The organism is Micromonospora sp. NPDC049257 (genome assembly GCF_040678915.1).
Taxonomy (GTDB): Bacteria; Actinomycetota; Actinomycetes; order Mycobacteriales; family Micromonosporaceae; genus Micromonospora; species Micromonospora antibiotica.
On sequence record NZ_JBFAQU010000006.1, the window covers coordinates 193797 to 250078 of the forward strand.

Genomic DNA, 56282 nt, shown 5'->3' on the forward strand with positions numbered 1-56282 from the left:
TGGGGCCTGGTCGGCACCGGTGACAACCAGGCCCCGACGGTGCTGACCTGCGCCGTCCGCTGACCCACCGCCGAGCCGGTGCCCCGACCCCGGTCGGGGCACCGGCCGGTCGTCACCCTGCCGGGTGCGTCGGCAGCAGACCGGGACCTGCCGCTGCCGGGTGCGCCGTGTCGCCGGCTCACCGGTCGTCCGCCGGCGGGGCGAGCCGCACCCCGACCCCGCGCACGGTGTGCAGGTAGCGCGGCTGCTGGGCACTCTCCCCGAGCTTGCGGCGCAGCCAGGACAGGTGCACGTCGACGGTCTTGTCCGCCCCGCCGTAGGGGATCCGCCAGACCTCGGTGAGCAGCTCCCGTTTGGTCACCACCGCACCGGGCCGGCCGGCGAGGTGGTGCAGCAGGTCGAACTCGCGCGGAGTCAGCTCCACCGGTACGCCGTCCAGGGTGACCTGGCGGGCGCGCGGGTCGACGCGCAGCCCGCCGACCGCCAGCACGGCCTCGCCGTCGGGCCGGTCGGGGCTGCCCCGGCGCAGCACCGCCCGCACCCGGGCGTCGAGCTGCACGGCGGTGAACGGCTTGACGACGTAGTCGTCCGCCCCGGCGTCGAGCAGCCGGACGATCTCCCGCTCGTCGTCGCGGGCGGTGGCCACGATCACCGGTACGGCGCTGACCGCACGCAGCATCCGCAACAGCTCGCCGCCGTCGAGGTCGGGCAGGCCGAGGTCGAGCACCACCAGGTCGGGCCGGTCGTCGAGGGTGTGCCGCAAACCCTCCATCGCGGTCGACGCGGCGGCCACCGCGTGTCCCCGGTCGCGCAGCGCCCGGACCAGCGGGGTACGGATGGTCAGATCGTCCTCGACGAGCAGCAGTCGGGCCACCCCAGCAGGCTAGCCCCGGTCGCCGACCCGCCCGCCGGCCGGGCGCAGCTCCGCAGGCGGGGCGCAGCTCGGCCGATGGGCGGAGTTTGCGCAGCTCACGGCGGGTTTATGTCAGCTACTGGACATGCGGTCGACTGGTGGTAGCCGGCATGACCGACATATTTTCGAGGTACGGATCCGGGTCGTACGGCGCGGATCGTGGAGTCACCCCCCATCGCTCCCGGCCCGAGAAGGTGGCCGGCAGGCAGGAGCACCATGTCCAGCACCGGTCCCCGGCGTCGCCCGGCCACCCAACCCGTCCCCGGCCGCGACGACGTGGCCCTGGCCGATGCCCAACTGGTCAGTTACCGGCAGACCGGCATGCCCGCCTCGGCCCGGATGCTCTACGCCGTGGTGCACGCCAACGGCATCCTGGCCCGTGGTCTCGGCGCGGCCTCCGCCACCCGGCTCGCCCCCGGCATGTACCAGGTCGTCTTCGACCAGGACGTGAGCCGGGCCGGTTACGTGGGCACGATCGGGTTGGCCGGCAGCGCCGGGCTCGCGCCGCCCGGTGGCATCAGCGTGGTGGGGCGGACCGGCATCCCCAACGGGGTGTTCGTCAAGACGTTCGCCACCGACGGCAGCGTCTCCGACCGTCCGTTCCACCTGGCGGTGTTGGCCTGAACGGGCGCACGGCGCCGTACGACCCACCGGCCGTCCGTCGCCGCGCTCCGACCGTCTCCCACCATCGCAGCCATCCGGCGGTACGCCAGCGGGGACCTGGTTCGACCGGTGCGATCGCCCGCGCCGGTCTGGAGTGGTCGTTGCCCGATCCGGCGACGGGCAAACCTGCCCGGGGCGGGGAATTCCATCATCTGCACGGCCCGGCGTGATCTGTCGTCGTTGCGGGTATGAGCGGAACATGGAGCATTTCACGATCGCGACGGTCGCCCAGAAGAGCCCAGACTTCCGCCGGGTGCTCTGGACCGGCGAGAAGACCCAGTTGGTGATCATGACCATTCCGCCGGGCGGCGAGATCGGCGAGGAGGTCCACGACGGGATCGACCAGATCCTGACCTTCGTCAGCGGCACCGGTGAGGCCCGGGTCGGCGGGGAGACGCGGGAGGTCGCCCAGGGTGACCTGGTGGTGGTGCCGGCCGGGACGAAGCACAACTTCGTCAACACCGGGCCCAACCCGCTGGTCCTCTACACCGTCTACGGCCCGCCGGAGCACGCCGACCAGGTGGTGCACCGGACCAAGGAGGAAGCCGACGCGGCGGAGGCCGCCGGCCAGGACGAGCCGCCGACGTCCTGACCCGGTGCCGCCGCCGACCGGCGGAGCCGACCGACAGGGCCCCTGCCCACGCCCGGTGCGTGTGGCCGGGGCCCTTCGTCGTCGTCGAGATCCGGCAGGTCCGCTACTGCTCGCCGGTGGCGCCGACGCCACCGGCGTCCCGTGGGACGTGCCGTCCGTGGGACGCGGATCGGCACCCGGGCGGCCGGCGGTCACCGCACCGGTACGCCGGAGACGTCGACCGTCTCCGGATACTTGAGCCCCGATCCGGTGTTCAGCACCACCACCCGCTCGTCGGCCCGGATCCAGCCGCCGGCGCGCAGGTGGCGGGCGGCGGTCAGGCAGGCCGCCCCCTCCGGGCAGAGCAGCAACCCCTCCCGGGCGGCGAAGTCCCGCAGGTCGGCGAGGATCTCCGCGTCGTCCACGGCGACCGCCGTGCCGCTGCTCTCCCGCAGCGCGGTCAGGATCAGCTCGTCGCCCAGCGGGGCCGGCACGGTGATCCCGAAGGCCACCGTGTGCGCGTCGACCCAGGGCCGGGCGCGGTCCTCCCCGGCGGCGAACGCCCGGACGATCGGCGCGCAGCCGGTGGACTGCACGGCCACCAACCGGGGCAGCTTGTCGCCCACCCAGCCCAGCTCCCGCAGCTCGTGCAGGGCCTTGTGGATGCCGATCAGGCCCACCCCGCCACCGGTCGGGTAGATGATCACGTCGGGCACCTGCCAGCCGAGCTGCTCGACGATCTCGTACCCCATCGTCTTCTTGCCCTCCAGCCGGTAGGGCTCGCGCAGTGTGCCGGCGTCGAAGACGGCCCCGTCGGCGTCGGCCACCAGCTCGGCCACCCAGCGTCCGGCATCGCCGATCAACCCGTCGACCAGGCGCAGGTCGGCCCCGGCGGCCACGCACTCGCGGCGGCAGATGACCGGGGCGTCCAACGGCATCACGATGGTCGCCGCCATCCCGGCCCGTGCCGCGTACGTCGCCCAGGCCGCCCCGGCGTTGCCGTTGGTGGGCATGGCGAGCCGTCGTACGCCCAGCTCCCGGGCCCGGCTCACCCCGACCGCCGCCCCCCGGGCCTTGAACGACCCGGTCGGGGTGAGTCCCTCGTCCTTGACGATCAGGTCGGCGATGCCGATCTCGTGGCCGTACGCCGGGGCGCGCAACAGCGGCGTCCACCCCTCACCCAGCGTGGTGACGTGCCGCTCGTCGGCCACCGGCAGCAGTTCCCGGTAACGCCACAGGTCGGCGGGGCGCAACCCGAACCGCTCGGGGGTCACGGCGGCGGCCACCGCGGCCAGGTCGTAGCGGGCCAACAGCGGCGAGCCGCACGTGCAGAGGTTGGTGAGCCGGCCGGGGTCGTGCTCCCGACCGCAGCGGGGACATTCCAGGTGGGTCAGGTACACGATGCTCCTCGCCGTCGGCCCGGGTCGATGCTCGGCACACCGGCATTCTCCGGCAATCCGTCCGGGTTCGCCGGGGGCGCGGCATGTCCGCTCCGATGTCGGGTAGAAGGGTCGGCATGGACCTCGACCAACCCACCGTCCTGCTCCCCGGCGACGTCCGGATGCCGCTGCTCGGTTTCGGCACCTGGCAGGCCACCGGCCAGGCCGGCTACGACGCGGTGCTGGCCGCGCTGGACGCCGGCTACCGGCACCTCGACACCGCCACCATGTACGGCAACGAGGAGGAGGTGGGTCGGGCGGTGCGGGAGAGCGGGTTACGCCGCGAGGACGTCTTCATCACCACCAAGCTGCCGCCGGACCGGGTCGGCCGGGAACGGGAGACGCTCGAGGCGAGCCTGCGGGCGCTGGGCACGGACCACGTCGACCTGTGGCTGATCCACTGGCCGCCGTCGTCACCGGCGGACAGCATCCCGGTCTGGCGCGAGCTGCTGGCCGCCCGGGACGAGAACCTCACCCGGGCGGTGGGGGTGAGCAACTACGCCACCGCCCAGCTCGACGAGCTGATCCAGGCCACCGAGGAGAACCCGGCGGTCAACCAGATCCGGTGGAGCCCGACGCTGTACGACCGGCAGCGGCACACCGAGCACCGGGACCGGGGGATCGTGCTGGAGGGCTACAGCCCGTTCAAGGCCAGCGACCTGGCCGACCCGGTGCTGACCCGGATCGCCGCCGCGCACGACGTCTCCCCGGCGCAGGTGGTGCTGCGCTGGCACGTCGACCACGAGATCGTGGTGATCCCGAAGTCGGTGACCCCGGAGCGCATCCGCGCCAACGCCGACATCTGGAACTTCTCGCTGACCGCCGAGGAGATGCGCGACATCGACGCCCTGGGCGGTTGAGCCCGGACGGGGTGCGGGGGCGTGACCGGCCGGTCACGCCCCCGCATGGTGGTGGGTGGTGTGGGGTCAGACGCGGGCGCAGGCGACGCCGTTGAGCGAGAAGCTGGTCGGCGCCGAGTACGTCCCGTTCAGCGAGCCCTGGTAGCCGAAGGTCGCGGTGCCACCGGGGGAGATGCTGCCGTTGTGCGCGGCGTTGCGGGCGGTCACCGTCGACCCGCTCTGGCTGACGGTGGCGTTCCACGAGCTGGTGACCTGCTGCCCGCTGGGCAGGTTGTAGGTCAGGGTCCAGCCGTTGATGGCGCCGGAGCCCCGGTTGGTGATCGTCACGTCGGCGGTGAACCCGTTGTTCCACGAGTTGGACGTGTACTTCACCGCGCAGCCGCCGCCGGTGGGCGGGGGCGTGGTCGGCGGGGCGGTGGTGGGCGGCGGGTTGCCGCCGGTGTTGACGGTCTGGGAGAAGTTGGTGACGGCGAGCCCGGCACCGCCCTGCCACGGCTCGAAGCCGGCCTGGATGCTGGTCAGGTACCAGTCGTTGGTGATCGCCCCCCGGTTACGGGTGTCGGCGATGAAGTCCAGCACGTTGAAGCTCATGCCCTGGATCGCCGACGGCGCGACGTAGGAGATGACGTTGTTGCCGCCGTTGTTGCCGCGCCACACCTCCCAGCTGCGGCCCGCGATGTTGGCGTTGCCCACCGGGGAGCCGATCGGCTGGATGCTGCCCTGCCGGTTGAACCAGATCATGATCTCCATGGCGTTGACCCCGTCCCGCTTGGGCGACGGGTCGAGCCAGATGTCGTAGGCGGCGTCGTAGATCGCGCCACCCACGTAGTTGAAGGAGATGCTGCCGGGGGCGCTGCTGATCGACTTCACCTGGGCCGGCAGGTTGGTGCCCGGCGAGCAGTTGGTGTAGTGGCAGCCCACGAAGATCGAGGGGTACGACACCGGTGCGCCGTTGGTCGGCGCGGAACCCTGCTGGCTGGTGATGTTGAAACCGCTGCCGGTGACGTTGATGCACTGCTGGGCGGTGGTGCCCCAGCGGTTGTTCTGGACCACGTACCGGCCGCCGATGACGGTGGAGCCGTACTGCTCGCAGATCTGGGTGTCGGCGGAGGCGGTGCCGCCGACGGCGACGGCCACGATCGTGCCGACGGCCAGGAGGCCGGCGGCGGCGAGGGCCCGCAATGGACGCTTCATGATGCTCCTTGGCTGCGGCGCGGGGCGCCGGACCTTGTCTCGGATATGACCGGGAGCGCTCCCATGGTCCCTGTCACATTTACACACTTGAAACTGTTGCGCAACTGAACCGGTTAAGTTAACGGGCGATCATGTCCACGTACGTGAACCACGTCCTACCGGTTGGGCGCGAGCAGCGCGCGGGCCGTCCGGGCCTGGAGCGCCGCCTCCCGCAGCACCGCCGCCAGCCGGTTCCGCGCCTCCGGCCCCAGCCGGTCCACCGGCGCGGCCACCGAGATCGCGTCCACCGCCGGCTCCCGCAGCGGTACGGCCACCGCCACCGCCGCCAGCCCCGGGCTGCACTCCTCCCACTCCTCGGCCCAGCCCCGCCGCCGGACCGCCGCCAGCTCGGCCCGCAGCGCCTCCGGCGTGGTGACCGTCCGCCCGGTGGCCGCCGCCAGCGGCCACTGGAGCAGCCGGTCGACCTCCTCGTCGGTCCGCGCGGCGAGCAACGCCTTGCCGGCCGCGGTGGCGTGCGCCGGCAGCCGACGCCCCACCGCGCAGACCGGCCGGACGATGTGCGCCGAGTCCCGCCGGGCCAGCAGCACCACCGAGCCGCGGTCCAGGCGGTAGAGCTGGACCGTCTCTCCGGAGCACCCGGCGAGCCGGTCCAGGGTCACGTCGTAGAGGGCGGCGGCGTCCGCGCCGGCCAGGAAAGCCGCCCCGACCTCCAGCGCCCGCAGGCCCACCGAGAACCGGGTGCCGGTCGGATCGGCGGCCACCCACTCGCGGTCCAACAGGGTCCGCAGGATGGCGTGCAGGCTGCTCTTGGGGATGCCCAGCGCCCGGCTCAGCTCCACCGGCGAGCGGGGGCCGGCGGGGGCGGCCAACGCCTCCAGCACGTCCAGCGCGCGGCCCGCCGACTTGACCGAGCGGTATGACTCGTCCGTCGTCACGCCGTCACTCTAGTGAGACGAACGACTTCCGGCCCATGGGTATTCTTCAATCGAACGGCGTTCGACGGGCTGAACCACTTTCTGTCCAGTCCGGAGGGTGGCGATGGGTCTCACCGGCCCTGGTGTGCGCCGATCGCGCGGAGTAGTGTCTTGCCTTCACCGCGTACCGATCCCCTCCGGAGGCGTACACCACCATGCGTGGCTCCCCCCTGCGCATCCTCGTCGTCGGCGCGGGCATCGCCGGCCTGGCCGTCGCCCGGGCCCTGCGGCTGGCCGGCTTCCGGCCCGACGTCACCGAGAAGCTCCCGCCCAACGAGCTCGCCGACACCGGCCTCTACCTGCCCGGCAACGCCGCCCGCGCACTACGACGACTGGACCTCGACGGCCCGGTCCGCCCCCTCGGGCAGGTGATCCACCGCCAGCGCTTCCTCGACGCCGCCGGCGACCCGCTCTGCGAGGTGGACCTCGACACGCTCTGGGCCGAGGTGGGTGAGTGCCGGGCGCTGCCCCGCCGCGACCTCTACCAGGTGCTGCTCAGCGGGGCCGGGGGCGCGGTGCGGCACGGCGCCGAGGTGAGCACCGTGGAGCTGCTGCCCGCCGGGGTCGCGGTCACCTTCACCGACGGCACCGGCGGCGAGTACGACCTGGTGATCGGTGCCGACGGCCCCCGCTCGGCGGTCCGCTCCCTGGCCGCGCTCGGCGGTCCACCCCGCCCCGCCGGCCAGGTGGTCTACCGGGGCGTGGTATGCGACGGCCCCGACGTCGCCGACTGGACGGCGCTGCTCGGCCGGCGGGCCGGCTTCCTCGTGGTGCCGCTCGGTGCCGGGCGGCTCTACTGCTACGCCGACGAGGCCGGCACCGTCGCCCCGGCCGACCCGGTCGCCCGGCTGCACGAACTCTTCGGCGGCTACGGCGGGCCGGTCCCGGCGGTGCTGGCCGCCTGGCGCGACGTGCAGGTCGGGCTCACCGACGAGGTCGAGCTGGGCCGCTGGCACCGGGGCCGGGTACTGCTGGTCGGCGACGCCGCGCACGCCACCGCACCCACCCTGTCCCAGGGGATCGCCATGGCGCTCGAGGACGCGGTGGTGCTCGCCGAGTCGCTCCGGGCCGCCGGCAGTGTCGAGGCGGCCCTGGTCGCGTACGAGAGCCGTCGTCGTCCGCGTACCCGATGGGTGCGGGACCGGACCCGGGACCGCAACCGCACCCGCGACGTGCCGCCGGCGCTGCGCGACCCGTTGCTGCGCGGGCGGGGCGGGCGGATCTTCGGCGAGCACTACCGGCTCCTGGTCGGCCCGCTGTAGGCCCGACGATAGGCCGGACATGGTGCCAGAGCACCCCGAGCGGTGCTGCCACCTACCGGGGACTAACATCCTTTCGGATGACGGCCCGCAGCTGACGACGCGTGCCGAGCGGGACAACCGAGAACCGGAGGCCATTCGTGACCACCGTCGCACCCAAGCCGGTCGTGACCCGGCCATGGCCGGTCCGAGAGCCGGTCAAGGGGTCGGCCATCGCGCGGCTGCTGCGCACCACGGACGCGAAGCAGATCGGGATCATGTACATGGTCACCGCGTTCGTGTTCTTCATGATCGGTGGCCTGATGGCCCTGGTCATGCGAGCCGAGTTGGCCCGACCGGGCATGCAGTTCCTGTCGCCGGAGCAGTACAACCAGCTGTTCACCATGCACGGCACGATCATGCTGCTGTTCTTCGCGACCCCGATCGTGTTCGCGTTCGCCAACTACGTCGTGCCGTTGCAGATCGGCGCCCCCGACGTCTCGTTCCCCCGGCTGAACGCCTTCGCCTACTGGCTGTACCTGTTCGGCGGCACGATGGCGACCGCCGGTTTCCTCACCCCGGGCGGCGCCGCCGACTTCGGCTGGACCGCCTACACCCCGCTGAGCAGCATCGAGCACTCGCCCGGCGTCGGCGCGAACATGTGGGTCGTCGGCCTGGCCATCTCGGGTCTGGGCACCATCCTCGGCGCGGTCAACCTGATCACCACGATCCTGACCCTGCGCGCCCCCGGCATGACCATGTTCCGGATGCCGATCTTCACGTGGAACATGCTGGTCACCAGCCTGCTGGCGATCCTGGTCTTCCCGCTGCTGGCCGCCGCGCTCTTCGCGCTGGCCGCGGACCGGCTGCTCGGCGCGCACGTCTACGACCCGGCCACCGGCGGCCCGATGCTGTGGCAACACCTCTTCTGGTTCTTCGGTCACCCCGAGGTGTACATCATCGCGCTGCCGTTCTTCGGCATCATCACCGAGATCATCCCGGTCTTCTCCCGCAAGCCGATCTTCGGTTACAAGGGTCTCGTCGCCGCCACCATCTCCATCGCCGCCCTGTCGATGAGCGTCTGGGCGCACCACATGTTCGCCACCGGCCAGGTGCTGCTGCCGTTCTTCAGCTTCCTCAGCTACCTGATCGCCGTGCCGACCGGCATGAAGTTCTTCAACTGGATCGGCACCATGTGGCGGGGCCAGATCACCTTCGAGACGCCCATGCTGTTCGCCGTCGGCTTCCTGGTGACCTTCCTCTTCGGTGGTCTGACCGGGGTCCTGCTGGCCAGCCCGCCGCTCGACTTCCACCTGCACGACAACTACTTCGTCGTGGCGCACTTCCACTACGTGCTCTTCGGCACCATCGTGTTCGCCGTCTTCGGTGGCATCTACTTCTGGTTCCCCAAGATGTTCGGCCGGATGCTCGACGAGCGCCTGGGCAAGATTCACTTCTGGCTCACGATGATCGGCTTCCACACCACCTTCCTGGTGCAGCACTGGCTCGGCGCCGAGGGCATGCCCCGCCGGTACGCCGACTACCTGCCCGGCGACGGCTTCACCACGCTCAACATGATCTCCACGATCGGCGCGTTCATCACCGGTATCTCGACCCTGCCGTTCATCTGGAACTGCTGGAAGTCGTACAAGACCGGGCCGGTCGTCGAGGTGGACGACCCGTGGGGCCACGGCAACTCGCTGGAGTGGGCGACCAGCTCCCCGCCGCCACTGCGTAACTTCGACCGGATGCCCCGGATCCGCTCCGAGCGCCCGGCGTTCGACGCGAAGTTCCCCGAGCTGGCCGCCGGCCAGAGCCTCGCCGGCCCGCCGGAGGGTGGTGCCAAGCCACTGACCAGCGAGGTCAACGGCGGCGCCAGCTACCAGGAGGACACCTCCGGGAACCTCGACCAGCGCTGACGCCCGACCCGAACCGCCGAAGGGCACCGCACCCCACCGGGGCGCGGTGCCCTTCGCTTTTCGCGGTGCCCTTCGGCTTCCTCAGGATGACCGAGGAGGAGGGGCCGGCGGAGATCACACCCTGGTCGAGCCTCCCCCGGTGCGAACCCGCAGGGTGAACCACTCTCGATGGGGCGGTATGCCTGAGCGTCATAATTCTCATGCCTCTCAGGCATACCGCTCACGCGCAGCGGTACGTGTCCCGGCGGCGCGGGCATCGCGGTTGACGACGGCTCCGGACGAGTGCGGGCGTGGCTCAGGCGGCCGGTGCCGGTTCTGGTGCCGGCGTGGACAGGGCGGATGCCGGGGCGACGGGCGGGCGGCGGTGACGTAGCTCCGTCGGCAGGACCACCAGGGTCACCAGCAACCCCACCGCCCCGGTGACCGCGAAGCCCCAGAGCGGCACCGAGGCGTCGATGACCGCGCCGGCCAGCGGAGCGCCGAGCGCGATGCCGACCGTGGTGGCGGAGCCGTGCAGGCCCATCGCCTCCCCGCGTACCCCGGCGGGGGCGAGTCGGCTGACCGCGTCGGCGGTGGCGGCGATGGTGGGGGCGCAGAGCGCGCCGGCCGGGAGCAGCGCCAGGCAGAGCAGCCACCAGTGGTCGCCGCCCAACCCGACCGGAATGGTGCAGAGGCTGAGCAGGGCGGCCAGCGCCAGCGGAGAGAAGGAACGGCGGACCGCACCGTAGGCGAAGCCGCCGACCAGCGAGGCTACCGCCCAGGCGGCGAGCACCGCGCCTGTCCAACCGACCTCGCCACCGGCCCGCAGCACGGCCACCACCGCCACGTCGGTGCCGCCGAGCACCAGCGTCGCGGCGGCGCTCACCGCGAACACGGCGAGCAGGCGGCTGGTCAACCACTGCCGCCGCGGCACCCGGGGCTGCGGGCCGACCGGCTCCTCGGCACCGCGGGTCGGCGGGTCGAGCAACCACAGGGCGATGCCGGCGCCGACGATGCCGGTGCCGACCGCCCAGAGCGTGACCCGGGGGGAGACGGCGGTGGCCAGGGCCACGGCCAGCGCCGGCCCGATCATGAAGGACAGCTCCATCGACATCGAGTCCAGCGCGTACGCGGGGCGGCGGCGCTCCGCCGGCACCAGGGCGGCGATCGACTGCCGGACCACCGAGAAGACCGGCAGCGCGAACAGCCCGGCCACGAACGCGGCGGGCAGCAGCAGCGGCAGGCTCAACGTCGGGGCGCCCGCCCAGAAGACCGCCTCGACGGCGGTGGTCACCGCGACCACCGGACGCAGGCCGCGCCGGTCCACCAACCGGCCGAGCAGGGGCGAACCGATGGCCGCGCCGGCGACCGACGCGGCGCCGACCAGGCCGGCGGCACCGTAGCCCCGGCCCAGCTCCAGCACCACGTAGAAGGTGAGCGTCACCCCGGTCGCGGTGAGCGGGATGCGGGCCAGCACCGCCACCAGCAGCAGGGCCCGCAGACCGGGCTGGGCCAGGGCCAGCCGGTAAGGCGTCAACGTCATGATGCTCCGTACCTCCGGCGGTCATCCTCGACCGGGGGTACGACATCGGCAAGCGATTACCGGCTCATGCGGCGCTGATCACCGGCTCGCCGGGCAGGGCGACCCCGGCACCGTCCATCGCCCGCAGCGCCACGTCCAGCGTCGCCGGCGCGACCGCCGCCGTCAGGTCGAGCAGCACGGTGGTGGCGAAGCCCTCCCGGGCGGCGTCCAGGGCGGTGGCCCGCACGCAGTGGTCGGTGGCGATGCCGACCACGTCGACCCGGTCGACGTCGCGTCGGCGCAGCCAGTCGGCCAGGGTCTCACCGTCGTCGGCGTGCCCCTCGAACCCGGAGTACGCGGCGGCGTGCTCGCCCTTGTGGAAGACCGCCTCGACCCGGTCGGTCACCAGGTCGGGGTGGAACTCGCTGCCCTGGGTGCCGACCACGCAGTGCCGGGGCCACGACTCGACGTAGTCCGGCGGGTCGCCGAAGTGCGCCCCCGGGTCGACGTGGTAGTCCTTGGTGGCGACCACGTGGTCCCACCGCTGCGGTTCACCGGCCAGCAGGCCCGAGATGCCGGCGGCGACTCCCGCGCCCCCGGCGACGGCCAGGGAACCGCCCTCACAGAAGTCGTTCTGCACGTCCACGATGATCAGCGCGTTGGCCATCGGTGCCCTTCCTCTCCGCTCGCCGCCGGTGATCCACCTGCGGCACGACCCAGTCTGCCCCGGCGGCTCAACCAGCCGGCACGACCGTGACCGGGATCGCCGGATCACCCGCGGAGAGCTTCAACCCCTCCCACGGGATGGAGATCAGGCACTGCCGCAGGTGCTCCCGGGACTCGGCGATGGTGGGCAGCTCGACCGGTTCGCCGTCGACCACGAACGAGTGCTGGAGCGACCGGTCGTTGGCCTGCCGGTCCGGCACGCCCTGCGAGACGACGACCTCCTCGGTGGCGGTGCCGGTGGGCTTGTGCCGGCGTACCGCGACCTTCCGGCCCCCGATGGTGCCCTTGTTCTCGGAACGCTTGACCACCGGCCGGCCGTCCACCTCGACCAACTTGTAGACCAGGCTGGCGGTGGGTGCGCCGGAGCCGGTGACCACGGCGGTGCCCGCGCCGTACATGTCGACCGGTTCGGCGGCGAGCGCGGCGATGGCGTACTCGTCGAGATCCCCCGACACGATGATCTTCGTCTCGGTGGCGCCGAGCGAGTCGAGCAGCTCCCGGGACTGCTGGGCGATCACCGCGAGGTCGCCGGAGTCGATCCGGACCGCCCGCAGCTGCGGCCCGGCCACCTCGATGGCGGTCCGGATGCCCTGGCTGATGTCGTACGTGTCGACCAGCAGCGTGGTGTCCCGGCCCAACGTGGCGACCTGCGAGGCGAACGCCGTCCGCTCGTCGTCGTGCAGCAGGGTGAACGCGTGCGCGGCGGTCCCGGCGGTGGGGATGCCGTAGCGCTGACCGGCCGCCAGGTTGGAGGTGAACCGGAACCCGGCCAGGTACGCCGCCCGTGCGGCAGCCACCGCCGCCTCCTCGTGGGCCCGCCGGGAACCCATCTCGATCAGCGCCCGGCCCCGGGCCGCGGTGACCATCCGGGCGGCCGCCGCGGCCACCGCGCAGTCGTGGTTGAGCACCGACAGCACCAGCGTCTCCAGCACCACGCACTCGGCGAACCCCCCGGAGACGGTGAGGATCGGCGAGCCGGGAAAGAACAGCTCACCCTCGGCGTACCCGTCGATGTCACCGGTGAAGCGGTAGTCGGCCAACCACCGGGCGGCGGGCTCGTCCACCACCCCGGTCCGGAGCAGGAACTCGACCTCCTCCGCGGTGAACCGGAAGTCCCTGATCATGTCGATCAGCCGGCCGGTCCCCGCGACCACCCCGTACCGGCGTCCGGTGGGCAACCGCCGGCTGAACACCTCGAAGGTGCAGCGGCGGTCGGCGGTGCCGTCGCGCAGGGCGGCACTGACCATGGTCAGCTCGTAGTGGTCGGTCAGCAGGGCAGGGCGAAGATGACTCACCAGCCCAGCCTAGAGTTCACCCGGCCGGGCCGCCGCCGTGGCCCGGGATCGCCCGCAACGCCGCGCCCAGCTCGGCGCGACTGGTGATGCCGAGTTTGCTGTAGACCCGCTGGAGGTGGTTCTCCACCGTCCGGTGCGACAGGAACAACCGGCTCGCGATCGCCCGGCTGGTCACCCCGGTGGCGGCGAAACCGGCGATCTCCAGCTCCCGGTCGCTCAGCGTCGGGCGCAGCGCGTCCAACGCCGGGGTACGGATCTCGTCACAGCGGGTGAGCAGGGCGGCGAGCCGTTCGTGCGCGGCGGCGGCCGACGCCGACCGGTTGCGCCGCCACCCATGCAGGGCCGTCGCCGTGGCGTCGACCGCCCAGACCGTCAGGTCCAGCTTCGCGAATCCGTCGGCCACCTCCAGCAGGGCCGCCCCGTCCCGCTCGGCGGCGGCCCGGGCGTGCCGGGCGAGCAGCGGAGCCAGCACCCCGTCGACGGTCTCGGAGAGTTCGGCCAGCCGCTGCGCGACCGTACGCCGGAAGCTGTCGGTGCAGGTCGGCCCGACCGCAGCGGTGGCCTGGCCGAGGCGGACCAGGTCGTGCAGGACCAGCGCCTCGTGACCGGCGAAGCCGTCGGCGCGCAACCGGTCGGCCAGCTCGCACAGCTGCCTGGTGGCCCCGGTCAGGTCGCCCCCGGCCGCCAGCACCGCGCCCCGGGCCTGCTCCAGCCATGGTCGGAGCACCGCCATGCCGGGGGCCTGGGTGCGGTCGGCCTCGGCCATCGCCGCGACCGCGGTCGCCACGTCGCCGCGCAGCAGCGCGGCCTGGGCCCGCTCGGCGTGGGCCAGGCCGGCGAAGACCCGGCTGGTGGCGAGCACCGCGCAGGCACCGAGGCTGGCCTTGAGCGCGTCGTCGCCGCGACCCCGCAGCCGCGCCGCGTACGCCTGGAGGATGGACAGGTAGCCGGTGCCGAGCCGGAAGTCCCCGGCGCCGGCCTGGTCGGCGAACTCGTCGGCCACGATGGCGTCGATGCCGGCGAGGTCCCCGCAGAGCGCCAACCGGGTGCCCCGGGCCAACTCCATGGCCAGTTGCAGGTACGGCATGTCGGCCCGCCAGTTCGCCGCCTCCGCCTGCACCCGGTCGATCGCCGTGGCGCTGGCCCGGAACCGGCCGTGCACGGCGTCGACGTGGGCGATCGTGCACCGGGCCAGTTCCCGGGCCGCGACACTGGCCGCCGGGCGGTCCAGCACCGACCGGCCGAGTCGCAGCGCGGTGTCGACGTCCAGGCCGTGCAGCCGCATGATCGCCTCGAAGGCGCGGACCCGGGCCTGGTGCCCGGGATCGGTGAGGGCCTGCCCGGCCACCGCGATAGTGTCCACCGTGGACTGTTCGCTGAGCCCCCAGTAGCTGACCATCCCGCGTACGGTCAGCCACCGGCTGCGGCGGTGCTCACAGGCGATGTCACCGGCCACCGCGTCGAGCACCCCGATCGCCTCCGTCGGCCGGTCGCCGAACATCAGGATGGTGGCGAGGAGTTCGGCGGCGTCGTAGCCGCCGTCGGCGTCGAGCGCCGCGCGGGCCAACCGGGTGGCCAGCGGCACGTCGTAGCGGGTGAACGCCTGGACGGCCGCCTGGAGCAGCAGACCGGGGTCCTGGGCGGTGCCGGAGTCCAGCCGCCACACCGCCACCCGCAGCAGGTCGCCCCGGCGGCGGGCGCCGGCCAGCTCCACCCGTTCGGCGAGCTGGGCCTGCAGGCGGCGGGTCCGGCTGACCGGGCAGCGCCGACGGATCACCTCGCCGTAGAGCGGATGGGCGAGCCGGACGTCGACCCGGCGGTCGTCCGGCACGACGGTGATCAGGCCGCGTTCCTCGGCGACCTCGACGTCGGCCGGGTCGGCGGCCCGGTCGAGCAGCCGCAGGCCGAGCGGTTCACCGAAGGCGACCAGCTCCACCACCGCCCGGACCCCGGGTGCCAATCGACCGATCCGGGTGTCGATGAGATCGGTGAGGCTGGGGGCCAGCTCCAACCGCCCGGTCCACCGCCACAACCCGTAGGTGCGGACCATCTCACCCCCGGTGGTGGCGGCCAGCACCAGCTCCCGCAGCAGCAGCGGGTTGCCGGCGCAGAGCCGGAACAACCGCTCGGCGGAACCGGAGTCGACCGGCCCGGCCAGCAGGGCGGCGAGCAGACCGGCGGTCTCGCCGGGGCCGAGGGGGGCCAGCTCGGCGTGCGTGACGAGATCGTCGGTCCACAGTGCCCGGATGGGCAGCGGGATCTGCTCGCCGCTGCGCAGGGTGCCCAGCACGGTGGTGTTCTCGGCGCGGGCGAGCAGGTGGACCAGCGCCGCCGAGGGCGGGTCGAGCAGGTGCGCGTCGTCGATGGCGAGCACGATGCGCCGCCCGGCGGCCTGCTCCTGGAGCACCTCGACTCCCCAGCGCAGCACCCCCGCGGGGGACAGGCCCGGCGGTTGCTCGGCCGGCAGCACCGGGGCGAGCCCGCCGAAGGGCAGCGCCGCGGTGGCCGTGCTGGCCGCGACGAACGACAGGGCGTAGCGGTCGGTGGGTAGCGCGGCCACCCCCTCGCGCAGCAGCCGGCTCTTGCCGACGCCCGCGCTGCCGCTGAAGAAGAGGCCGTGTCCCTGCTCGTCGTGCACCGCTGCCAACAGACGGCTGAGTTCATCCGTTCGGCCGACGAAACTCCACCGACTCATCTGAGCAGCATATCGATGTAAATCGGTCCGGAGGTGCCTGGTGACGCTGTGAAGTTGAGTAACGCCACAGTTACCGCTGAGTATTCGGATGTTTCGGTGACGTCGGGTGCGCCCCGTAACCTTCCGGCAGCCAAAAGTCACCGACCGGACGTCCTACACGGGTGCAGACCGTCGCCCGTGTCAAGCGGAGGCCGCATGAAGCCCGGACCACCCCCCGGGGTCGACCTGACCGACGACCCGTCCGACGAGCCCGGTGCCGGCGGGCTGCGCGCCCCGGGCCCGTTCCCGGGCCACCTGCGGATCGACGAGGTCCACCCCGACGAACCCCTCGCCGTGGTCGCCGCCGGCCCCGCCGGGGCGGCCCGCCGCGAGGTGCTCGCCGCGCTGCTCGGGATCCCCTCCGGGATGCTCGCCGTGCCGGCGGGCAGCAGCCTGCTGGTCCGGCACGCCCGGGTCGCCACCCGGGCGGCCTACGTACCCGGCTACCGTCAGCCGCACTTCTACGGGGCCGACCAGGCGGCGGCCGGCCCGGCGCTGGCCCGGGCGCCGCGTCGGGTCGAGTTGAGCCTGCCGGAGCCGCTGCTGCGGCACTTCGCCGTGCTCGACACACCGGACACCGACACCCTGGGCGTGGCCGGTGGGCGGGTCCTGCTGGACGCGGTGACCCGCTCCGGCGCGCTGCTCTTCGTGATCGGCGCCGACCAGACCCTCACCGCCGCCGAGCTGCATCTGCTCGCCGAGGTGGCCCGTACCTCGGCGCGGGTCTTCTTCGTGGTCACCCCGGGGGCGGGCGGCTGGGTGCCACCGGAGGCGGCGGCGACCGACGGCACGGGGGTGTCCGTCCCGCCGCCCCCGGCCGGCCCTGCGGTCGATCCGGTCGCGGCGCACCGGGCCACGCTGCTGGCCACGGTGCCGGACCTGGCCGGGGCCGACTGGTTCCCCGTGTACCGGGCCGAGCACCCGGGCCTGCGGCGGGCGCTGGTCGGCTGGTCGGCCGTCGAAGGGCTGCGGCGGGCGAGTTCGCGTTCACCGCTGCCGCCCGGCAGCCACGGGCGGGTGCCGGTGGCCGCCGACCCGCCCGGCGACGACTGGGGCGACCGGTTGCAGCGGCAGAGCCGGTCCTGCGCCCGTGCCATCCGTCAGCACCTCGCCCTCGAACTGGCCGCCGTCCACCTGCGTGCCGTCCAGGAGATCGTCTTCGGGGCGGGCTGCGCGGGTCTACCCACACTGCTCGACCGGGAACTGGAGGCCCTCTCCCTGCTCGCCACCCGCCAGCAGGACCGGGCCGCCCGGGAGATCGTCGACGAGGCTGCCGCCCGGGTCTTCGGCGCATCGTTGCCCGAGGGGGCGCGGCAGCGGATCGACGCCGCCGTCGGGTGGGGGCTGGCCGACCACCCGTCCGGCCAGGATCTGGACCGGGTGCTCCTGGTCACCAGCACCGCAGGGGTGGCGGTGGTGTCCGGGTCCGGCGCGCTGGACGCGTTGGCCGGTCATCCCGGCGCACCGCGGACCGAGGTGCTGCCGCCGATCGGGGTCGCCCTCTCCGGCGGGTGCTGGCAACACTGGCGCAGCCCCGGCAACGACGAGCCGAACGCGGCCCGCGCCTGGGTGCAACGGGCGCTGCGCGAGGTCGAGTTGGACCTGTCCCGCGAGGTGTCCCGGCGGTTCGAGGCGTTGCGGCTCTCGCTCGACGGGGTCCTCTCCGACGCCCTCGACCACGGCATCCTGCTCGCCTGAGCCACCGAGGGTTTTCGTGCGCATCCCCGCCGTGTCCGTACCTTGCCGGGTTTCCGCAGCTCGGGAGGGTGATCCAGGCCGCCCCGGCGTTCCGGTTCATCGGATCGCCACTTCCGGTGGCACGATGGGGGGCATGGCGGCTCCACAGGTTGCACCGGTCGAGACGCCGGACACCGACGAGGTGCCGGTCGCGGACCGGCAGTGGGTGACGATCGTCTGGGACGACCCGGTCAACCTCATGACGTACGTGACCTGGGTCTTCCAGAAGCTGTTCGGTTACAGCCGGGAGAAGGCCGAGAAGTTGATGCTGGACGTGCACCACAAGGGCCGTGCCGTGGTGTCCAGCGGCGCCCGGGAGCGGATGGAGCACGACGCGTCGCAGCTGCACGCGTACGGCCTCTGGGCGACGGTGGACCGCTCGTGAGCGCGAGGAGTGAGCCGGTGTTGCGAGCCCCGCAGTCGCGAACGGAGATGATCCGGTGAGCATGTTCCGTCGCCAGGGCGACCGTTACGTGGCGACCTTCGCGGTGGACGAGGCCCGGGTGCTGCGCAAGGTCGCCAGTGAGGTGGTCGGGCTGCTCACCGACGGCTTCGACCCGGCCGACCCGGTCGTGGGCCGGCTCTTTCCCGACGCCTACCCGGACGATCCGGCCGGGGCGGCGGAGTTCCGCCGGTACACCGAGGGCGACCTGAAGACCGCCAAGATCGACCAGGCGGGCGCGGTGCTGGCCGCGCTGCCCGACTCCGCCGGCGGCGAGGTGCGGCTGGACGCGGAGGCGGCCGAGGCGTGGTTACGGGCGCTCAACGACGCCCGGCTCGCGATGGGTGTCCGGTTGGAGATCAAGGACGGCACGGACCTGGGCGAGGAACTCGACGACGCGGTCGCCGAGGACCCGACCTCGTCCCGGGTGTTCCAACTGTCGGTCTACGCCTATCTGGGTTATCTCCAGGAATCCCTGCTCAACGCCTTGATCGACTGAACTGTGACGGTCACCGCCTCGCCGGGTCCGCCGGACGGGCGCTAGGCTGGTCGTCGTGCTGAGCATCGACCGATCGATCGTCGAGGCGATCGTCGCCCACGCGCGCCGGGACCACCCGGACGAGGCGTGTGGGGTCGTCGCCGGACCCGTCGGCGGCGACACCCCTACCCGGCACATTCCGATGGACAACGCGGCCCGCTCGATGACGTTCTACGAGTTCGACTCGATGGAGCACCTGCGGGTGTGGCGGGAGATGGACGACCGCGACGAGGAACCGGTCGTCATCTACCACTCGCACACCGCGACCGAGGCGTACCCGTCCCGGACGGACGTCGCCTTCGCCGGTGAGCCGGGCGCGCACTACCTGCTGGTCTCCACCCGCGAGTCGGACACCGAGGAGATCCGGTCCTTCCGGATCGTCGACGGCGTGGTGACCGAGGAGCCGGTGCGGATCGTGGACGCCGGGGTGGACCCGCACGCGGTCCAGTCCTACATGTTCGGGCAGAGCCCGGCGACGGTCGACTACGAGTGTTCCGGCAGCTGACCTTCAGCTCCGCACACCCTTTCCGTCCGGCACCGAGGCACACCCGACCAAGGAGTACGTCATGGCCATCGAGGTTCGCATCCCCACCATCCTGCGCAGCTACACCGGCGGCGCGAAGGTCGTCGAGGGCGCCGGGGACACCCTGGGCGACCTGCTCACCGACCTGGACACCCGGCACGCCGGCCTGAAGGCCCGGCTTGTCACCGACGCGGGCGTGCTGCACCGTTTCGTCAACGTCTACGTCAACGACGAGGACGTCCGGTTCCTGGGCGCGCTGGACGCCAAGCTCAACGACGGCGACAGCGTGACCGTGCTGCCGGCCGTGGCCGGTGGGGCGTTCGGCTTCGCCGCTGCGGCGGCGATCAGCCAGCACCGTGCGGCCACCGCGGCGGTGGCGGCACGGCGCGCGGCCGTCGCTCCCCGCTGAGGGCGGGCGTCATGGCGCGGTACGACAGCCTGCTCGACGCCTGCGGCGGCACCCCCCTGGTGGGGTTGCCCCGGCTCTCGCCGACGGTGCCCGACGGGGCACCGCCGGTGCGGCTCTGGGCCAAGCTGGAGGACCGGAACCCCACCGGCAGCATCAAGGACCGCGCGGCCCTGTTCATGGTCCGCGCGGCAGAGCAGGCCGGCCGGCTCCGCCCGGGGGACACCATCCTCGAGCCGACCAGCGGCAACACCGGTATCGCGTTGGCCATGGTGGCCAAGCTGCGCGGCTACCGGCTGGTCTGCGTGATGCCGGAGAACGTCTCCACCGAGCGGGTCCAGCTGCTCCGGATGTACGGCGCGGAGATCATCTTTTCGCCGGCGGCGGGTGGTTCCAACCAGGCCGTCGCCACCGCGAAGCAGATCTCGGCCGACCATCCGGACTGGGTCATGCTCTACCAGTACGGCAACGAGGCCAACGCCCGGGCGCACTACGAGACCACCGGGCCCGAGCTGCTGCACGACCTGCCCACCATCACGCACTTCGTGGCGGGCCTGGGCACCACCGGCACCCTGATGGGCACCGGGCGGTTCCTGCGGGAGAAGGTCGAGGGCATCCAGGTGGTGGCGGCCGAGCCGCGCTACGGCGAACTGGTCTACGGCCTGCGCAACATCGACGAGGGCTACGTCCCCGAGTTGTACGACGCGACGGTGCTCAACCGCCGCTTCTCGGTCGGCACCCGGGACGCGGTGCTGCGCACCCGGCAGTTGGTGGAGGTGGAGGGGATCTTCGCCGGCTTCTCCACCGGGGCGATCCTGCACGCCGCCCTGGCCGTGGCGCACGAGGCGGCGCGGGACGGCCGACGGGCCGACGTCGCCTTCGTGGTCTGCGACGGTGGCTGGAAGTACCTCTCCACCGGGGCGTACGGCGGCACGCTCGCCGACGCCGAGGGCGCCCTGGAGGGGCAGCTCTGGGCCTGACCCACCGGGTGGGCCGGTCGACGGGACCGTCGGCCGGCCCTGTGGGTGTCACGTTGGTGACAACTTCCAGTAGATGATTCTTGCCCTGCCGTCGCTGCGCGTAGGCTGCCCAGCGTGGCGTACGCGTCGGTTGAGATCATCAGCGGTGCTGACCCCGGCGTGTCGACTACGCCTAGTAATCGTGGGGCCACCCGATGCGGCTGACCGTTCTGGGCTGCGCGGGGAGCTTCCCCGGCCCTGAGTCCCCCTGCTCCGCCTACCTTGTCGAGGCGCAGGGTTTCCGCCTGCTGGTCGACTTCGGGCCGGGCTCGCTGTCCACCCTCCAGCGGTACGCCGGGCTGCACGCCCCGGACGCCATCCTCCTGACCCACCTGCACTGCGACCACATTCTCGACGCCGCGTCATACGTGGTGGTCCGGCGGTACGCCCCGGACGGGCCGTACCCGCCGCTGCCGGTCTACGCGCCGCCGGGGGCCCCGGACCGGCTCGCCACCGCCTACGGCCAGGACGACAGCGGCGTCGAGGACGTCTACCAGTTCTACGGGCTCCAGCCGGGCACCTTCCCGATCGGCCCGTTCACCGTCACCGTCGACCGGGTGAACCATCCCGTCGAGACCTACGGGGTGCGGTTGGAGCACGAGGGCCGGGTGCTCTGCTACTCATCGGACACCGCCCCCTGCGACGCGCTGCTGCGGCTCGCCCAGGATGCCGACGTCTTCCTCTGCGAAGCCAGCTACCTCGACGGGGTGGACAATCCACCGGACCTGCACCTCACCGGCCGGGAGGCCGGCGAAACGGCTACCAAGGCCGGGGTGGGCCGACTGCTGCTGACCCATCTGGTGGTGGCCTGGGGCAGCGAGTCGCACACCATCGCCTCGGCCGCCGGGGCCTTCACGGGGCCGATGGAAGTGGTCCGGGCCGGCGCCACCTACGACATCTGAGCACACCGGGCACCCGGGCATGCGCCGATCATGCGACCGCATAGGGTGCAGGGATGGCACGACCTGACGGGCGGCGACCCGACCAACTCCGACCGGTGACGTTGACCCGGGGCTGGAGCACCCACCCGGAGGGCTCGGTGCTCGTCGAGTTCGGCGGCACCCGGGTGCTCTGCACCGCAAGCGTCACCGAGGGTGTGCCCCGCTGGCGCAAGGGCTCCGGGCTCGGCTGGGTCACCGCCGAGTACGCGATGCTGCCCCGGGCCACCAACACCCGCTCGGACCGGGAGAGCGTCCGTGGCAAGATCGGTGGGCGGACCCACGAGATCTCCCGGCTGATCGGCCGCAGCCTGCGCGCCTGCGTCGACCTCAAGGCGCTCGGCGAGAACTCGATCGTGCTCGACTGCGACGTGCTCCAGGCCGACGGCGGCACCCGTACCGCCTCGATCACCGGCGCGTACGTGGCCCTCTATGACGCGGTGAGCTGGCTTGCCGGCCGTAAGTCGTTGGCCGGCAAGCCGGAGAAGGTGATGCATCGCTCGGTGGCCGCGGTCAGCGTCGGGATCGTCGCGGGCGAGCCGCTGCTCGACCTCTGCTATGTGGAGGACGTGGCCGCCGAGGTGGACATGAACGTCGTCTGCACCGGCGAGGGGGACTTCGTCGAGGTGCAGGGCACGGGCGAGGACGGTGTCTTCTCCCGGGCGCAGCTCGACGCGTTGTTGGACGTCGCGTCGTTGGGTTGTCTGGAACTGGCCGAGGCCCAGCGGAAGGCGCTCGCATCATGAACAAGGTCCTGCTCGCCACCCGGAACCGCAAAAAGCTGGTGGAGTTGCAGCGCATCCTGGACGGCGCGCTCGGCGCGCACCGGATCGCCCTGCTCGGCCTCGACGACGTCGAGGAGTATCCCGAGCTGCCGGAGACCGGCCTCACCTTCGGTGAGAACGCCCTGATCAAGGCTCGGGAGGGCTGCCGGCGTACGGGTCTGCCCACCATCGCCGACGACTCCGGCATCGCGGTGGACGCGCTCAACGGCATGCCGGGGGTCTTCAGCGCCCGCTGGGCGGGGCGGCACGGCGACGACCGGGCCAACCTGCAACTGGTGCTGGACCAGATCGCCGACCTGCCTGACGAGCACCGGGGGGCGGCCTTCGTGTGCACCGTGGCGCTGGTGCTGCCGGGCGGCAAGGAACACCTGGTCGACGGCCGCCAGTCTGGCCGGCTGCTGCGCGCCCCGCGCGGCGACGGCGGTTTCGGGTACGACCCGATCTTCCTCGGCGACGGCCAGGACCGCACCAACGCGGAGCTGACCCCGCAGGAGAAGGACGCGATCAGCCACCGGGGCAAGGCGTTGCGCGAGTTGGCGAAGCTGGCCGCCAAGGTGCTGCCCGCCACCTGACCCCCCCGTTCCTGCTCCTCGGGTGGCCCTCTCCGGGCGGGGGTGGCTCATTCCGCTGCTCGGCTCGTGACGGGCTCGGCATCCCGTAGGCATCCAGGCGTCGCCACTGCCCGGGGAGTGGCCGGCGCGGTTCCGTGGCGCGCTCTTCCGTCTGCGGTGCCGCATGCCCGTCGCCCCTCCGCTGCGGGCCCGGCCGACGAAACACGCTCCTCTTCGTCCCGTCCCGCCCCACTACGCCAAGCCCTCCTGTTCACCAAGAGTGACCGCCTGGCCGGCGAGACCCAATGGCATCCGCATCCTTTGCTCTGCTGCCCTTGAAGCGACGCATGCCGAGAGTCACTGCCTCTATCGGAGGCTTTTCCGACCGGGTTCCGGTTTCTGCTGGTGAGAGCGGCGTCGCGTCTATGGCAGCAGAGCAAAGGATGCGAGTGGGGATAGGTGAGGGTGACGAGCTTCGCCACTCTCGGTAACGGTAGTGGGGAAGAAGAAACATCACGGATTGTGGTGGCAGATGGGATGGTTTCCGGGGGTGCGGCGATTGTGGTCCAGCTGAGGGGGCGCGGTGGAGTGTGATGGCGGAGGCCGGCCCACGACGGCGGTGAACCTGCCGGGGTGAGTGCCCAGGCCCCGACCGATTCCGCCGGGGGCGGCCGATTCCGCCGGGGGCGAACGACTCCGCCGTGGGCAGCGGGTCCTGCCAGGACGGAGTGGGGTGGGGAGGTCCGGGAAAGCCGGGGCGGCGGGCGGTCAGCCCAGGGGGCCGATCTCCCGCTCGATGGCGCTACGCAGGTCGGGGCCGGCGAGCACGGCGCGGGCCGCTTCCATCACCGGGGCGAGGAAGACATCGGGACCGGGCTCGCCGGCCGCACCCCCGAGTGCGGCCACGGCGGCCCGGCCGGCCGGTGACGGCTCCAGCGGTGCGCGCAGTTGCAGGCCCCGTACCGCCGCCAGCAGCTCCACGGCGAGCAGGCTGGTCAGGTTGTCCAGCACGGTGCGCAGCTTCTTGGTCGCCGCCCAGCCCATCGAGACGTGGTCCTCCTGCATGCCACTGGTGGGCAGCGAGTCGACCGAAGCGGGCGCGGCCAGCCGGCGGTTCTCCGCGACGATCCCGGCGGCCGTGTACTGGGCGATCATCAGCCCGGAGTTCACCCCCGCGTCGGGGGACAGGAACGCCGGCAGGTCCCGGTTGCGGGTCACGTCGAGCAGCCGGTCCACCCGGCGTTCCGCGATCGCCCCCACCTCGGCGGCGGCGATGGCCAGGTAGTCGGCGGCGAAACCGAGCGGAGCGCCGTGGAAGTTGCCTGTCGACTCGACCCGGCCGTCCGGCAACACCACCGGGTTGTCCACCACCGAGACCAGCTCCCGGCCGGCCACCGTCGCGACGAAGTCCAGGGTGTCCCGGGCCGCGCCGGCCACCTGCGGAGCACACCGCATCGAGTACGCGTCCTGCACGGCGTGCGCCAGGTCGTCACGGTGCGAGTCCATCACCCGGGAATCCTGGAGCAGCCGGTGAATGTTCGCCGCCGAGGCGGCCTGCCCCGGGTGCGGCCGGATGGCGTGCAGCTCGGGCAGGAAGGGGCGCTCCGAGCCGAGCATCGCCTCGATGGCCAGCGCGGCGGTCACGTCGGCCATGGCGAACAGGTGCCGGGCGTCCGCGACGGCCAGCAGCAGCATCCCGAGCATCCCGTCGGTGCCGTTGATCAGCGCCAGCCCCTCCTTGGCGGCCAACGCGACCGGGGTCAGCCCGGCGGCGCGCAGCGCGTCGGCGGCGTCGACCCGTTCGCCGGCCGGTCCCAGCACCCACCCCTCGCCGAGCAGCACCAGCGCGCAGTGCGCCAGCGGCGCCAGGTCACCGGAGGCACCGAGCGAGCCGTGCTCCGGCACCCACGGGGTGACGTCGGAGTTGAGCAGGTCGACCAGCCCCTGCGCGAGCAGCGGACGGACCCCGGAGCGGCCCAGTGCCAACGAGCGGACCCGCAGCAGCATCATCGCCCGCACCACCTCGCGGGGCATCGGCGCACCCACCCCGGCCGCATGCGAACGGATCAGCGCGTGCTGCAACTCGGCCCGGCGCTGCGGGGCGACGAAGGTGTTGGCCAGGGCCCCGAAACCGGTGGAGACGCCGTACACCGGGCGGCCGGCGGCCTCGATGCCGTCCACGATGGACCGACTGTCGACCATCGCCTCGACGGCGGCCGGAGCGAGGACGACCCGGGCGTCGCCGCGGGCCACGGCGAGCACGTCGGCGGGGGTGATCCCGGTGGGCTGGACGGTCACAGTCGACATTGCGGTACTCCGTTGTGCAGGACCTGGCGGACCAGTGGGACACCCGGCCGGTAGGCCAGGTGCAGGTGGGACGGGGCGTCGAGGATCATCAGGTCGGCCCGTACGCCGGGGCGCAGCACCCCGACGTCGGTGCGGCGCAACGCCTGCGCGCCGCCCGCCGTCGCGGCCCAGACCGCCTCCGCCGGGGTCATCCGCATCTCGCGGACGGCCAGCGTGACGCAGAACGGCATCGACGAGGTGTACGACGACCCGGGGTTGCAGTCCGTGGCCAGCGCCACGGTCACCCCCGCGTCGAGCAGCCGCCTGGCATCCGGGTACGGCGACCTGGTGGAGAACTCCGCCCCCGGCAGCAGGGTCGCCACGGTCGGATCGGTGGTGGTGGCCGAGCCGGCCAGCGCGTCGACGTCGGCGTCGGACAGGTGGGTGCAGTGGTCGACGCTGGCCGCCCCCAGCTCCACCCCCAGCCGTACCCCCGGCCCCGGGCCGAGCTGGTTGGCGTGCAACCGCAGCCCCAGCCCGGCGGCCTGCCCGACGGTGAGGATCGCCCGGGTGTGGTCGGCGTCGAAGGCGCCCCGCTCACAGAACACGTCCACCCAGCGGGCGTACGGCGCGGCGGCGGTGAGCATCGGCCCGCACACCAGCCCCACGTAGTCGTCGGGCCGGCCCGCGTACTCGGCGGGGACGACGTGCGCGCCGAGGAAGGTGGTCTCGGCGGTCACCTCGGCGGCGATCCGCAGCGAGCGGGCCTCGTCGGCGACGGTCAGGCCGTACCCACTCTTGATCTCCATGGTGGTGGTGCCCTGCCGCATCGCCTCGTCGCGCAGCCGGTGCACGGTGTCCCGCAGGTCGTCGTCGGAGGCCGCCCGGGTCGCACCGACCGTGGTCCGGATACCCCCTCCGGTGTACGGCTCACCGGCCATCCGGGCCGCGAACTCCGCCGCCCGGTCCCCGGCGAACACCAGGTGCGCATGGCTGTCCACGAACCCGGGCAGCACCGCGCCCCCCTCGGCGTCGATCCGCCGGTCGGCGGCCGGCGCATAGCGGGCCGGGCCGATCCAGACGACCCGACCCGCCTCCACCAGCAGGGCGACCCCCCGCCGCAGACCCAACGGTCCGTCCCCGCCGGCCGCCGGCACGTTGGTGACCAACTCGCCGATGTTGTCGACCAGCAGGCTGCTCACGCCGCCCCTCCCGTCCCGGACCGGCCGCCCCCGCCGCGAGTCGCCGGCCGCTGCCCGGACCCGGCCGGGACCCGGCTAGTCACCGGTCACCGCCGCGATCGCCGCGCGCAGCTCGGCCGGCACGTCCACGGTCAGGTGTCGGCCGTCGCGCACCACCTGCCGCCCGTCGACCACCACCTGGTCGACGTCGGCGGCGGTGGCCGCGAAGAACACCCCCACCGGCGGCACCCCGGCGGTACGCGGGCTGTCCAGCCGTACGGTCACCAGGTCGGCGCGTTCCCCGACGGCGATCCGGCCGGCGTCGGCCCAGCCCAGCGCGGCGTGCCCGGTGACGGTGGCCGCGTCGCGCAGCGCGGCGGCGGTGAAGTGCCCGCGTCGCCGGGTACGCAGCCGCTCGTCCAGCTCCACCGCGCGGGCCTCCTCGAACAGGTCGACCACGGCGTGACTGTCGCTGCCCAGGCTCAGCGGGATGCCGGCGTCGGCCATCAGCCGGGCCGGCCCGATCCCGTCGGCCAGGTCCCGTTCCGTGGTGGGGCACAGACACACCCCGGTCCGGTGCTCGGCCAGCAGGGCCAGGTCGGCACCGGTCGGGTGGGTGGCGTGCACGGCGGTGACGTCGGGGCCGAGCACCCCGCGGTCGGCGAGCAGCCCGGTCGGGGTACGCCCGTGCGCCGTCCGGCAGGCGTCGTTCTCGGCGGGCTGCTCCGACAGGTGCACGTGCAGCGGGGCACCCTGCCGGTACGCCCACCCGGCGACGCTGGCGAGCTGGTCCGCCGGCACCGCGCGTACCGAGTGGATCGCCGCCCCGCGCAGCGCGTGCGCCCCGGCTGGCCGGAACCCGTCGACCCGTTCCGCCCAGCGCAGCGCGTCCCCGTCACCGAAGCGCCGCTGCACCCCGACCAACGGCTCCCCGGCCACCGAGGCGGTCAGGTAACAGGCGTCCAGCAGGGTGATCCGGATACCGGCCTGCGCCGCCGCCTCGACAAGCGCCGCACCCATCGCGTTCGGGTCGTCGTACGGCCGGCTGTCGGGGCCGTGGTGCAGGTAGTGGAACTCGCCGACGCAGGTCACCCCGGCCAGCGCCATCTCCGCGTACGCGGCCCGGGCCAGCGCCAGGTAGGAGTCGGGATCGAGCCGGCCGGCGACGGCGTACATCTGCTCCCGCCAGCTCCAGAAGTCACCCCGACCGCCGTGGGTACGCCCGCGCAACGCCCGGTGGAAGGCGTGCGAGTGGGCGTTGGCCAGGCCGGGCAGGGTGAGCCCGGGCAGCCGTACCGCCTCGGCGAGCACCTCGACCCCGGTCTGCGGCGACGTGCCCCGGGCCAGCGGCGTGACGGCGGTGAACCGGCCGTCCTCGGCCTCGATCAGTACGTCCGGGGTCGGTGCGGCATGATCGGGCAGCCACGCCTGCTCGGCCAGCCAACGGGTCAGTGGCATGCCAGCTCCTCCAGCACCCGGGCCAGCGCGACCACCCCGGCCGCACAGTCGTCGTCGGTGGCCGACTCGGCGGGGGAGTGCGACACCCCGGTCGGGTTGCGCACGAACAGCATCGCGGTGGGCAGGTGCGCGGCGAGCACCCCGGCGTCGTGGCCGGCCCCGGTGGGCAGCACCGGCGCGGCCAGCAGCCCCGCCAGCCGGTCGGCCAGCCTGCCGTCGAAGGTGACCAGCGGGGTGGCCGACTCCCGGGTCACGGTCAGCTCGGTGCCGTCGCGGCGGGCCCGCTCGGCGGCCTTGGCCCGGACCGCTTCGACCAGGTCGTGCAGGGTGTCCGGTTCGGCCGCGCGCGCGTCCAGCCAGCCGGTCACCGTCGACGCGATCGCGTTGGTGGCGTTGGGTTCCACCGACATCCGGCCCACGGTGGCGTGCGCGCCGCGCAGCCGGGCCTCCTTGTTCGCCGCGAGCACGGTGAACGCGAAGGTGAGCATCGGGTCGCGGCGGTCGGCCATCCGGGTCGTACCGGCGTGGTTGCCCTCGCCGCGCAGCTCGAAGCGCCACCGGCCGTGCGGCCAGATGACGCTCGCCACCGCGACCGGCGCGTCGGCGTCGACAAGCGCCCGCCCCTGCTCGACGTGCAGTTCCACGAACGCGGCGAACCGGCCGAGCAGCGCCGGGTCGGCCCCCGCCGGCCGGTGGCCCAGCGCCTCGGCGAAGCTCACCCCGGCCGCGTCGCGCAGCCCGGCCGCGCGGTCGGCGTCGATTTCGCCGGTGAGCAGCCTCGACCCCAGGCACGGTACGCCGAACCGGGCCCCCTCCTCCTCGACGAACGCGGCCACCACCACCGGCCGGACCGGGGTGACGCCTGCGGCCCGCAGCTCGTCCACGGCGAGGAACGCGCTGACGATGCCGAGCGGCCCGTCGTACGCCCCGCCGTGCGGCACCGAGTCGAAGTGGCTGCCGGTCAGCACCGCCCCGGTGCCGGCTGGCCCGTCGGTGGTCGGCCCGTCGGTGGTCGGCCCGTCGGTGGGCGGGTCGCCCCACCAGGCGAACAGGTTGCCGTTGCCGTCCCCGCTGACCGGCATGCCCCGCAGGTCGGCCTGCTCCCGGAACCACTCCCGCAGCCGCAGCTCCGGCGGGGTCAGCGCGTACCGCAGATAGCCGCCGCTGTCGGCGTCCCGGCCGACCGGCGCGATCTCGTCCCACAACTCCCGGAACCGCCCGGCAAGGCCGCTCACGCGGTTTCCCCTTCGTTCGCGACTGCGGGGCTCCGCTGCGCTGCGCTCCTCGCGCTCATCGGTGCTCGGCCATGGGGATGCGGACGTTGTCGCGCTCGGCGATGTCGCGGGCGGTGTCGTAGCCGGCGTCGACGTGTCGGATGACGCCCATCGCCGGGTCGTTGCTGAGCACCCGTTCGATCTTCTGCCCGGCCAGCGCGGTGCCGTCGGCGACGCAGACCTGACCGGCGTGGATGGATCGGCCGATGCCCACTCCGCCGCCGTGGTGGATGGACACCCAGGATGCGCCGCTGGCGGTGTTGACCAGCGCGTTGAGCAGCGGCCAGTCGGCGATCGCGTCGGACCCGTCGGCCATCGCCTCGGTCTCCCGGTAGGGGCTGGCGACGCTGCCGCAGTCCAGGTGGTCCCGGCCGATCACGACCGGTGCGGACAGCTCACCGGAGGCGACCATGTCGTTGAACCGCACCCCGGCGACGTCCCGTTCGCCGTAGCCCAGCCAGCAGATCCGGGCCGGCAGTCCCTGGAAGGCGACCCGGTCGGCGGCCATCCGCATCCACCGGGCCAGCGACTCGTTCTCCGGGAACAGGTCGAGCACGGCCCGGTCGGTGGCGGCGATGTCGGCCGGGTCACCGGAGAGCGCCGCCCAGCGGAACGGCCCCTTACCCTCGCAGAACAGCGGCCGGATGTACGCCGGCACGAAGCCGGGGAAGTCGAACGCCCGCGCGTACCCTCCCAACTGCGCCTCGCCCCGGATCGAGTTGCCGTAGTCGAAGACCTCCGCGCCCGCGTCGAGGAAACCGACCATCGCCTCGACGTGCTTCGCCATCGACGCCCGCGCCCGGTCGGTGAACTCGGCCGGCTTGGCCGCCGCGTAGTCCCGCGCGTCGGCCAACTCCACCCCCTCCGGCAGGTACGACAGCGGGTCGTGCGCGCTGGTCTGGTCGGTGACCACGTCGACGGCCACGCCCCGGCGCAGCAGCTCGGGGAAGACGGTGGCGGCGTTGCCGACCACACCGACGCTCAACGCCCGCCGGTCCCGCTTCGCGGCCAGCACCCGGGCGACGGCGTCGTCGAGCGAGTCGGCCACCTCGTCGAGGTAGCGGTCGTGCACCCGCCGGTCGAGCCGGGTGCGGTCCACGTCCACGATCAGGCAGACGCCGTCGTTCATGGTGACCGCGAGGGGTTGCGCCCCGCCCATCCCGCCGCAGCCGGCGGTGAGGGTCAGCGTCCCGGCGAGGCTGCCGCCGAAGCACTTCGCGGCGACGGCGGCGAACGTCTCGTAGGTGCCCTGGAGGATGCCCTGGGTGCCGATGTAGATCCACGAACCGGCGGTCATCTGCCCGTACATGGTCAGGCCGAGGGATTCCAGCCGGCGGAATTCGGGCCAGGTGGCCCAGTCGCCGACCAGGTTGGAGTTGGCCAGCAGCACCCGGGGGGCCCACTCGTGGGTCCGCATGACCCCGACCGGGCGGCCCGACTGCACCAGCATCGTCTCGTCGTCGCGCAGCCCGGTGAGGGTGCGCACCAGCGCGTGGTACGACGGCCAGTCCCGGGCCGCCTTCCCGGTGCCGCCGTAGACCACCAGGTCGTCGGGGCGTTCGGCCACCTCCGGGTCGAGGTTGTTCATCAGCATCCGCAGGGCGGCCTCCTGCGGCCACCCCTGCGCGGTACGGGTGGTGCCACGGGCGGCACGGACGGGCTGGTGCATGGCGTACTCCTCTCAGCCGAGGAACAACTGACGACGGGCGGCGGACGACTCGAACGCCTCCAGGCGGCGCTGGGTCTGGATCGGGGCGGCGTCACAGATCGCCTGGAGCACCACCATGGCCAGGGTCATCGGGGCGGTGTGCAGGTCGAAGACGAGGTCGGTGCCGACGGCGGCGGGGAGCACCAGCTCGGCGTACTCGGTGGCGGGGCTGACCGGGGAGTCGGTGATCGCGACGACGGTGAGGCCGGCGTCGCGGGCGGCGCGCAGCGCGTCGAGGGTCTCCCGGGGGTAGCGGGGCAGCACGAAGGCGAGCAGCGCGTCAGCCCCGGCCGAGGCGGCCTGTTCGAGCCGGTCGGTGAGCAGGCTGCCTCCGTCGTCGAGGACCCGGACGTCGGGCAGCACCTTGGCGGCGAAGTACGCGAAGTAGGCGGCCAGCGGCGCGGCGGCCCGTAGGCCGAGCACCGGCAGGGGGCGGCTCGCCGCGAGCAGCCGACCGGCGGTGGCGATCCTGTCCCGGTCGGCCAGCTCGCCGGCCAGCCGGTCCAGGTTGGCCATCTCGGCGCGTACCGCGAGTTGCAGTTCGTTGCCGTCGTCGGGGCGACCGTCGGGCCCGGCGGCGGTCAGCTCGCGCAGCCGGCGGCGCAGCGCCGGGTAGCCGTCGTGGCCCAGCGCCACGGCGAACCGGGTCACCGACGGCTGGCTGACCCCGGCAAGCTCCGCCACCTCGGCCGCCGACAGGTAGGCCACGGTGGCGGCGTGCTGCACGAGGCAGTGCGCGATGCGCCGTTGGGTGGGGGTGAGCCGGACCCCGTGGAACAGGTCGAGCAGCCGGTCCGGCGGCGCGGCGACGGCTCCGTCATTCATGCCGCGACTCTATGCATGAAATATTTCAGGAGCAACCACCGCCCGCCCCCGCCCGACGCCGCCCGGACAGGCGATCGTCGTCCGGGCCGCCGGGACGCGGGTGCCTGCCGTCGGGGCCGGTGGTCGCCGTCCGCCTCAGCGGGCGGCGCGGACGATCTCGGCGGTGGCGTCCCGGCGGACCGCGTCGTAGAACGCCTCGGACTTCTGCTCGTCGGCGAAGACCACGCTCTCGGTGCCCACCCGGCCGGTGCCCCGCGACGGGCTGGTGACGAAGGTGAGGTTGCCGCCGCGCAGGCCGCGCAGCTCGGTCGCCAGGTCCAGCAGCGACATCTCCCGGTCGACGGAGACCGACGACGAGGCGGCCCGGACGAAGTCGTTGAGCTTCCCCGGACTGGTCAGGATGCCGCCGGTGGCCGCCTTGTCGAGGATCGCCCGGATCACCTGCTGCTGGTGCCGGATCCGGGCGAAGTCGCCGTCCGGGAACTGCTTGCGCTGCCGGGAGTAGTCCAGCGCTGTCGCCCCGTCCATCGTCTGCCGCCCGGCGGGGAAGGTGCGCAGCGGCGGGTGGATCGAGGTGAACCGGTGGTCGACGGTGATGTCGACCCCGCCCAGCGCGTCGATGATCTCCTGGAAGCCGGCGAAGTCGACCACCGCCACGTGGTCGACGTGCACCCGGGTGAACTCCTCGACGGTCTGCACCATCAGCGGAATCCCACCCCAGGCGTACGCCGCGTTGATCTTCGCGGTCCGGCCGCCGTGTCGGCCGTCCGCCGACCGGGGTACGCGGACCCAGGTGTCCCGGGGGATCGAGACGAGCTGGGCGCTCTTCCGGTCCTTCGGCAGGTGGGCCAGGATGATCGTGTCGGTGCGGGACCCCTCGGTCCGTTCCGGGTCCCGGGAGTCGCTGCCCAGGACCATGATGTTCATGGCGTCCCGGGCCACCACCGGCGGTCGGTTCTGCGTCGGCACCCCGGTGAAGGCGTCCACCCGCTCGACGTCCTTGTCGACCGAGCGCAGATAGAGCGCGCCCGCGCCGACGCCACCCGCCCCCAGCAGGGCCAGGGCCAGCAGCACGATCAGTGCGATCCGCCAGCCCCGTCGGCGCTTCGGCGGCGACCCCGGGGCGTCGTCGGACCGGGTCGGAGCGGGTTCCGAAACGTTCTCACCTGCTGGCACGGCCGCATGTTACTGAGCCGCCACCCAGTACGGCAGCCCACGTTCGCCCGACGGCCCGAGGCCCGAAAAGCCGCCGTACGCTGGACGTTCAGCCGCCCGTCACCTGCGGCTGATAGAAACCGCGCCGTGGATGCGACGAGACTGCGCCGGGCCATCGCCCGCACCCCGCTGGCACCGGTGGCCGCCTTCCCCGGGCGGCTCGCCAGGGTCGCCAGGTACGACGCGAAGGTGCTGCGCACCTCGGCCCGCTGGCTGGCCACCTCCCGGGAGCACCACAACTACACCTACGAACTGACCCGGCTCAGCCGGGAGCACCTGACCTGGTTCGTCAGCGTGGTCTGCGACGTCCCGGTGGCCCGGGTCCGGGGCCACCTCGCCGAGATCACCGGCGACGCGACGCTGCGCCGGCACATCGAACAGGCCACCGCCCGGTCCGCCCGACGCGGCCTGGCCGACCGCCGGGTCCGCTACGCGCGCCGGATCGGCTGGTACGCGATCGTCCGGGCCACCCGGCCCACCCACGTCGTCGAGACCGGCACCGACAAGGGGTTGGGTAGCTGCGTCCTCGCCGCCGCCCTGCTGCGCAACGCCGCCGAGGGGCACCCCGGCCGGCTCACCTCGCTGGACGTCAACCCGGAGGCCGGCTACCTGGCCCGCAGCGCACCCTGGGCCGACGTGATCGACCTGGTGGTCGGCGACTCGGTCACCGCGATCGCCGCCCTGGAGCGGCCGGTCGACCTGTTCCTGCACGACAGCGACCACAGCCACGACCACGAACGCCGCGAGTTCGACGCCGTCGAGCCGAAGCTGGCCCCCGGCGCGATCCTGCTCACCGACAACGTCACCACCACCGGGGTGCTCGCCGAACACGCCGAACGCACCGGCCGCCGGTTCCTCGCCTACCGCGAGACCCCGCTCGACCACTGGTACCCCGGCGACGGCATCGGTGTCGCCTGGTGAGCGGCCCGCCCCGCGGAGCCGGGGCGACCGGCGTGGACCCGGGTGGGGCGGGCCGCCGTGCCCGACCGGTGCCGGACGGCCGAGCCGTACTCCGCCGGCCGGGGTGTTGCCCCCGGTACGGTGCCGGATCGATGATTGCCGAATCGCCACCATCGACGGAGGAGTCGGCATGCAGGTTCTCCACCACCCCCGCGTGGCCTGGGACATGGCCCGCCTGATCGTCGCGAGCGTCCCCGACGACGAACTCTTCGACTGGCTGCGCGCCGAACTCGGTGAACTGCTCGGCCCCGACCACGCCGGCTCCCTCCAGGACACCCGGCGGCGGCTGCTGCCATGGGCCCGGACCACGCCCGAGGCCGCCGCCGTCGAAGCCGGCCGCTGGCGGGTCCGCCTGGAGGACCTGCTGCGTACCCGGCCGGAGACCGCCGAACCGCTGCAGTCGCTCACCGTGATCGCGTCGGGCCTCCACCGTAACCGGATCGGCTGACCGGCTTAGCTTTCGCTTAGCCCGCTTGTCCCCGGGTCGTCGCCTGCGGCAGCATCGGTCGGCGTGACCGATGGCAGCGTGTCCCAGCAACCCGACCCCGGGCCGGGCGGTCGCGCCCCCGCCGCGCGTCCCGGGCCGGGGCGTCGCCGCGCCCAGGGTGGCGGACGCCGCCGCTGGCTGGCCGCCGGTGGCGTCGCCGCGCTCGCCACCGTGCTCGGGCTGAGCCTCGCGCTGCGCTCCGGAGCCGCCCCCGCCTGCGCCGCCCCGCCGGTCGCGCTGGCCGGTGCCGGGCCGGTGGCCGCCGGGCGGCTGGCACTGGCGGCCCCACCCACCGGTAGTACGGTCCACAAGGGGAAAGCCACCTTCTACGACTCGAAGGGGGCCGGCGGGAACTGCTCCTACCCGTCCGCCCCGGCCGACCGGATGTACGTGGCCCTCGGCCCCACCGAGTACAGCTCCGGCGCGGCCTGCGGCGGGTACCTCGACGTCACCGGCCCGCGGGGCACCGTCCGGGTCCTGATCATGGACCAGTGCCCGGAGTGCGCCCCCGGGCACGTCGACCTCTCCCGCGAGGCGTTCGCCCGGATCGCCGACCCGGTGCAGGGCATCGTCAACGTCAGCTACCGCGCGGCCGTCGACCCGCCACTGTCCGGCCCGCTGACCTTCCGGATCAAGGAGGGCGCGTCGCAGTACTGGTTCGCGGTGCTGGTCGCCGAGCACGGCAACCCGCTGCGCGCCGTCGAGGTACGCCAGGGCTCCGGCGCTTGGCGTACCGCCGCCCGGCAGGACTACAACTACTGGCAGATCGACTCGGGTGCCGGTCCCGGCCCGTACGCCGTCCGGGTCACCGATGTGTACGGCCACCGCGTCACCGCCAGCGGCGTCACCATGTCCCCCGGCCGGGTCCAGCGCAGCACCGTGAAGATGTACGGCGGCAGCGCCCCCGCCGCGCGGAAGAACCCGACCAGCCGGCCGTCCTCCCCGAGCCCCGCCGCCAGCCCGACCCGGGCCACCGCCAGCCCGTCGGCGGTCGCCTCCGCCAGTTCACCAGGTGCACCGCAGGTCAGCGACCCGCCCGCGCTCGCCGCGTCGAAGGCGGAGCCGGGCGCGGGCCGGCCGGTCGACTGCACGTCCCGGGGCTGACTCCCGCCGGTCCTCCACCGCCGCTGCCCGCCTCGGCTCGGCGGGACCAGCCGCGCGTCGCCCGGTCGCCGGAGCGGCCCGTCCGTCGGGAGCGGGGCCGGACGCCGCCGGGTCGACCCGGCGGCGGTCGAGCGCGGTCCGTCGGACGGTCAGTCCGGGGTGTCCAGGTCCCGCCACATGAGGATCTCGTCCCGGTCGTCGTCGGCTGCCACCCGCAGCGCGCCCGGCAGCCGGCCCACCTCGCGGTAACCGAGCCGGTCGTAGAACCTCTCCAGGCCCAGCCCGCCGCGCACCGTCACGTGCAGCGCCCGCCAACCCAGCTCGGGCGCGCGCCGGGCGGCCTCCCGCATCAGGGCCTGCCCGTGGCCGCGCCCCTGGGTGGCCGGGTGCACCATCACCCGCTTGAGGATGCCCCAGTGCGCCTTCAAGCCGAACCGGTTGTCGGCGAGGAACAACACCGCGACCGGTCGGTCACTCTCGTAGCCGACCAGCATCCGGTCCGGACCGTCGGTGACGGCGGCGAAGGTCGCCTCGGCGACGGGGCGTACGTCGGCGGTGGTGACCGGGGCGACGAAGCCGACCGCACCGCCGGCGTTGGTGACCTCGACCCACAGGTCGACGATCTGCTCGCGCAGGGCGGGGGTGAGATCGGGGTCGAGGACGAAACGCAGGCTCACCCTGTCGATCCTGCTGCGCCGACGCGTCGTGCGCCCGCGATCGTGACCCTCCCGACAGGGTCGTGTGGTGCGGGAGGGGGGACTTGAACCCCCACGTCCTTTCGGACAATAGGACCTAAACCTACCGCGTCTGCCATTCCGCCACTCCCGCTCGCGTCAGAGTTTAGAGCGTCGCGCGGAAACGGTGGAGAGCCCGGCCCGGCGCAGGATGTTCGATACCGTCCCGTGACTGACGACGTAGGTGTCGCCGGTCGCCTCGCGGATGAACGCGGCGAGTTTCCGTGGTCCCAGATCGGGACGGGCCAGTGCGTACCGGAGGACGGTTTCCTGGTGCGGCGAGCCGCTGCGCGGTCGGAGCGGGGCGGCGGCGGTGCCGGTGGTGGCGAGCCGGTGGCGGAGCCGGGTGACGTGGTTGCGGTGGCAGCCGATCCGCCGGGCCGCCTCGCTCGGCCCGATGACACCCGCCTCGACCTGTCGGATCACCTCCGCGACCCGCTCCGCGTCGACAGGTGCCGGGGCTGGTGGACGGTACGCGGCCGGCGGCGGGACGGCGACGTCGGGCACCGCACCGGACTGGCGGGCTCCGCCGCCGGACCGGTGACGCCCGGCGTAGGTCGGGGTCTGGCTGTGACAGTTCGGGCAGAGCAGCCGTAGGTTCGGCGGCCGGTTGTCGAGGAAGTCGCCGCTGAGGTGGTCGACGTGCAGGGTCAGCGGCCGCCCCTGCCAGACGGGGTTGGTGCCGCACCCCTCGCACTCGTCGGGAACGCCGATGTCACGCAGCGCAGCCTTCAGGCGGGCGCCCGGCACCCGTCGGGAACCCGCCGGCAGTGGCCGCAACACCTGGACCGACGGGGTACGCCGCCCGGACGGTCGGCCACCCCCGCCCGGACGGCGGGTGAAGTGCGAGGTGTCGATGCCCAGCCGCTTGAGCTGACGACTGATGTGCGCGTGTGAACCACCGCTGAACCGGACCCCGAGAACGCGCAGGACGTCGGCGATGCTGCGGGACTGCGCCGCCGCCTGGGCGAGCATCTCCGGCGTGTACCTGTATCGGGTCATGCGCGCACAGTAGCGACGAGGTGTGACGCGTTCAGTCGAGGCCGAGGTCGCGGCGCAGCTTGGCGACGTGGCCGGTCGCCTTGACGTTGTAGAACGCGTGCTCGATCTTTCCGTCCGGGTCGATGACGAAGGTGGACCGGATCACCCCGGTCACCGTACGGCCGTAGGACTGCTTCTCGCCGAAGGCGCCGTACGCGGTGAGCACCGCCTTGTCGACGTCGGCGACCAGCGGGAAGGTGATGGCGTCGCGCTCGCGGAACTTCGCCAGCTTGGCGGGCTGGTCGGGGGAGATGCCGACCACCTCGTAACCGGCGGCCTGGAGCGAGGCGAGCGAGTCACGGAAGTCACAGGCCTGTTTGGTGCAGCCGGGGGTCATCGCGGCCGGGTAGGCGTACAGGATGACCCGGCGACCGCGCAGCGCGGCCAGGGCGAGCGTCTCCCCGGTGTCGGTGGGGAGGGTGAAGTCGGGGGCGGGGTCGCCGGGGGCGAGCCGGTCGGGCGCGGTCATGGCGACGACCCTACCGTCGGGGGGTGACGTGCCGGCTGATCCCCGCCGGGGCGCCCGGGACGTGGTGGCGGTCCCCTGGGCCGTTCGGGCCGGCTGGTGCTCCGGGCCGGCCGGTGCACCCGGCGGGCGTGCGGAAGCCGGTTCTTCGGGACGACCCGCATGGTCCGGTGTTCCACCCGCGTGGGCGGGGCCCGGGCGGCCGGGCGATGGCCCGGTGGTGAACGACGCAGTGCCTTGTTGCCGCATCTTGGCAACAACAGCCAGCGGGAAATAGGCTGGGCACGCCGGCCGACTGGAGGTCATGTGGAAACCCTGGCGATGCACATCTCGAACGGGATCATCAACGGTCCCGTCGCGGGCGTCTTCGCGGCCGTCGCGCTGGCCGCCCTGACCTTCTGCGTGCTGCGCGGCCGACGTGACCTGGACGACCGGCTCGCGCCGATGGCCGGCCTGGTCGCCGCGTTCATCTTCGCCGTGCAGATGCTCAACTTCCCGATCTTCACGGCCGGGGTCTCCGGTCACCTGCTCGGCGGCGCGCTCGCCGCCCTGCTGGTCGGCCCCTGGGTCGGCGCGCTCTGCGTGTCGGTGGTGCTGATCGTGCAGGCCCTGGTCTTCGGCGACGGCGGCGTCGCGATGCTCGGCCTGAACATCACCAACATGGCGCTGCTCGGCACCGCGGCGGCGTACCTGCTGATCGCCGGCCTGCTGCGGGTGCTGCCCCGCACCCCCACCGGCCTGGCGGTGACCGCCTTCGTCTCGGCGTTGGTCAGCGTGGTCGTCGCCTCCCAGGGGTTCGTCGTGCAGTACTGGCTCGGCGGCACCACCGACCTGGGCGGCAACCTGACCGGCCTGGCCGGCACGATGGCCGGGGTCCACCTGCTGATCGGCATCGGCGAGGGGCTGATCACCGCGACCACGGTCGCCACCGTGGCCAAGGTCCGACCCGATCTGGTGTACGCGTTGCGCGCGCTGAAGCCGGCGACCGTGCCGGCCCCTGTCCCGGCTGTCGGAGGTGCCCGGTGAGGAAGCGTTCCTGGGGTTTCGTGGCGGTCGGCCTGCTGGTCGCCCTGGTGTTGGCCGGGGTGGTCAGCAACTACGCCTCGTCGCACCCCGACGGTCTGGACTCGTCGCTGCTCAAGGGCTGCACGGTGAACGCCGACGACGAGATCACCGGCGGTTCCTGCCCGGCCCGGCAGGCGAAGGACCATGAGCTGGCCGACAGCCCGCTGGCCGACTACGGCATCCGGGGCGTGGACAACGGCTTCCTCTCCACGGGCCTGTCCGGGGTGGTCGGGGTGCTGCTCACCTTCGCCGTCGGTGGTGGCCTGTTCTGGCTGCTGCGTGGTCGCCGCCCGGCCGGCGGTGACGGTCAGCCGGCCGGCACCGACGGCGGCGCGCGTGACGACCGGCAGCCCGCCGGCACCGCCGGCTGACCGGGCGGTACGACGTGGGTGCCGGACACGCGCACGTGCTCTACCGGGACACCCCCTCCCCGGTGCACCGGCTGGCGCCCGAGGTGAAGATCGCCGCGATGGTGCTGTTCACCATCGCCGTGGTGGCCACCCCGCGCGAGGCGTTCTGGGCCTTCGGCGGGTACGCCGTGCTGGTCGCCGTCGTCGCCGCACTGGCCCGGGTCGGCCCGCGCTGGCTGCTGCTGCGCGCCACGATCGAGGTGCCGTTCGTGCTGTTCGCGGTCGCCCTGCCGTTCCTCGGGGCGGGCGCGCGCACGGAGTTCGTTGGGTTGAGCCTGTCGGTGGACGGCCTGCACGGGGCGTGGAACATCGTCGCCAAGGGCACCCTGGGGGTGCTCGCGTCGCTGCTGCTGGCCGCCACGACCACCACCCGGGACCTGATCGTCGGCCTGGACCGGCTGCGCTGCCCGCAGATCATCACCCAGATCGCCACGTTCATGCTGCGCTACCTCGACGTGCTGGTCGGTGAGGCCCGCCGGATGCGGGTGGCCCGGATCTCCCGGGGCGACGACCCGCGTTTCCTGTGGCAGTTGCGCGGCTTCGCCGCCGGGGTGGGCGCGTTGTTCCTGCGGGCCTTCGAACGTGGTGAGCGGGTCTACCTGGCGATGCTCTCCCGGGGCTACACGGGGCGGATGCCGGCGGTCTGGCAGGGGTCCGGCGCGGCGACCGCCGGGCAGTGGGTGGCGGCGGCCACGGTGCCGCTGGTGGCGGTGACGATCGCCGCCACCGCCGTCGTCCTGACATGATCGGGTACGTGCAGACCGCTGTCTCCCTCGACGTCCGTGGCGTCCGGTACGCGTACCCGGACGGTCACGTCGCCCTGGCCGGGGTGGACCTGGCCGTGCCGCGCGGTGGGCGGGTGGCCCTGCTCGGCCCGAACGGCGCCGGCAAGACCACGCTGGTGCTGCACCTCAACGGCATCCTCACCCCGACCGAGGGGGTGGTGAGCGTGGGTGGGCTGACGGTGTCCCGGGACCGGGACACCCTGGCCGAGATCCGTCGCCGGGTGGGCATCGTCTTCCAGGACCCGGACGATCAGCTCTTCCTGCCCACGGTGGCCGAGGACGTGGCGTTCGGCCCGGCCAACCTGGGGTTGCGCGGGGCCGAGCTGGCCGCGCGGGTGGATGAGGCGCTGACCGCGGTGGGGATGGCCGAGCACCGGGACCGGGCACCGCACCACCTGTCGTTCGGGCAGCGTCGTCGGGTGGCGGTGGCCACCGTGCTGGCGATGCGCCCGGAGATCCTGGTCCTCGACGAGCCGTCGTCCAACCTGGATCCGGCGGCCCGCCGGGAGCTGGCCGGGATCCTGCGTGCCCTGCCGGTGACCCTGCTGATGGTCACCCACGACCTGCCCTACGCGGCGGAGCTGTGCGAGCGGGCGGTCATCCTGGACGCCGGCCGGATCGTCGCCGACGCCCCCACCGCCGACCTGCTCGCCGACGCGGAGCTGCTCTCCCGCCACCGCCTGGAACTGCCCTACGGCTTCCACCCCCGACCGATCGGCTGACCAGCGCCGACAGGCGATCCCCCCGCGCTGCGGTGGGGGCGGGTTCGGTGCCGGCCGGCGGGGCCCACCGGCGGCGGCTCGGGTCCCGGGCCGGACGGCGACGGGGCACCCCGGGTCGCCGGTCAGGTCCGGGCCGGGTCGGCGGCGGGTCGGGGCGCGGCGGCGCGGGTGGCGGCGTGCAGCCGGAGCAGGCCGGCGGCGACCGCGCCGACCCCGGCGACCAGCACCCCGGTCAGCAGCACCCGCGCGACGCCGCCGGACCAGGGCGCGGGGGCGACGGCGCGGGACAGCACGGTCAGGTTGGCGACGCCGACGACAAGGGTGAGGCACGCCCCGGCCAGCGCGAGCACGAAGTCGGCGGCGGGCCGGCGGGCCAACGCCCACCCCCCGGCGGCCACCGCACCCAGCCCGGTCAGCAGCGGCCAGAGCTGCCCGGCGGCCAGCCCGAGCAGCACCCCGCCGACGCCCTGCGCCCCGGCGTCCAGCTCCCGGCCCAGCACCAGGGCGACGGCGGCGGCACCACCGAGGGCGAGCACCGCGCCGACGCCGCGCAGCGCCCGGGTCCCCGCGCCGGTGCCGGCCGGCAGCAGCCCCGCCGCGCCGACCAGCAGGACGCCGAGGGTGGCGGCCACCCACCACGGGTACGGGTCCGGCGGCGGCACCCAGTCGAGGGTGCCGCGCAGCTCGACCGGTTCGTCGCCGTCGCGCAACGGCACCGTCCAGTCGCGGACCCGGTGCTCCCGGCCCGGGTCGGCGGCCACCGGGGCGGGCACCCCGGTCTCCCGCCACAGGGCCCGCTGGTCGTGCCAGCGGACCCGCCTGTCGTCGCCGATCCGACGCCACTGCGGGGCGGCGGCCGGGTCGGCGGTGGCGGGCAGCGCGGTGTCCCCGGCCAGGGTGCGGTTGAGGTACGTGGCGGGGGAGCGGACGTTCTCGTACACCCCGCCCGGCCCGACCCGCAGGTACGGCTCCCCGGAGTAGCCGATCACCTCGACGTCCCGGTCGGAGTGGTTGACCAGTTCCAGCCGGGCACCCGCCTCGACGGCCCGCGCGGTCAGCCCCGACCGGGCCGGGGTGATCCCCGTCACCGTGGTGCGGTAGTCGGTGCCGTCGGGGGCGTCCGCCCCGTGCGCGTACGCCGGTGCGGCGCAGCCGAGCAGGCCGAACAGTACGGCGGCGAGCAGCAGGACGGCCCGCCGCAGGGGTGCCGGGGTCACTTGCCGGCCGCCTCCACCGCTGCGGTGATGCCGGCCGGGCTGCGGTCGGACACGGCGGTGCCGTTCACCTTGAGGGTCGGGGTGCCGGTGACTCCGTCCTTGCTGGCGTCTTCGGTGACGTGTTCGGTCCACGCCGTGTACGTGCCGTCCTTGACGCAGGAACCGAAGTCGTCCTTGTCGAGCCCGACGCCCGCGCCGATGTCGATCAACTGGTCGTTGCTCAGCCCGGCGCTGCCCTCCGGCGGCTGCTGGGCGAAGAGCGCGTCGGTGAACTCCTTGAACTTGCCGCCCTTGGCGGCGCAGCCGGACGCGGCCGAGGAGCGGGTGGAGTATTCGGTGGTGGAGAACCGGTTGAGGTAGGCGACCGGGTGGAAGACCACCTTGGCCTTGCCGGAGGAGACCAACTGGTTGATGGTCTCCCCGCTGGTCTGCTGGAACTCCTTGCAGACCGGGCAGAGGTAGTCCTCGTAGAGGTCGATGGTGACGGGCCCGGTGCCGAGCACGACGCCGGTGCCGGCGTCGTTCGCCCCGGGCGGTGCGGTGAAGGTGTCCGACTTCTGGCTGGAGTAGACGCTCCACCCGATCAGGCCGGCGATCACCAGCAGCACCACCGCGCCGGCGGAGGTCCAGAGGGTCCGCTTGCGGCGCTTCTCGCGGGCGAGCTGCTCGCGGACGACCCGCGCGGCCTGGTTGCGTTCCTTGCGACTACTCATCGTCGTCCTCCTCCACGGGTGGGTCGCCCGCGAGCCAGCCGTCCACCGAGTACGGGCTACGGGGCCAGATCAGCAGGAATCCGGCCAGCGCCAGGAATCCCAGGTCCCGGAGGATCTCCGGGAGGTAGCTCGGGGCCTGGCCGGCGGCGAGCTGCCCGCCGCTGCCGAAGCACCCGCAGTCGATGGCCAGGCCGCGCGCCCAGGCCGAGGCGATGCCGGCGATGAAGACCACCAGCAGCGCGGCGGAGATCCCGGCGCTCAGCCGGGTCGCCAGCCCGGCGAGCAGGAGCAGGCCCAGCGCCAGCTCCACGAACGGCAGCGCGGCCCCGATCGCCGTCGCCACCTGGTAGGGCATCACCTGGTACGCGTTGACGGCCCGTCCGGAGGCGGCCAGGTCACCGACCTTGGCCCCACCGGCGAACAGCCAGACGGCGGCCAGGCCGAGCCGGGCGGCGAGGCCGAGCCAGGGCCGGACGACGGGCCAACGGCCGGCGGGGGTACGCGCTGCGGTCACGCCCATTGGTCGTACCGCCCGGTCGGTGGGTTCCCCGGGGTGGGTGGTCGCCGGGTCGCCGGTGGCCAGTGGCCGGTCAGCGGGCCGTCACCGGTGGTGGTGGAGGGGGCGCGGTGGGCGGGGATCACGACTAGCCACGCTACGCGGCGTGGCGGGGAGGGGCAGGGTCCTTCGACCCTTTGAATGGTCCCGCTCACGCCGGGAACTTTTCCCCACCGCCGAACGACTACCCGTTCATGACGTCCCACCACCTACGGCAGGCGCCCCGGCCGCCGTGGACGCGCCGTGCCGTCGTGGGGTGGCCGGGTGGGCGTATCGGCCTCCGGTCAGCGAGCATGGCGGGATGAACGCCGTCGATCGTCGCTGGTTGGCCCGCGCGGGTGCCGCCGCCGGCCTGCTGATCACCCTCGTCGCCCTGTTGCTCGCCCCGGCCGGGCCGGCGAGCGCCCACGCCGTGTTGTCCAGCAGCAGCCCGGTGGCTTCGGCGGTGGTGCCGAGCGCCCCGTCGGAGGTGGTGCTGACGTTCAGCGAGTCGGTCCGCAAGGTGCCCGACAAGGTGCGGGTCATCGCCCCGGACGGTTCCCGGGCGGATCGGGGCGAACCCCGCTTCGAGGGCTCGGTGGTGACGATCGGGGTGGACCCGGCCGGACCGCAGGGCACCTACCTGGTCAGCTACCGGGTGATCTCCGCCGACAGCCACCCGGTGTCCGGTGCGTTCACCTACTCGGTGGGGGCGCCGTCGACGCCACCGACCGACGCCGGCTCGGACAGCCGGGCCGACCCGGTGGTCGGGGTCGGCGTGAAGGTGACGAAATACCTGGGGTACGGCGGTCTGCTGCTGGTGGTGGGTCCGGCGCTGGTGCTGGCCGCGCTCTGGCCGCTGCGGCTGTCCCGGCGGGGGCCTGCCCGGCTGCTCTGGTCCGGGGTGGGGCTGCTCGCCGTCGCGACGGTGGCCGAGGTGTGGATGCAGGTGCCGTACACCGCCGGTGGGGGGTTGTTCGACGTCACCGGGGAGGGCCTGTCCGAGGTGCTGGGCAGCGGGTACGGCACCGCACACCTGATCCGGCTGGGCCTGCTGGCGGCGGCGGTGTTCCTGCTCCGGCCGCTGACCCGGGGGCCGGTGGGGCGTACCGACGGGATCATCCTGACCGGGCTGGGGGTGGCCGGGTTGTTCACCTGGCCGTTGGCCGGGCACCCGGCTGCCTCCCCGGCGCCGGCGGTGTCGGTGCTCGTCGACGCGGTGCACCTGGGCAGCATGGCGGTCTGGTTGGGCGGGCTGGTGATGCTGGCCGGGTTCCTGCTGCGCCGGGCCGACGAGCGGGAGCTGGGGGCGATCCTGCCGATCTGGTCCCGCTGGGCGGCGCTGGCGGTGGCGGCGTTGCTGCTGGCCGGCGTCGTGCAGGGGCTGATCGAGGTGGGCACCGTCGCGGCCCTCACCGGCACCACGTACGGCCGGCTGCTGCTCGCCAAGATCGGGCTGTTCGCGCTGGTGGTGGGGGTGGCCGCGTACTCCCGACAGTTGGTGCGACGGCGGACCGCGGCGGCCCGGCCGGTGCCGGTGCGGCGCGCGGTGTGGGTGGAGTTGGCGATCACCGCGGTGATCCTCGGCGTCACGGCGACCCTGGTGCAGACCCCGCCGGCCCGGACCGCCGTCGACGGTGGATCCGGCGCCGACGCCGGCTACTACTCGACCACGCTGACCAGCCCGCTCTTCTCGCTCCAGGTGGAGCTGGACCCGGCCGAGCGGGGCAACAACTCGATGCACCTGTACGCCTACACGCCGGACAACCGCCCGCAGCCGGTGGTGGAGTGGAAGGCCACCGCCGCGTTGCCCTCGGCCGGGGTGGAACCGATCGACATTCCGCTGCTCAAGCTCACCGACAACCACGCGACGGGGGAGTTCAGCTTCCCGTCGGCGGGCCAGTGGCAACTGCGTTTCACGGTCCGTACGTCCGACATCGACCAGGCTACGGTGACCGCCACCGTGCCGATCAAGTAAGGAAGGGCCCGTCCCCGATGATCCGTATCCGGCGCTCCGCATCCGCCGCCGCGCTCACCCTCGCCGCCATCACCGCCACGGTGCTCGGCTTCACCGGGCCGGCCGCGGCGCACGTCACGGTCAACCCGAAGGAGGCGACCCAGGGCGGCTACGGCCGGTTCGCCATCCGGGTGCCCAACGAGAGCGACACCGCCTCCACCGTCAAGATCGAGGTGAACCTGCCGGAGAACGCCCCGGTCGGCTCGGTCTCCACGATGCCGGTGCCCGGGTGGACGGTGGCGGTGGAGAAGCGCAAGGTGGACCCGCCGATCGAGGTGCACGGCAGCCAGCTCACCGAGGCGGTGTCCAAGCTGACCTGGACGGCCGCCGCCGGTGGGGGCGTCAAGCCTGGCGAGTTCCAGGAGTTCCCGATCTCGTTGGGTCCGCTGCCGCAGGTGGACAAGATGGTCCTCAAGACGCTCCAGACCTACTCCGACGGCAACGTGTCGCGCTGGATCGAGGAGCCCACGCCGGGCGCGGAGGAGCCGGAGAACCCGGCGCCGGTGCTGACCCTGACCGCGGCGGCCGGGTCGCCCTCGGCGGCCCCGGCGGCGGGTGCGCCGGCCGCGAAGGACGACGACGATGACGACGACTCGGGTTCGACGGCGGTCGTGCTGGGTGTCGTCGGTCTGCTGGCGGGGCTCGGTGGGCTGGCCCTCGGCGGGTTGGCCTTCGCCCGGACCCGGCGGGAGCCGACGCCGAAGTCCTGACCCGTTCCACCGCGCACCGGCCCGTCGGACCTGTCCGGCGGGCCGGACGCGTCGTGCGGTGGCGTCGGACGGGCGTGGACGCGGTGGCGTCGGACGGGCGTGGACGCGGTGGCGTCGGACGGGCGTGGACGCGGTGACGGCCCTCCGCGCTGCCGACGCGGAGGGCCGTCTTCACCGGGGGATCGGTGCGCTGCGAGCCATGACTGGCTGACACCAGATTACCGCTAAAAGTCGGATAGTGGAATATCTGTCCCTTTATGGGGTCGGTCGACCGGTCGACCGCCGCTCCCGTCGGATCGGCAGCAGCACCAGCAGCAGCAGCGCCAGCAGCACGTACGCGTTGCGCAGCAGGAACTCCCAGGGGGTGTCCGTGCGGGCCGGCGCCACCCCCCAGTCGTAGAACGAGACCACCCCGTAGACGATCACCAGGCCGGTGCCGGTGGCGAGGGCGAGCAGCCGGCGACGGCGTCGCGCCCCCGCCTCGGTCTCCCGGTCGGCGTCGAGCGCGGCGTCCACCAGCACCACCACCGCCGGAATGAACCAGTAGATGTGGTGGGTCCAGGTGATCGGGCTGACCAGTCCGCCGACCAGTCCGGTGAGGGTGAGCCCGGTCAACCAGTCGCCGGCCGCGGCGGCCCGGGCCGCCCGCCACAGCCCGTACCCGAGGATCGCCACGACCAGCACCAGCCAGAGCAGCCGGTTCGGCTCCTGCGGCGCGTCGATCCGGCTGAGCAGCCCGAACAGCGACTGGTTGCCGGTGTAGTCGGTGCGCCCGACCCGGTCGGTGGCCCACAACTCGTGGGTCCAGAACCGCCACGAGTCGCGGGGGGCCACCGCGGCGGCCAGCAGCGTCGCTGCCGCCGCCGTGACACTCGCCACCACGGCCGCCCGCCAGCGCCGGGTCACCAGCAGGTAGACGATGAAGATGCCCGGAAAGAGCTTGAGCGCCGTGGCCAGCCCGACGCCCACCCCGGCCCACCGTCGCGCCTGCGGTACGGCGAAGAGCAGGTCGGCCAGGATCAGCACCACCAGCAGCATGTTGATCTGACCGAAGGTGATCGTCTCCCGGGTGCTCTCCACCGCGAAGACCAGCAGCACCGCCACGGTGAGCGCGAACGTCCGGTGCAGACCGTGCCGCTCGATCACCGGCAGCACCAGCCAGCGGGTGGTGACCACGACGGCGACGCAGGTCAGCGCGGTGAAGATGACGATCGTCAGGCCCAGCGGCAGCACCCCGAACGGCCGCAACAGCAGGGCACTGAACGGCGGGTACGTGAAGTACAGCTCACCCTGCACCCGGTCGGGCTGCACGTAGTCGTAGAGCGGATGCCCGGACGCCCACCAGTCCATCGCCCGCATGTAGATCTTCAGGTCGAAGAAGTCGTGCACCAGGCCCGGCAGGTAGAGCGCCGGCAGCACGGCCGCCAACGCCACCACCGTGACGACCCGGCGGGCCGTACGGCTCCGCTGGTCCTCCGGGGCGTTGACGGGGGAAGCGACGGATTCGGCGGGCACGGGGAAACCCTAGCGGTCCCACCCCGCGACAGTGCCGAGGCGCGGGCACCTGGGCTGCGCGTAGTCTGTCCCGGTGGCTGACCTTCTCGTCTGGATCGACTGTGAGATGACCGGGCTCGACCTCGGTAGCGACAAGCTGATCGAGGTGGCCGCACTGGTCACCGACCCCGACCTCAACGTGCTGGGTGAGGGTGTGGACGTGGTCATCCACGCCGACGAGGCGGCCCTGGAGGCGATGCCGGAGGTCGTCCGCACCATGCACGCCAAATCGGGTCTCACCGAGGAGGTGCGCCGCTCCACCGTCACCCTCGCCGAGGCTGAGGACCTGGTCCTGGAGTACGTCACCAGCCACGTGAAGGACCCGCGTACCGCGCCGCTGTGCGGCAACTCGATCGCCACCGACCGGGGCTTCATCGCCCGGGACATGACCCGGCTCGACGCCCACCTGCACTACCGCATGATCGACGTGTCGTCGATCAAGGAACTGTGCCGGCGCTGGTACCCCCGGGTGTACTTCGGCCAGCCGCGCAAGGGGCTGGCGCACCGGGCCCTGGCCGACATCCAGGAGAGCATCCGGGAGTTGGAGTACTACCGGCGCACCCTGTTCGTGCCGCTGCCCGGCCCGGACGTCGAGACGGCGAAGGCGATCGCGGCACAGCTCTAGGCCGGTGCCGGCCGGCCGGCGGAACCCGCTGGACGGCCCCCGTCCGGGTGTGGCTATTATTAGTCCGCACCCGCCCGGGAAACCGGCGCGGACGGCATGGTGGCTGTAGCTCAGTTGGCAGAGCACCGGGTTGTGGTCCCGGTTGTCGTGGGTTCAATTCCCATCAGTCACCCGGTTGGTGGATCTGCTCCACCGCAGCTCAGGCCCCCTCAATCGAGGGGGCCTGAGTCGTTGTAGGGGGCCAGGGGCTGGCCCGGCGGGCAGCACACCCCGCACGCGGACCGGCCCCCGCCTGATGACGGGGGCCGGTCGTGGAAGATCGGCGTGGGCCGGTCGGTCAGGACCCGGCTGGCCGGCTGCGGTCGGTCAGGGCGTCGGTCAGGGCGTCGGCTCGGCGCTCGGCGTGGCGGTGGCCCCGTCGGGGGAGGCGTCGGTGTCCGGCTGCCCGGCGTCCGGGTCGTACGGCAGGGCGCTGCCCTTGACGTACTGGTCCCAGCTCATGTTCCAGTCGGTCCAGCCGTTGCCGTTCTGGAGCTTGCGTTCGGTGCCCTTGACCGTGATCGGGTCACCGATCTTGGTGTTGGCGAACAGCCAGGCACCGTCCTTCATCGACACGTTGACGCAGCCGTGCGACACGTTCGTGGTGCCCTGCTGACCCTCCGACCAGGGGGCGGCGTGGATGAACTCGCCACCCCAGGTGAGCCGCTGGGCATAGTCGATCTTGGTGCGGTAGCCCTCCTCCGGGCCCAGCTCCTCCATCGTGTCGAAGACCGTCTTGCGGAGCTTCTCGATCACCACCATCGTCCCGCTGGACGACGGGGTGCTCTTCTTGCCCAGGCTGACCGGGATCGTCTTGACGACCTTGCCGTCCTTGGTGACGGTCATCCGCTTGGTTTTGTTGTCGACCTGCATCACCACCGACGGGCCGACCTTGACGTCCACCGTCAGGTCGGACCGGCCGTACCAGCCGCCGCCCATCGGCAGCCCGCCGGCCCGCACCTGGTACGACACCGTGGTGCCCGACTGCCAGAACTCCTTGGGCCGGTAGCGGACCTCGGTGGGGCTGACCCAGTGCCAGACGCCCTCCTGGGCCGGGGTGCTGGTGACCGTCATCCGGCGCTGCACGTCGTCGCGGTAGTCCTCCGGCACGGCCCGACCGAACTTCACGATCAGCGGCATGGCCACCCCGACCACCTGGTTGTCACCGAGGAAGCTGGTGACCCGCACCTGCTTGTCCGGCTTGGCCATCACCGTGAAGGCACTGGTGGCCGTCGCCGGCTTGCCGTCCTCACCGGTCGCCGTCACCGTGGCGGTGTACTTCTCCCCGTACTCCAGGGTGCCGTCGGGGAGCCAGCTCGCGCCGTCCGCGGCGAGCTTGCCCTCGACGGCCTTGCCGGCGGCGTCGGTGAGCGCGACGGTGGTGTCCTTGGCATCCTTGGCGGTGAAGACGATGCCGGTGGAGGCCGGGACGTCGGTGGCGTCGGCCTTCGGTTCGGTGATCGTCGCGCTGGCCTTCGGCGCGGCCTCCTCGCCGCCGCCCTGCCAGCTCGACGGCTTGTCGCCGCCCGAGCCGGTGCAGGCGGAGGTGAGGGCCAGCGCCGCGGCGAGGACCCCCGCCGCGAGCACCCGGCGGCGACCGGTACGCCCGGTCAGGTGGTCCTGGACAACTCGCATGATTCCCTCACAGTCGTGGTCCCCGATGTCCCATCGTCCCTCACAGACGCGGCGGCACGCCCGTCGGTTGCGAAGGGTGAACTGAAACACGCCGCCGAGCGGGGTGCGATGACGATGGGTCACCGGCCCGTGCCGCTCCGGGTCGGCGACCTGCGTCGACCCGGAGCGGAGGTCAGACCAGCGGACCCGAGCCGCCCTGTGGAACCGGCAGCGCGCTGCCCTTGACGAACTCCGCCCAGGTCAGGCTCCACGCCGTCCACCCGTTGCCCGCTTCGAGCTTGCGTGGGGTGCCCTTGACCGTGATCGGGTCGCCCACCTTCGTCTGGGAGAAGAGCCACCTGCCCATCGCCATCGACACGTTGACGCAGCCGTGCGAGACGTTGCGCCGACCCTGCACCCCCTCGGACCACGGTGCCGCGTGGATGTACTCGCCGCCCCAGGTCAGCCGTTGGGCGAAATCGATCTCGGTGCGGTACTGGTTGGCGGGGTCCGGCTCGTCCATCGTGTCGAAGACGGTCTTCTCCTTCTTCTCCATCACCACCATGGTGCCGCTGGAGGAGGGAGTGCTCTTCTTGCCCAGGCTGACCGGCAACGTCTTGATCAACTGGCCGCCCTGGAACACCTCCATCTGCTTGGTGGCGTTGTCCACCTTCATCTCGAAGGCCCGCCCGATCTTGGCGGTCGCCGACCGGTCCACGTTGCCGTACCGGCCGTTGCTCAGCGGAATCCCGGCCAGCGCGATCCGGACGCTCAGCGTCGTCCCCGGCTGCCAGTACTCCGGCCCCCGGTAGTACGCCTGGGTGCCGCTGGACACCCAGTGCCAGGCACCCGGCTGCGGCGGATCAGTCTTGACGAACATCCGCTTCTGGACGGCTGCCCGGTCCTTCTGCGGAATGCCCGGACTGAACTCGGCCACCACCGGCATGGCCACGCCGTAGGTCCGGTCGTCGAAGAGGTAGAGGCCGGAGCCGATCATCGAACTCGGCTTGGCCATCGTGGTGAACGTGCTCACCCCCTGCCGGGGCTGGCCGTCGGCACCGGTGCCGATCACCGTGGCCTTGTACTTCGTGCCGTACTTCAGTGCCGACGACGGCACCCAGGAACTGCCGTCCAGCCGCAGCTTCCCGCCGACCTGCTTGCCGTCACCCGTCGTCAGGGTGACCGAGGAGACCTTCCCGCCGCCCGGGAGGTCGGCGCTGATCTCGGTGCTGACCGGTCTGCCCTTCGCCCCGTCGGCCGGACTGACCGCCAGGCCGTCCGCCACCGGTGCCGACGGCGACGCTCCGCCGGACTGCGCCGGGGTCACCGCCTCGGCGCTGGGCGAAGCCCCGGTGCCGCCGACGAACTCGGCTTCCTTCTTCTGGTCGCCGCCGCAGCCGGCCAGAGCCAGCGACGCCGCCAGGACGAGAGCGCCCGCCATCGCCCCGCCCCGCGTGAACCTGCCCATCCCCACCTCTGTTCTCGCGTACCTGGCGGACATCGTGCCCCATGTCGGCCACCAGCTCGATGCCGGAAGCTCTCCGGTGGGGGGATCTGAAGCCTTTTGCCCGTTAAGCTCGCCCGAAGAGTGGAGCCGGGTATCGGATTGGAACCCCGCTCATGGCCCGTGCTAGTGTTCTCTCCGTTGCCAACGAGCGCCGCTAGCTCAACTGGCAGAGCAGCGGACTCTTAATCCGCGGGTTCGGGGTTCGAGTCCCTGGCGGCGCACCACAAAAAGGCCCTGACCAGCATGTAGCTGGGCAGGGCCTTGATGTTTGTCTATGTAGTTTTGAACCACCCCCCGTAAACCCCTCAGTAACGCCGTGGGGCGATCACATTCGACGGGGCGGGTGGTGCTGCCGCCGCTGCCCGGCTATGCGGTCGGTTGCGGGCCAGGGCCGGGGTTCTCCGGATCGCCTGACGTTGGCTTTCCGCCGAGCTGTTCGAGGATGGCGGAGCTGTCCGGGGCGAGGGCGGCCTTGACGATGTAGTGCTTCTTGGTGATCTCGTTGCTTCCGTGCCCGAGCTGGGCGGCGGCGCTGTCGGTGTTGGCCTCCCTGTCGATCAGGGTGGCGACGGTCTTGCGGAAGGTGTGCGGGGTGACCCATTCGAGGCCGGTGTCGGCGCGGGCTGCACGCCACTGTCGGCGGACGTTCGGCGGGGAGAGCCAGGTGCCGCGTCGGGAGGCGAAGATCGCGTCGTGCGGGTTGTCGGCGGCGTCGAGCTTGCGGGCCATCAGCATCCCGACCGCGAAGCGGGGCAGGACCACTGACCGGAAGCCCGCGTCGGTCTTCGTCCACTCCTGGCGGAAGAAGCCCTGGCCTTTGACGTAGATGATGGTGCCGCAGATCGTCAGGACGGGGTGTTCGACGGCGAGATCGAGGTCTTCCCACCGCAGCGCCAGGATCTCGCCGATTCGGGCGCCGGTGGCGAGCATGAGGTCAACGATGTCGGCCAGGTCGCTGGTCGGGCGAGGGCCTGACTTGCCAGGGGTCGGCTGTTGCCATCTCCGGATCGCTGAGCGCACGTCGTCGAGTTGTTCCCGTTCGAGGGCGACGACGGTCTTGCGTGGCTTGCGTAGGCGGCTGGTGTCGCGGATGGGGTTGGTGGTGAGCGCGCCGCGACGTACGGCCAGGGCCAACATCTGGCCGAGGACCACCTTCGCGCTCTTGGCGGCCGAGGGGCGATCCTCGGCGATCTTGCGCAGGAACTTGTCGATGCGGCCCGCGCTTGCCTCCCGGATCCGTAGGTCACCCAGGGCGGGCACGATGGAAACCCGCACGCTGATCTCGTACCTGCTGATGCTCTGCGGCGAGACGCGTTCCTCTGCGGTGATCTCTTCCAACCACAGAGCAGCGAGCGTGCTGACGTGCGTCTCCCGGGTGATCTCGTCGTCGTTGGGGGCCACCCGGTCACGTAACTTGATCTTCAGCGCTCGGATGGCGGCCGGGCCGGTGGTGTCGGTGGCCTCGACGTCGCGGGTCTTGCCGTCGTGGTCGCGGTATCGGGTTCGGGCGCAGTACCGGTTGGGGCCGAGCTTCTCGGTGCGGATGTTGCCCCAGGTTCCGATGGGTAGTGGGGGTCGGGCCATGGCTCAGCGCTCCGGGTCGGTGTGGGCGTCGAGCCAGCGTTCGATCTCGCTGCGTCGGTAGCGCAGGGTGTTGCCGACGCGGATGGCGCGTGGTCCCTTGCCTCGGCTGTGCCAGGCGTAGAGGGTGTTCTTCGGCTTGCCCAGCCAGGCCGCGACGTCGTCGATGGTCAGGAGGGGGTCGGGTCGCCACTCGGCGGCCGGGGTGTTCACTGCGGGCCCGTCGTGGTGGGTGAGCCGGGCTGGGGGTGTGGCCTGGGGGGATCGTCGGACCACCGGCGGTCGATGGGGGCGCGTCGTACGTCCCCTGGCGTGGGGTGCAGATGGGGCGGGCACGGATCGGGTGTCCTTTCATCGTCCCGGTCCGGGCGGGACCGGGGATCGATGGCGCTGCCGCCGGGACTGGCGTTTCCGGCGGGCACCGCCTGTGCACGTCGATCCACGCGTTGCTGGGTGAAGTCATCAAGCTGGTTAGCGTGCGCCGTGTTGCGCACAAACCAGCTCGCGGCATCGTGTGGGGCGGAGTTCAGCGGCGCGCGAAGGACTGCCACGTCTTCGTGTTGCAGGAGCCATTGCGGGTCGCCGGTGGCGATGGCGTCGCGGATGTTCTTCTGCTGGAAGAACGAGGCGCGGGGGATGATCCGGCCGTCGCGGACGCCGCAGATGAGGGCGATGCACTCCTCGACGAGTTCGAGGCCGGCGTTGGTGCCTGCGGCGGCGACCATGCCGGGGATGTCGACGAGTTCGCCGTGGCGGCGGTAGGGGCGGGCGGTGACGTGTCCGCCGGGCCGCAGGAGTTGGCGGCAGCCGGTGAGGATCGCGGTGAACCCGTCGGCGAGTTGGCCGGGGGTGCGGTAGGCGAGGTTGTTGCTGCTGCCGTACCGGTGGTTGATCTTGCGGACCTGTCCGCGTCTCGGGCCTGGTGTGCGGACGTGGCCGTGGGTGGACGGCCCGTAGGGCGGTGAGGTGATCACCAGGGAGACTTGTCCGTGCAGGCTGGCCGGCAGCAGGGCCGGTAGGGCGGTGGAGTCTCCGTGGTAGATCTCGCCCCGACCTCGCGCACCAGCTTTGAGGGCGTGATGGATGTTGTCGGCTGCTTTGGCGACCCATTCGGCTTCGTACTCGACGCCGACGCCGTGGCGGCCGAGGTGCATGGCTTCGATGACGGTGGTGCCGATGCCGGCCATGGGGTCGAGGACCACGTCGCCGGGGTTGGTGTAGGTGCGGATGGCGTACCGGGCGATGGTGGGCAGCATTTTGCCGGGGTGGGTCAGTGACTCGGGGGTGTACCGGCCGCGTCGTAGGTCGCGGGACGGGTGTTGGCCGGTGAGCCAGACCGTGCCGAGGTAGCCCTCGGCGAGCAGGGCCACCAGATCGGGCCCGTCAGGGTACGGCGGTTCGGAGTTGTGCAGGCCGGTGGCCCGTTGCGACGGACGAGGCTCAGGCATGGGCGTTCTCCTCACCGGTGGCGGTAGTCCCGAACACGACCAGGTCCCGGAACGTCGGAAGGTGCCGGCCAGCGAGCAGCCGCCGTCGGTCGTCGCCTTCGTCGGGGCGCTGCGGGGTGGTGCGCGGTTCGTGCTCGGGGAGCGGGACGAGGAGGGCGGGTATGTGCTGGTGGTAGAAGAGGCCGGCGGCGCGGGCTGCGGCGATGACCGTCGCGCGGTAGCTGAACCTGCCGGGCGGGGGTGGTGTGGTGGTGAGTCCGGCGATCAGGAACCCACCGGGGCGCAGCAGTAGCCGCCAGGTGCTCATCGCGGTCGTCGGGTCATCGGGGGAGTCCCCCTCGGTCGTCCGGGGTAGCACCGCCAGGATCAGGTCGACACCCCGATCGGCCGGGTGAGGAACGCCAGAGTTCGGACCTGCGGAAGGTGAAGGCCACAAGCGCAGACCGTGGGGGTCGGTGAGTAGTTGGGCTGGTATCCGGTGCAGGTAGGTGGTCGCGGCCAGGGCGGCGGGGTGCGCGTCGAGGTCGAGGACTACATCTCCGGCGTCGGTATACCGGCGGATGAGGTAGGCGAGATGGTTCGGGGATAGTCCGTGCCAGTCCGGCACTTCCGGGCTGTGCGTTCGCCCTGTGCGGGTGTGGGGGAGGAGCAACCCGACCGGGACCGGCTGAGGCTGGTCGTCGGGAGTGGTGGAGCTGGGTTTCGGCATGGCGTGTGGGCCACATCCGCCGACGAGCGCTGACACCAAGGGATTACAAATCCGGACCTCGGATTGGAAGTCAGACCCCACGCTGACGAGGAGGCGTTAGCCGATGTTGGCCTGAACCTCGTCCGATGCACGACCAAGGGTCTGCTGGACCGATAGGTGACAGTTTCAGTCACGCGGGCCTGACTGGCGGGTCCGCTGACAGCGATCTGACCACGGGCGTCGCACCGTCGGAGGACACGAACCGTACGACAACCGAGGCACCGATGCGGCCTGCAGCCTCGACTTCAGCTCGATTCTCCACAACGACGCGGGGGAAGCGGACCTCGACAGGACCGAGGTCTAGCTGCATGCCGGCGCCGCCGACGACGAGACTAGGCTGTGTCAGCACGAGCTCGCCGGGCTCGGCAGACCAGAGCGGGTGTTCCATGAAGGCGATGACGCCGTCGGCGGTCACAGTTCGTTCGAGGACCGCATTCGGCCAGCTTCCTTGACCTGTCGACAGAACCGACCAGGCCATCGCGAGCGTCAGAGCATCTACTTCTGTCAGATCATCTGGTATCGGCTCTGTCAGCCCTAAGTGCTCCTGGAGGTCGTCGAGCAGCAGGACGAGGTCAGCAACATTGGCCAAGTCGGCCATCATCGGAGTTGGTAGATGAACCAACCGCTGCCTGCCGGACCAGACGTGCAGCGATGCCCCGTCAACAACGCATGCCTTGACTATCTCGGCCATCGGGCGCAGCGTCGACGGTAATTGTCCGGCCGGACTCGCCCATCCAAGCTTCAACTGCCCAACCAGAGCCTGCCAGCCATCGTCTACCCTCTCGGCTGGTGGCATCTGGTAGCTCATCTGCAGGTGAGCGGTCACCGTGCGGGACACGTCGGTGCCGACGATTGTCGCGCCCATGGAGCCGGCGAGGTGAGTGGTAAAGCTGATTGGAAGGCGACTCACCTGGTTGCCGTTGCTGTCCTCGGCGACCAGGTGGAGCAGTACTGGGGTCGCCAGCTCGGCCTGCGGCGAGCTGAACTGAACCGTTCCCGGCCCGGAGTCGGGAGGAAATAAGGCCTGCAGGTCCTCCGGGAGCACCACCGTCACGTCTTCGACGAAACGCTCCTCAACGGTCACCGAGCCTCCGAATGCAACCGCGTCCAGCCAGCTTTGCTGGACGGCGGCAGCTGCGGTGTCGTCGGCTGTGAACGCGAACTTGCCGCGCACGGTGAAGGTTGCGTCGTTGCCGGGTCGGGGCGTGACCTCGACCCGTTCGTAGTTCTCACCAACTGAGATCTTCCAATCCCACCGTCGAGGTGCCAGCTCGGAGGCCCGCGTGT

At 72.6% G+C, this 56282-nt stretch carries 54 protein-coding genes and 3 tRNA genes (2 of these 57 cut by a window edge); 27 read left to right on the forward strand and 30 right to left on the reverse strand.

All coding sequences use genetic code 11. The features are described 5' to 3' along the window. On the forward strand, positions 1-63 hold the 3' end of the coding sequence (locus AB0K25_RS12645; RefSeq protein WP_363820101.1) for a cellulose binding domain-containing protein. Its footprint begins 1266 nt before the window's first position; only the last 63 of its 1329 coding nucleotides appear in the window; its start codon lies off the left edge, out of view; it ends in the stop codon at positions 61-63. A gap of 115 nt (positions 64-178) precedes the next feature. On the opposite strand, the gene AB0K25_RS12650 is transcribed toward AB0K25_RS12645, so the two are convergent. Next, on the reverse strand, positions 179-874 hold the full coding sequence (locus AB0K25_RS12650; protein WP_357534755.1) for a response regulator transcription factor: 696 nt from the start codon (positions 872-874) through the stop codon (positions 179-181). 255 nt (positions 875-1129) lie between these two features. Here AB0K25_RS12650 and AB0K25_RS12655 point away from each other — a divergent pair, with 255 nt between their 5' ends. Together AB0K25_RS12655 and AB0K25_RS12660 are read left to right on the forward strand one after the other, a co-directional pair. Then, a complete protein-coding gene (locus AB0K25_RS12655; protein ID WP_219467676.1) occupies positions 1130-1537 on the forward strand; it encodes a hypothetical protein in 408 nt (135 codons plus the stop codon). Between the two features lie 238 nt (positions 1538-1775). After that, positions 1776-2168: a cupin domain-containing protein gene (locus tag AB0K25_RS12660; protein ID WP_219467678.1), complete on the forward strand. Its 393-nt coding sequence runs from the start codon at positions 1776-1778 to the stop codon at positions 2166-2168. Positions 2169-2359: 191 nt separating this feature from the next. Here AB0K25_RS12660 and AB0K25_RS12665 read toward each other — a convergent pair whose 3' ends face one another. Further along, entirely contained in the window at positions 2360-3547 is a 1188-nt protein-coding gene (locus tag AB0K25_RS12665; protein ID WP_219467681.1) for a threonine synthase, read from the reverse strand. A 116-nt stretch (positions 3548-3663) separates the two neighbouring features. Here AB0K25_RS12665 and AB0K25_RS12670 point away from each other — a divergent pair, with 116 nt between their 5' ends. Then, positions 3664-4446 (forward strand): aldo/keto reductase, encoded by a 783-nt coding sequence (locus AB0K25_RS12670; RefSeq protein ID WP_219467684.1) that lies wholly within the window; start codon positions 3664-3666, stop codon positions 4444-4446. A 66-nt stretch (positions 4447-4512) separates the two neighbouring features. Here AB0K25_RS12670 and AB0K25_RS12675 read toward each other — a convergent pair whose 3' ends face one another. Together AB0K25_RS12675 and AB0K25_RS12680 are read right to left on the reverse strand one after the other, a co-directional pair. Beyond that, positions 4513-5640: a cellulose binding domain-containing protein gene (locus tag AB0K25_RS12675; protein WP_363820106.1), complete on the reverse strand. Its 1128-nt coding sequence runs from the start codon at positions 5638-5640 to the stop codon at positions 4513-4515. A gap of 155 nt (positions 5641-5795) precedes the next feature. Further along, on the reverse strand, positions 5796-6575 hold the full coding sequence (locus tag AB0K25_RS12680; RefSeq protein WP_219467689.1) for an IclR family transcriptional regulator: 780 nt from the start codon (positions 6573-6575) through the stop codon (positions 5796-5798). A 194-nt stretch (positions 6576-6769) separates the two neighbouring features. Between AB0K25_RS12680 and AB0K25_RS12685 the strand changes: the two genes are divergently transcribed. Both AB0K25_RS12685 and ctaD read left to right on the forward strand, forming a co-directional pair. Then, the gene (locus tag AB0K25_RS12685; RefSeq protein ID WP_363820109.1) at positions 6770-7876 is read left to right on the forward strand and encodes an FAD-dependent monooxygenase; all 1107 of its coding nucleotides are present in this window, start codon (positions 6770-6772) and stop codon (positions 7874-7876) included. Positions 7877-8013: 137 nt separating this feature from the next. Beyond that, on the forward strand, positions 8014-9771 hold the full coding sequence (gene ctaD, locus AB0K25_RS12690) for a cytochrome c oxidase subunit I (protein ID WP_219467692.1): 1758 nt from the start codon (positions 8014-8016) through the stop codon (positions 9769-9771). Between the two features lie 295 nt (positions 9772-10066). On the opposite strand, the gene AB0K25_RS12695 is transcribed toward ctaD, so the two are convergent. The 4 genes from AB0K25_RS12695 to AB0K25_RS12710 all read right to left on the reverse strand — a co-directional run bounded on the left by AB0K25_RS12695 (position 10067) and on the right by AB0K25_RS12710 (position 15988). Beyond that, positions 10067-11293 carry an MFS transporter gene (locus tag AB0K25_RS12695; protein ID WP_357534749.1) on the reverse strand — a complete coding sequence of 409 codons (1227 nt, stop codon included), beginning with the start codon at positions 11291-11293 and terminating at the stop codon, positions 10067-10069. 64 nt (positions 11294-11357) lie between these two features. Then, positions 11358-11939 (reverse strand): isochorismatase family protein, encoded by a 582-nt coding sequence (locus tag AB0K25_RS12700; protein WP_363820113.1) that lies wholly within the window; start codon positions 11937-11939, stop codon positions 11358-11360. A 67-nt stretch (positions 11940-12006) separates the two neighbouring features. Next, positions 12007-13293: a nicotinate phosphoribosyltransferase gene (locus tag AB0K25_RS12705; RefSeq protein ID WP_208567437.1), complete on the reverse strand. Its 1287-nt coding sequence runs from the start codon at positions 13291-13293 to the stop codon at positions 12007-12009. 16 nt (positions 13294-13309) lie between these two features. Continuing rightward, the gene (locus tag AB0K25_RS12710) at positions 13310-15988 is read right to left on the reverse strand and encodes a LuxR C-terminal-related transcriptional regulator (protein WP_363820116.1); all 2679 of its coding nucleotides are present in this window, start codon (positions 15986-15988) and stop codon (positions 13310-13312) included. Between the two features lie 195 nt (positions 15989-16183). On the opposite strand from AB0K25_RS12710, the gene AB0K25_RS12715 reads away from it, so the two are divergent. From AB0K25_RS12715 to rdgB, 9 genes are all read left to right on the forward strand, one after another. Continuing rightward, on the forward strand, positions 16184-17725 hold the full coding sequence (locus AB0K25_RS12715; RefSeq protein WP_363820119.1) for a hypothetical protein: 1542 nt from the start codon (positions 16184-16186) through the stop codon (positions 17723-17725). Positions 17726-17858: 133 nt separating this feature from the next. After that, positions 17859-18149: an ATP-dependent Clp protease adapter ClpS gene (gene clpS / locus AB0K25_RS12720; RefSeq protein ID WP_091251593.1), complete on the forward strand. Its 291-nt coding sequence runs from the start codon at positions 17859-17861 to the stop codon at positions 18147-18149. Between the two features lie 61 nt (positions 18150-18210). Beyond that, positions 18211-18705 (forward strand): DUF2017 domain-containing protein, encoded by a 495-nt coding sequence (locus tag AB0K25_RS12725; RefSeq protein WP_219470718.1) that lies wholly within the window; start codon positions 18211-18213, stop codon positions 18703-18705. Positions 18706-18760: 55 nt separating this feature from the next. Then, positions 18761-19249: a M67 family metallopeptidase gene (locus AB0K25_RS12730; protein WP_219467705.1), complete on the forward strand. Its 489-nt coding sequence runs from the start codon at positions 18761-18763 to the stop codon at positions 19247-19249. Positions 19250-19310: 61 nt separating this feature from the next. Continuing rightward, the gene (locus AB0K25_RS12735; RefSeq protein WP_219467707.1) at positions 19311-19676 is read left to right on the forward strand and encodes a MoaD/ThiS family protein; all 366 of its coding nucleotides are present in this window, start codon (positions 19311-19313) and stop codon (positions 19674-19676) included. Positions 19677-19687: 11 nt separating this feature from the next. Beyond that, the gene (locus AB0K25_RS12740) at positions 19688-20653 is read left to right on the forward strand and encodes a cysteine synthase (protein ID WP_208567432.1); all 966 of its coding nucleotides are present in this window, start codon (positions 19688-19690) and stop codon (positions 20651-20653) included. A 194-nt stretch (positions 20654-20847) separates the two neighbouring features. Further along, on the forward strand, positions 20848-21594 hold the full coding sequence (locus AB0K25_RS12745; RefSeq protein ID WP_208567431.1) for an MBL fold metallo-hydrolase: 747 nt from the start codon (positions 20848-20850) through the stop codon (positions 21592-21594). A 53-nt stretch (positions 21595-21647) separates the two neighbouring features. Next, a complete protein-coding gene (rph, locus tag AB0K25_RS12750; RefSeq protein WP_204927210.1) occupies positions 21648-22376 on the forward strand; it encodes a ribonuclease PH in 729 nt (242 codons plus the stop codon). Next, a complete protein-coding gene (rdgB, locus tag AB0K25_RS12755; protein ID WP_208567430.1) occupies positions 22373-22987 on the forward strand; it encodes an RdgB/HAM1 family non-canonical purine NTP pyrophosphatase in 615 nt (204 codons plus the stop codon). The genes rph and rdgB overlap by 4 nt, the downstream gene beginning before the upstream one ends. A 747-nt stretch (positions 22988-23734) precedes the next feature. Here rdgB and hutH read toward each other — a convergent pair. From hutH to AB0K25_RS12790, 7 genes are all read right to left on the reverse strand, one after another. Then, positions 23735-25273 carry a histidine ammonia-lyase gene (gene hutH / locus AB0K25_RS12760; protein WP_363820124.1) on the reverse strand — a complete coding sequence of 513 codons (1539 nt, stop codon included), beginning with the start codon at positions 25271-25273 and terminating at the stop codon, positions 23735-23737. Beyond that, entirely contained in the window at positions 25261-26454 is a 1194-nt protein-coding gene (hutI, locus tag AB0K25_RS12765) for an imidazolonepropionase (protein ID WP_363820127.1), read from the reverse strand. Before hutI ends, hutH begins: the two co-directional genes overlap by 13 nt. A gap of 75 nt (positions 26455-26529) precedes the next feature. Then, on the reverse strand, positions 26530-27885 hold the full coding sequence (locus AB0K25_RS12770) for a formimidoylglutamate deiminase (protein WP_219470720.1): 1356 nt from the start codon (positions 27883-27885) through the stop codon (positions 26530-26532). Beyond that, on the reverse strand, positions 27882-29126 hold the full coding sequence (locus tag AB0K25_RS12775) for an allantoate amidohydrolase (protein ID WP_363820130.1): 1245 nt from the start codon (positions 29124-29126) through the stop codon (positions 27882-27884). Before AB0K25_RS12775 ends, AB0K25_RS12770 begins: the two co-directional genes overlap by 4 nt. A 55-nt stretch (positions 29127-29181) precedes the next feature. Further along, the gene (gene hutU, locus AB0K25_RS12780) at positions 29182-30834 is read right to left on the reverse strand and encodes a urocanate hydratase (RefSeq protein ID WP_363820133.1); all 1653 of its coding nucleotides are present in this window, start codon (positions 30832-30834) and stop codon (positions 29182-29184) included. Positions 30835-30846: 12 nt separating this feature from the next. After that, on the reverse strand, positions 30847-31698 hold the full coding sequence (locus AB0K25_RS12785; RefSeq protein WP_208567425.1) for a MurR/RpiR family transcriptional regulator: 852 nt from the start codon (positions 31696-31698) through the stop codon (positions 30847-30849). Positions 31699-31833: 135 nt separating this feature from the next. Further along, positions 31834-32874: an LCP family protein gene (locus tag AB0K25_RS12790; RefSeq protein ID WP_308291034.1), complete on the reverse strand. Its 1041-nt coding sequence runs from the start codon at positions 32872-32874 to the stop codon at positions 31834-31836. Between the two features lie 126 nt (positions 32875-33000). Between AB0K25_RS12790 and AB0K25_RS12795 the strand changes: the two genes are divergently transcribed. The 3 genes from AB0K25_RS12795 to AB0K25_RS12805 all read left to right on the forward strand — a co-directional run bounded on the left by AB0K25_RS12795 (position 33001) and on the right by AB0K25_RS12805 (position 35464). Continuing rightward, positions 33001-33834: a class I SAM-dependent methyltransferase gene (locus AB0K25_RS12795; RefSeq protein ID WP_363820136.1), complete on the forward strand. Its 834-nt coding sequence runs from the start codon at positions 33001-33003 to the stop codon at positions 33832-33834. Between the two features lie 169 nt (positions 33835-34003). Next, on the forward strand, positions 34004-34321 hold the full coding sequence (locus AB0K25_RS12800; RefSeq protein ID WP_219467725.1) for a hypothetical protein: 318 nt from the start codon (positions 34004-34006) through the stop codon (positions 34319-34321). A 63-nt stretch (positions 34322-34384) separates the two neighbouring features. Beyond that, positions 34385-35464 (forward strand): expansin EXLX1 family cellulose-binding protein, encoded by a 1080-nt coding sequence (locus AB0K25_RS12805; RefSeq protein WP_357534732.1) that lies wholly within the window; start codon positions 34385-34387, stop codon positions 35462-35464. 149 nt (positions 35465-35613) lie between these two features. On the opposite strand, the gene AB0K25_RS12810 is transcribed toward AB0K25_RS12805, so the two are convergent. The 4 genes from AB0K25_RS12810 to bcp form a co-directional block, all read right to left on the reverse strand. Beyond that, positions 35614-36141 (reverse strand): GNAT family N-acetyltransferase, encoded by a 528-nt coding sequence (locus tag AB0K25_RS12810; protein WP_219467728.1) that lies wholly within the window; start codon positions 36139-36141, stop codon positions 35614-35616. 65 nt (positions 36142-36206) lie between these two features. Next, a tRNA-Leu gene (locus tag AB0K25_RS12815) sits at positions 36207-36292 on the reverse strand. A 5-nt stretch (positions 36293-36297) separates the two neighbouring features. Next, the gene (locus tag AB0K25_RS12820; RefSeq protein WP_219467729.1) at positions 36298-37200 is read right to left on the reverse strand and encodes a helix-turn-helix domain-containing protein; all 903 of its coding nucleotides are present in this window, start codon (positions 37198-37200) and stop codon (positions 36298-36300) included. Positions 37201-37231: 31 nt separating this feature from the next. Then, positions 37232-37708, reverse strand: coding sequence for a thioredoxin-dependent thiol peroxidase (bcp, locus tag AB0K25_RS12825; RefSeq protein WP_219467731.1), 477 nt, complete (start codon positions 37706-37708; stop codon positions 37232-37234). A gap of 303 nt (positions 37709-38011) precedes the next feature. Here bcp and AB0K25_RS12830 point away from each other — a divergent pair, with 303 nt between their 5' ends. From AB0K25_RS12830 to AB0K25_RS12845, 4 genes are read left to right on the forward strand one after another with little or no spacing between them, the layout of a single operon-like run. Beyond that, positions 38012-38731 carry an energy-coupling factor ABC transporter permease gene (locus tag AB0K25_RS12830; protein ID WP_219467734.1) on the forward strand — a complete coding sequence of 240 codons (720 nt, stop codon included), beginning with the start codon at positions 38012-38014 and terminating at the stop codon, positions 38729-38731. Beyond that, positions 38728-39141 (forward strand): PDGLE domain-containing protein, encoded by a 414-nt coding sequence (locus AB0K25_RS12835; protein WP_208567418.1) that lies wholly within the window; start codon positions 38728-38730, stop codon positions 39139-39141. Before AB0K25_RS12830 ends, AB0K25_RS12835 begins: the two co-directional genes overlap by 4 nt. 14 nt (positions 39142-39155) lie before the next feature. Further along, the gene (gene cbiQ / locus AB0K25_RS12840; protein WP_219467737.1) at positions 39156-39926 is read left to right on the forward strand and encodes a cobalt ECF transporter T component CbiQ; all 771 of its coding nucleotides are present in this window, start codon (positions 39156-39158) and stop codon (positions 39924-39926) included. Continuing rightward, positions 39923-40687, forward strand: a complete 765-nt coding sequence (locus tag AB0K25_RS12845) for an ABC transporter ATP-binding protein (protein WP_208567416.1) — start codon at positions 39923-39925, stop codon at positions 40685-40687. Before cbiQ ends, AB0K25_RS12845 begins: the two co-directional genes overlap by 4 nt. 122 nt (positions 40688-40809) lie before the next feature. On the opposite strand, the gene AB0K25_RS12850 is transcribed toward AB0K25_RS12845, so the two are convergent. From AB0K25_RS12850 to AB0K25_RS12860, 3 genes are read right to left on the reverse strand one after another with little or no spacing between them, the layout of a single operon-like run. After that, positions 40810-41904: a hypothetical protein gene (locus tag AB0K25_RS12850; protein ID WP_363820143.1), complete on the reverse strand. Its 1095-nt coding sequence runs from the start codon at positions 41902-41904 to the stop codon at positions 40810-40812. Then, positions 41901-42617 carry a thioredoxin domain-containing protein gene (locus AB0K25_RS12855; RefSeq protein ID WP_357534725.1) on the reverse strand — a complete coding sequence of 239 codons (717 nt, stop codon included), beginning with the start codon at positions 42615-42617 and terminating at the stop codon, positions 41901-41903. The genes AB0K25_RS12850 and AB0K25_RS12855 overlap by 4 nt, the downstream gene beginning before the upstream one ends. Beyond that, complete coding sequence (locus AB0K25_RS12860) at positions 42610-43137, reverse strand: MauE/DoxX family redox-associated membrane protein (protein WP_219467745.1); 528 nt, start codon at positions 43135-43137, stop codon at positions 42610-42612. The genes AB0K25_RS12855 and AB0K25_RS12860 overlap by 8 nt, the downstream gene beginning before the upstream one ends. A gap of 337 nt (positions 43138-43474) precedes the next feature. Between AB0K25_RS12860 and AB0K25_RS12865 the strand changes: the two genes are divergently transcribed. Beyond that, the gene (locus tag AB0K25_RS12865) at positions 43475-45130 is read left to right on the forward strand and encodes a copper resistance protein CopC (protein ID WP_363820147.1); all 1656 of its coding nucleotides are present in this window, start codon (positions 43475-43477) and stop codon (positions 45128-45130) included. A 17-nt stretch (positions 45131-45147) separates the two neighbouring features. Next, a complete protein-coding gene (locus AB0K25_RS12870; RefSeq protein WP_363820150.1) occupies positions 45148-45879 on the forward strand; it encodes a YcnI family protein in 732 nt (243 codons plus the stop codon). A gap of 255 nt (positions 45880-46134) precedes the next feature. On the opposite strand, the gene AB0K25_RS12875 is transcribed toward AB0K25_RS12870, so the two are convergent. Further along, entirely contained in the window at positions 46135-47394 is a 1260-nt protein-coding gene (locus tag AB0K25_RS12875) for a glycosyltransferase family 87 protein (RefSeq protein ID WP_363820153.1), read from the reverse strand. Between the two features lie 73 nt (positions 47395-47467). Here AB0K25_RS12875 and orn point away from each other — a divergent pair, with 73 nt between their 5' ends. Beyond that, a complete protein-coding gene (gene orn, locus AB0K25_RS12880) occupies positions 47468-48058 on the forward strand; it encodes an oligoribonuclease (RefSeq protein WP_091251653.1) in 591 nt (196 codons plus the stop codon). Positions 48059-48157: 99 nt separating this feature from the next. Further along, a tRNA-His gene (locus tag AB0K25_RS12885) sits at positions 48158-48230 on the forward strand. A 206-nt stretch (positions 48231-48436) separates the two neighbouring features. Here the strand turns inward: AB0K25_RS12885 and AB0K25_RS12890 are convergent. Beyond that, on the reverse strand, positions 48437-49732 hold the full coding sequence (locus AB0K25_RS12890; protein ID WP_219467753.1) for an Ig-like domain-containing protein: 1296 nt from the start codon (positions 49730-49732) through the stop codon (positions 48437-48439). 172 nt (positions 49733-49904) lie between these two features. Continuing rightward, positions 49905-51179 (reverse strand): Ig-like domain-containing protein, encoded by a 1275-nt coding sequence (locus AB0K25_RS12895; RefSeq protein WP_219467756.1) that lies wholly within the window; start codon positions 51177-51179, stop codon positions 49905-49907. 187 nt (positions 51180-51366) lie between these two features. Here AB0K25_RS12895 and AB0K25_RS12900 point away from each other — a divergent pair. Then, positions 51367-51442, forward strand: a tRNA-Lys gene (locus AB0K25_RS12900). 142 nt (positions 51443-51584) lie between these two features. On the opposite strand, the gene AB0K25_RS12905 is transcribed toward AB0K25_RS12900, so the two are convergent. The 5 genes from AB0K25_RS12905 to AB0K25_RS12925 all read right to left on the reverse strand — a co-directional run. Further along, complete coding sequence (locus AB0K25_RS12905; RefSeq protein ID WP_363820158.1) at positions 51585-52802, reverse strand: site-specific integrase; 1218 nt, start codon at positions 52800-52802, stop codon at positions 51585-51587. 3 nt (positions 52803-52805) lie between these two features. Further along, on the reverse strand, positions 52806-53012 hold the full coding sequence (locus AB0K25_RS12910; RefSeq protein WP_219467878.1) for a helix-turn-helix domain-containing protein: 207 nt from the start codon (positions 53010-53012) through the stop codon (positions 52806-52808). Then, positions 53009-54247 (reverse strand): DNA methyltransferase, encoded by a 1239-nt coding sequence (locus AB0K25_RS12915; RefSeq protein ID WP_363820161.1) that lies wholly within the window; start codon positions 54245-54247, stop codon positions 53009-53011. The genes AB0K25_RS12910 and AB0K25_RS12915 overlap by 4 nt, the downstream gene beginning before the upstream one ends. Continuing rightward, positions 54240-54956 (reverse strand): hypothetical protein, encoded by a 717-nt coding sequence (locus tag AB0K25_RS12920; RefSeq protein WP_219467884.1) that lies wholly within the window; start codon positions 54954-54956, stop codon positions 54240-54242. Before AB0K25_RS12920 ends, AB0K25_RS12915 begins: the two co-directional genes overlap by 8 nt. Before the next feature lie 169 nt (positions 54957-55125). After that, on the reverse strand, positions 55126-56282 hold the 3' portion of the coding sequence (locus tag AB0K25_RS12925) for a hypothetical protein (protein ID WP_363820164.1). Its footprint extends 367 nt past the window's final position; only the last 1157 of its 1524 coding nucleotides appear in the window; its start codon lies off the right edge, out of view — the gene reads right to left on this strand; it ends in the stop codon at positions 55126-55128.

Bases quoted from the DNA above. Each gene is read 5' to 3' on its own strand.
- AB0K25_RS12870 (WP_363820150.1), top strand. From the start codon at position 45,148: ATGATCCGTATCCGGCGCTCCGCATCCGCCGCCGCGCTCACCCTCGCC.
- AB0K25_RS12670 (WP_219467684.1), top strand. From the start codon at position 3,664: ATGGACCTCGACCAACCCACCGTCCTGCTCCCCGGCGACGTCCGGATG.
- AB0K25_RS12920 (WP_219467884.1), bottom strand. From the start codon at position 54,956: ATGCCGAAACCCAGCTCCACCACTCCCGACGACCAGCCTCAGCCGGTC.
- AB0K25_RS12895 (WP_219467756.1), bottom strand. From the start codon at position 51,179: ATGGGCAGGTTCACGCGGGGCGGGGCGATGGCGGGCGCTCTCGTCCTG.
- rdgB (WP_208567430.1), top strand. From the start codon at position 22,373: ATGAACAAGGTCCTGCTCGCCACCCGGAACCGCAAAAAGCTGGTGGAG.
- bcp (WP_219467731.1), bottom strand. From the start codon at position 37,708: ATGACCGCGCCCGACCGGCTCGCCCCCGGCGACCCCGCCCCCGACTTC.
- AB0K25_RS12700 (WP_363820113.1), bottom strand. From the start codon at position 11,939: ATGGCCAACGCGCTGATCATCGTGGACGTGCAGAACGACTTCTGTGAG.
- AB0K25_RS12890 (WP_219467753.1), bottom strand. From the start codon at position 49,732: ATGCGAGTTGTCCAGGACCACCTGACCGGGCGTACCGGTCGCCGCCGG.
- AB0K25_RS12745 (WP_208567431.1), top strand. From the start codon at position 20,848: ATGCGGCTGACCGTTCTGGGCTGCGCGGGGAGCTTCCCCGGCCCTGAG.
- clpS (WP_091251593.1), top strand. From the start codon at position 17,859: ATGGCGGCTCCACAGGTTGCACCGGTCGAGACGCCGGACACCGACGAG.
- rph (WP_204927210.1), top strand. From the start codon at position 21,648: ATGGCACGACCTGACGGGCGGCGACCCGACCAACTCCGACCGGTGACG.
- AB0K25_RS12675 (WP_363820106.1), bottom strand. From the start codon at position 5,640: ATGAAGCGTCCATTGCGGGCCCTCGCCGCCGCCGGCCTCCTGGCCGTC.
- hutH (WP_363820124.1), bottom strand. From the start codon at position 25,273: ATGTCGACTGTGACCGTCCAGCCCACCGGGATCACCCCCGCCGACGTG.
- AB0K25_RS12695 (WP_357534749.1), bottom strand. From the start codon at position 11,293: ATGACGTTGACGCCTTACCGGCTGGCCCTGGCCCAGCCCGGTCTGCGG.
- AB0K25_RS12915 (WP_363820161.1), bottom strand. From the start codon at position 54,247: ATGCCTGAGCCTCGTCCGTCGCAACGGGCCACCGGCCTGCACAACTCC.
- AB0K25_RS12845 (WP_208567416.1), top strand. From the start codon at position 39,923: ATGATCGGGTACGTGCAGACCGCTGTCTCCCTCGACGTCCGTGGCGTC.
- AB0K25_RS12855 (WP_357534725.1), bottom strand. From the start codon at position 42,617: ATGAGTAGTCGCAAGGAACGCAACCAGGCCGCGCGGGTCGTCCGCGAG.
- AB0K25_RS12685 (WP_363820109.1), top strand. From the start codon at position 6,770: ATGCGTGGCTCCCCCCTGCGCATCCTCGTCGTCGGCGCGGGCATCGCC.
- AB0K25_RS12785 (WP_208567425.1), bottom strand. From the start codon at position 31,698: ATGAATGACGGAGCCGTCGCCGCGCCGCCGGACCGGCTGCTCGACCTG.
- AB0K25_RS12800 (WP_219467725.1), top strand. From the start codon at position 34,004: ATGCAGGTTCTCCACCACCCCCGCGTGGCCTGGGACATGGCCCGCCTG.
- hutU (WP_363820133.1), bottom strand. From the start codon at position 30,834: ATGCACCAGCCCGTCCGTGCCGCCCGTGGCACCACCCGTACCGCGCAG.
- AB0K25_RS12660 (WP_219467678.1), top strand. From the start codon at position 1,776: ATGGAGCATTTCACGATCGCGACGGTCGCCCAGAAGAGCCCAGACTTC.
- AB0K25_RS12735 (WP_219467707.1), top strand. From the start codon at position 19,311: ATGGCCATCGAGGTTCGCATCCCCACCATCCTGCGCAGCTACACCGGC.
- AB0K25_RS12740 (WP_208567432.1), top strand. From the start codon at position 19,688: ATGGCGCGGTACGACAGCCTGCTCGACGCCTGCGGCGGCACCCCCCTG.
- AB0K25_RS12725 (WP_219470718.1), top strand. From the start codon at position 18,211: ATGTTCCGTCGCCAGGGCGACCGTTACGTGGCGACCTTCGCGGTGGAC.
- AB0K25_RS12820 (WP_219467729.1), bottom strand. From the start codon at position 37,200: ATGACCCGATACAGGTACACGCCGGAGATGCTCGCCCAGGCGGCGGCG.
- AB0K25_RS12905 (WP_363820158.1), bottom strand. From the start codon at position 52,802: ATGGCCCGACCCCCACTACCCATCGGAACCTGGGGCAACATCCGCACC.
- AB0K25_RS12655 (WP_219467676.1), top strand. From the start codon at position 1,130: ATGTCCAGCACCGGTCCCCGGCGTCGCCCGGCCACCCAACCCGTCCCC.
- AB0K25_RS12715 (WP_363820119.1), top strand. From the start codon at position 16,184: ATGAAGCCCGGACCACCCCCCGGGGTCGACCTGACCGACGACCCGTCC.
- AB0K25_RS12860 (WP_219467745.1), bottom strand. From the start codon at position 43,137: ATGGGCGTGACCGCAGCGCGTACCCCCGCCGGCCGTTGGCCCGTCGTC.
- AB0K25_RS12865 (WP_363820147.1), top strand. From the start codon at position 43,475: ATGAACGCCGTCGATCGTCGCTGGTTGGCCCGCGCGGGTGCCGCCGCC.
- AB0K25_RS12710 (WP_363820116.1), bottom strand. From the start codon at position 15,988: ATGAGTCGGTGGAGTTTCGTCGGCCGAACGGATGAACTCAGCCGTCTG.